At 67.9% G+C, this 57,671-nt stretch carries 48 protein-coding genes (2 of these 48 running past the window's edge); 13 read left to right on the top strand and 35 right to left on the bottom strand.

Translation table 11 applies throughout. The annotated features are described in order from the left end of the window. The 4 genes in view from AC1DNG_RS01600 to AC1DNG_RS01585 are tightly spaced (at most 31 nt apart) and all read left to right on the top strand, a layout consistent with a single transcriptional unit that may run on beyond the window. Window positions 1-2,486 carry the 3' portion of an efflux RND transporter permease subunit gene (locus AC1DNG_RS01600; RefSeq protein ID WP_476886476.1) on the top strand. The gene continues 664 nt to the left of window position 1, outside the view, so the window shows 2,486 of its 3,150 coding nt (coding positions 665-3,150); its start codon lies off the left edge, out of view; its stop codon occupies window positions 2,484-2,486. Beyond that, window positions 2,483-2,941 carry a hypothetical protein gene (locus AC1DNG_RS01595; RefSeq protein ID WP_476886475.1) on the top strand — a complete coding sequence of 153 codons (459 nt, stop codon included), beginning with the start codon at window positions 2,483-2,485 and terminating at the stop codon, window positions 2,939-2,941. The genes AC1DNG_RS01600 and AC1DNG_RS01595 overlap by 4 nt, the downstream gene beginning before the upstream one ends. A 1-nt stretch (window position 2,942) precedes the next feature. Then, window positions 2,943-6,089 (top strand): efflux RND transporter permease subunit, encoded by a 3,147-nt coding sequence (locus AC1DNG_RS01590; protein ID WP_476886474.1) that lies wholly within the window; start codon window positions 2,943-2,945, stop codon window positions 6,087-6,089. 31 nt (window positions 6,090-6,120) lie between these two features. Continuing rightward, entirely contained in the window at window positions 6,121-7,059 is a 939-nt protein-coding gene (locus AC1DNG_RS01585; RefSeq protein ID WP_476870907.1) for a hypothetical protein, read from the top strand. Between the two features lie 75 nt (window positions 7,060-7,134). On the opposite strand, the gene glpK is transcribed toward AC1DNG_RS01585, so the two are convergent. From glpK to AC1DNG_RS01570, 3 genes are all read right to left on the bottom strand, one after another. Further along, window positions 7,135-8,649, bottom strand: a complete 1,515-nt coding sequence (glpK, locus tag AC1DNG_RS01580) for a glycerol kinase GlpK (protein WP_476857067.1) — start codon at window positions 8,647-8,649, stop codon at window positions 7,135-7,137. 54 nt (window positions 8,650-8,703) lie between these two features. Beyond that, window positions 8,704-9,456 carry an MIP/aquaporin family protein gene (locus AC1DNG_RS01575; protein WP_476857068.1) on the bottom strand — a complete coding sequence of 251 codons (753 nt, stop codon included), beginning with the start codon at window positions 9,454-9,456 and terminating at the stop codon, window positions 8,704-8,706. A gap of 156 nt (window positions 9,457-9,612) precedes the next feature. Next, on the bottom strand, window positions 9,613-11,391 hold the full coding sequence (locus tag AC1DNG_RS01570; RefSeq protein ID WP_476886473.1) for a glycerol-3-phosphate dehydrogenase/oxidase: 1,779 nt from the start codon (window positions 11,389-11,391) through the stop codon (window positions 9,613-9,615). 123 nt (window positions 11,392-11,514) lie between these two features. Here AC1DNG_RS01570 and AC1DNG_RS01565 point away from each other — a divergent pair, with 123 nt between their 5' ends. The 4 genes from AC1DNG_RS01565 (at window position 11,515) to AC1DNG_RS01550 (ending at window position 15,455) form a co-directional block, all read left to right on the top strand. Beyond that, entirely contained in the window at window positions 11,515-12,477 is a 963-nt protein-coding gene (locus AC1DNG_RS01565) for a sugar-binding transcriptional regulator (protein ID WP_476849289.1), read from the top strand. An 82-nt stretch (window positions 12,478-12,559) separates the two neighbouring features. Continuing rightward, on the top strand, window positions 12,560-13,429 hold the full coding sequence (locus AC1DNG_RS01560) for an aldo/keto reductase (protein ID WP_476849290.1): 870 nt from the start codon (window positions 12,560-12,562) through the stop codon (window positions 13,427-13,429). Between the two features lie 11 nt (window positions 13,430-13,440). Further along, complete coding sequence (locus tag AC1DNG_RS01555; protein ID WP_476872428.1) at window positions 13,441-14,367, top strand: alpha/beta fold hydrolase; 927 nt, start codon at window positions 13,441-13,443, stop codon at window positions 14,365-14,367. Next, window positions 14,364-15,455, top strand: coding sequence for a glycosyltransferase family 4 protein (locus AC1DNG_RS01550; RefSeq protein WP_476886472.1), 1,092 nt, complete (start codon window positions 14,364-14,366; stop codon window positions 15,453-15,455). The genes AC1DNG_RS01555 and AC1DNG_RS01550 overlap by 4 nt, the downstream gene beginning before the upstream one ends. Before the next feature lie 249 nt (window positions 15,456-15,704). On the opposite strand, the gene AC1DNG_RS01545 is transcribed toward AC1DNG_RS01550, so the two are convergent. From AC1DNG_RS01545 to pyrR, 13 genes are all read right to left on the bottom strand, one after another. Continuing rightward, window positions 15,705-17,924 carry a primosomal protein N' gene (locus AC1DNG_RS01545; RefSeq protein WP_476886471.1) on the bottom strand — a complete coding sequence of 740 codons (2,220 nt, stop codon included), beginning with the start codon at window positions 17,922-17,924 and terminating at the stop codon, window positions 15,705-15,707. 210 nt (window positions 17,925-18,134) lie between these two features. Next, complete coding sequence (metK, locus tag AC1DNG_RS01540; RefSeq protein WP_028276457.1) at window positions 18,135-19,370, bottom strand: methionine adenosyltransferase; 1,236 nt, start codon at window positions 19,368-19,370, stop codon at window positions 18,135-18,137. Between the two features lie 77 nt (window positions 19,371-19,447). Further along, entirely contained in the window at window positions 19,448-20,776 is a 1,329-nt protein-coding gene (locus tag AC1DNG_RS01535; RefSeq protein ID WP_476872426.1) for a bifunctional phosphopantothenoylcysteine decarboxylase/phosphopantothenate synthase, read from the bottom strand. Between the two features lie 52 nt (window positions 20,777-20,828). Next, window positions 20,829-21,089 carry a DNA-directed RNA polymerase subunit omega gene (gene rpoZ, locus AC1DNG_RS01530; protein WP_018773134.1) on the bottom strand — a complete coding sequence of 87 codons (261 nt, stop codon included), beginning with the start codon at window positions 21,087-21,089 and terminating at the stop codon, window positions 20,829-20,831. A gap of 39 nt (window positions 21,090-21,128) precedes the next feature. Continuing rightward, window positions 21,129-21,701: a guanylate kinase gene (gene gmk / locus AC1DNG_RS01525; RefSeq protein ID WP_028276459.1), complete on the bottom strand. Its 573-nt coding sequence runs from the start codon at window positions 21,699-21,701 to the stop codon at window positions 21,129-21,131. Window positions 21,702-21,741: 40 nt separating this feature from the next. Beyond that, a complete protein-coding gene (gene mihF / locus AC1DNG_RS01520) occupies window positions 21,742-22,059 on the bottom strand; it encodes an integration host factor, actinobacterial type (protein WP_223916673.1) in 318 nt (105 codons plus the stop codon). A gap of 189 nt (window positions 22,060-22,248) precedes the next feature. Then, window positions 22,249-23,115 (bottom strand): orotidine-5'-phosphate decarboxylase, encoded by an 867-nt coding sequence (pyrF, locus tag AC1DNG_RS01515; protein ID WP_476872425.1) that lies wholly within the window; start codon window positions 23,113-23,115, stop codon window positions 22,249-22,251. Next, window positions 23,108-26,407 carry a carbamoyl-phosphate synthase large subunit gene (gene carB / locus AC1DNG_RS01510; protein ID WP_459384934.1) on the bottom strand — a complete coding sequence of 1,100 codons (3,300 nt, stop codon included), beginning with the start codon at window positions 26,405-26,407 and terminating at the stop codon, window positions 23,108-23,110. The genes pyrF and carB overlap by 8 nt, the downstream gene beginning before the upstream one ends. Beyond that, window positions 26,407-27,636 carry a glutamine-hydrolyzing carbamoyl-phosphate synthase small subunit gene (gene carA, locus AC1DNG_RS01505; protein WP_476849296.1) on the bottom strand — a complete coding sequence of 410 codons (1,230 nt, stop codon included), beginning with the start codon at window positions 27,634-27,636 and terminating at the stop codon, window positions 26,407-26,409. Before carA ends, carB begins: the two co-directional genes overlap by 1 nt. A gap of 97 nt (window positions 27,637-27,733) precedes the next feature. Beyond that, a complete protein-coding gene (locus AC1DNG_RS01500; protein WP_476849297.1) occupies window positions 27,734-28,255 on the bottom strand; it encodes a PH-like domain-containing protein in 522 nt (173 codons plus the stop codon). After that, window positions 28,252-29,640 (bottom strand): dihydroorotase, encoded by a 1,389-nt coding sequence (locus AC1DNG_RS01495; protein WP_230009705.1) that lies wholly within the window; start codon window positions 29,638-29,640, stop codon window positions 28,252-28,254. Before AC1DNG_RS01495 ends, AC1DNG_RS01500 begins: the two co-directional genes overlap by 4 nt. Further along, window positions 29,640-30,710, bottom strand: a complete 1,071-nt coding sequence (locus tag AC1DNG_RS01490) for an aspartate carbamoyltransferase catalytic subunit (protein WP_476849298.1) — start codon at window positions 30,708-30,710, stop codon at window positions 29,640-29,642. Before AC1DNG_RS01490 ends, AC1DNG_RS01495 begins: the two co-directional genes overlap by 1 nt. Continuing rightward, window positions 30,707-31,333, bottom strand: coding sequence for a bifunctional pyr operon transcriptional regulator/uracil phosphoribosyltransferase PyrR (gene pyrR, locus AC1DNG_RS01485; protein WP_476886470.1), 627 nt, complete (start codon window positions 31,331-31,333; stop codon window positions 30,707-30,709). Before pyrR ends, AC1DNG_RS01490 begins: the two co-directional genes overlap by 4 nt. Window positions 31,334-31,469: 136 nt before the next feature. Here pyrR and AC1DNG_RS01480 point away from each other — a divergent pair, with 136 nt between their 5' ends. Then, the gene (locus AC1DNG_RS01480; protein ID WP_476886469.1) at window positions 31,470-32,744 is read left to right on the top strand and encodes a PrsW family intramembrane metalloprotease; all 1,275 of its coding nucleotides are present in this window, start codon (window positions 31,470-31,472) and stop codon (window positions 32,742-32,744) included. A gap of 103 nt (window positions 32,745-32,847) precedes the next feature. On the opposite strand, the gene nusB is transcribed toward AC1DNG_RS01480, so the two are convergent. The 15 genes from nusB to AC1DNG_RS01405 form a co-directional block, all read right to left on the bottom strand. Beyond that, window positions 32,848-33,258, bottom strand: coding sequence for a transcription antitermination factor NusB (gene nusB / locus AC1DNG_RS01475; protein WP_018773145.1), 411 nt, complete (start codon window positions 33,256-33,258; stop codon window positions 32,848-32,850). Then, window positions 33,258-33,821 carry an elongation factor P gene (gene efp / locus AC1DNG_RS01470; protein WP_018773146.1) on the bottom strand — a complete coding sequence of 188 codons (564 nt, stop codon included), beginning with the start codon at window positions 33,819-33,821 and terminating at the stop codon, window positions 33,258-33,260. The genes nusB and efp overlap by 1 nt, the downstream gene beginning before the upstream one ends. Window positions 33,822-33,976: 155 nt before the next feature. After that, window positions 33,977-34,495 carry a tetratricopeptide repeat protein gene (locus AC1DNG_RS01465; RefSeq protein ID WP_476858421.1) on the bottom strand — a complete coding sequence of 173 codons (519 nt, stop codon included), beginning with the start codon at window positions 34,493-34,495 and terminating at the stop codon, window positions 33,977-33,979. Continuing rightward, window positions 34,495-35,586: a 3-dehydroquinate synthase gene (gene aroB / locus AC1DNG_RS01460; protein ID WP_079554549.1), complete on the bottom strand. Its 1,092-nt coding sequence runs from the start codon at window positions 35,584-35,586 to the stop codon at window positions 34,495-34,497. Before aroB ends, AC1DNG_RS01465 begins: the two co-directional genes overlap by 1 nt. After that, on the bottom strand, window positions 35,586-36,140 hold the full coding sequence (locus tag AC1DNG_RS01455) for a shikimate kinase (protein ID WP_476886468.1): 555 nt from the start codon (window positions 36,138-36,140) through the stop codon (window positions 35,586-35,588). Before AC1DNG_RS01455 ends, aroB begins: the two co-directional genes overlap by 1 nt. 65 nt (window positions 36,141-36,205) lie before the next feature. Further along, window positions 36,206-37,405: a chorismate synthase gene (gene aroC / locus AC1DNG_RS01450; RefSeq protein ID WP_476886467.1), complete on the bottom strand. Its 1,200-nt coding sequence runs from the start codon at window positions 37,403-37,405 to the stop codon at window positions 36,206-36,208. A gap of 26 nt (window positions 37,406-37,431) precedes the next feature. Next, window positions 37,432-38,343, bottom strand: a complete 912-nt coding sequence (locus AC1DNG_RS01445) for a shikimate dehydrogenase (RefSeq protein WP_476886466.1) — start codon at window positions 38,341-38,343, stop codon at window positions 37,432-37,434. After that, window positions 38,340-40,061, bottom strand: a complete 1,722-nt coding sequence (mltG, locus tag AC1DNG_RS01440; RefSeq protein ID WP_476886465.1) for an endolytic transglycosylase MltG — start codon at window positions 40,059-40,061, stop codon at window positions 38,340-38,342. The genes AC1DNG_RS01445 and mltG overlap by 4 nt, the downstream gene beginning before the upstream one ends. Continuing rightward, window positions 40,058-40,642: a Holliday junction resolvase RuvX gene (gene ruvX, locus AC1DNG_RS01435; RefSeq protein WP_223916695.1), complete on the bottom strand. Its 585-nt coding sequence runs from the start codon at window positions 40,640-40,642 to the stop codon at window positions 40,058-40,060. The genes mltG and ruvX overlap by 4 nt, the downstream gene beginning before the upstream one ends. A 10-nt stretch (window positions 40,643-40,652) precedes the next feature. Beyond that, window positions 40,653-43,331 carry an alanine--tRNA ligase gene (gene alaS, locus AC1DNG_RS01430; protein WP_476870922.1) on the bottom strand — a complete coding sequence of 893 codons (2,679 nt, stop codon included), beginning with the start codon at window positions 43,329-43,331 and terminating at the stop codon, window positions 40,653-40,655. A gap of 175 nt (window positions 43,332-43,506) precedes the next feature. Then, window positions 43,507-43,773 (bottom strand): DUF6167 family protein, encoded by a 267-nt coding sequence (locus AC1DNG_RS01425; RefSeq protein WP_223916699.1) that lies wholly within the window; start codon window positions 43,771-43,773, stop codon window positions 43,507-43,509. A gap of 20 nt (window positions 43,774-43,793) precedes the next feature. Beyond that, the gene (locus AC1DNG_RS01420) at window positions 43,794-44,168 is read right to left on the bottom strand and encodes a DUF948 domain-containing protein (protein ID WP_018773156.1); all 375 of its coding nucleotides are present in this window, start codon (window positions 44,166-44,168) and stop codon (window positions 43,794-43,796) included. A 179-nt stretch (window positions 44,169-44,347) separates the two neighbouring features. Further along, entirely contained in the window at window positions 44,348-44,974 is a 627-nt protein-coding gene (rpsD, locus tag AC1DNG_RS01415) for a 30S ribosomal protein S4 (protein WP_018773157.1), read from the bottom strand. Window positions 44,975-45,160: 186 nt separating this feature from the next. After that, window positions 45,161-45,559, bottom strand: a complete 399-nt coding sequence (locus AC1DNG_RS01410) for a cupin domain-containing protein (RefSeq protein WP_476886464.1) — start codon at window positions 45,557-45,559, stop codon at window positions 45,161-45,163. Window positions 45,560-45,824: 265 nt separating this feature from the next. Continuing rightward, window positions 45,825-47,270 carry a replication-associated recombination protein A gene (locus tag AC1DNG_RS01405; protein ID WP_476857085.1) on the bottom strand — a complete coding sequence of 482 codons (1,446 nt, stop codon included), beginning with the start codon at window positions 47,268-47,270 and terminating at the stop codon, window positions 45,825-45,827. Between the two features lie 60 nt (window positions 47,271-47,330). Between AC1DNG_RS01405 and AC1DNG_RS01400 the strand changes: the two genes are divergently transcribed. Continuing rightward, the gene (locus tag AC1DNG_RS01400; RefSeq protein ID WP_476886463.1) at window positions 47,331-47,978 is read left to right on the top strand and encodes an acVLRF1 family peptidyl-tRNA hydrolase; all 648 of its coding nucleotides are present in this window, start codon (window positions 47,331-47,333) and stop codon (window positions 47,976-47,978) included. 61 nt (window positions 47,979-48,039) lie between these two features. On the opposite strand, the gene AC1DNG_RS01395 is transcribed toward AC1DNG_RS01400, so the two are convergent. From AC1DNG_RS01395 to aspS, 3 genes are all read right to left on the bottom strand, one after another. Then, on the bottom strand, window positions 48,040-49,773 hold the full coding sequence (locus AC1DNG_RS01395; protein WP_476886462.1) for a DUF222 domain-containing protein: 1,734 nt from the start codon (window positions 49,771-49,773) through the stop codon (window positions 48,040-48,042). Between the two features lie 121 nt (window positions 49,774-49,894). Next, a complete protein-coding gene (locus AC1DNG_RS01390; protein WP_476886461.1) occupies window positions 49,895-50,737 on the bottom strand; it encodes a GNAT family N-acetyltransferase in 843 nt (280 codons plus the stop codon). Window positions 50,738-50,832: 95 nt separating this feature from the next. Next, entirely contained in the window at window positions 50,833-52,617 is a 1,785-nt protein-coding gene (gene aspS / locus AC1DNG_RS01385) for an aspartate--tRNA ligase (protein WP_476849310.1), read from the bottom strand. Window positions 52,618-52,740: 123 nt separating this feature from the next. On the opposite strand from aspS, the gene AC1DNG_RS01380 reads away from it, so the two are divergent. Continuing rightward, window positions 52,741-54,120 carry an APC family permease gene (locus AC1DNG_RS01380; protein ID WP_476886460.1) on the top strand — a complete coding sequence of 460 codons (1,380 nt, stop codon included), beginning with the start codon at window positions 52,741-52,743 and terminating at the stop codon, window positions 54,118-54,120. On the opposite strand, the gene hisS is transcribed toward AC1DNG_RS01380, so the two are convergent. Continuing rightward, a complete protein-coding gene (hisS, locus tag AC1DNG_RS01375) occupies window positions 54,117-55,457 on the bottom strand; it encodes a histidine--tRNA ligase (RefSeq protein WP_476886459.1) in 1,341 nt (446 codons plus the stop codon). The two genes, AC1DNG_RS01380 and hisS, sit on opposite strands and share 4 nt — an antisense overlap. Window positions 55,458-55,735: 278 nt before the next feature. Between hisS and AC1DNG_RS01370 the strand changes: the two genes are divergently transcribed. After that, the gene (locus AC1DNG_RS01370; RefSeq protein ID WP_476886458.1) at window positions 55,736-56,542 is read left to right on the top strand and encodes a peptidylprolyl isomerase; all 807 of its coding nucleotides are present in this window, start codon (window positions 55,736-55,738) and stop codon (window positions 56,540-56,542) included. Between the two features lie 61 nt (window positions 56,543-56,603). Next, on the top strand, window positions 56,604-57,671 hold the 5' portion of the coding sequence (locus AC1DNG_RS01365; RefSeq protein WP_476886457.1) for a DUF349 domain-containing protein. 609 nt of this gene lie beyond the right edge of the window; only the first 1,068 of its 1,677 coding nucleotides appear in the window; it begins with the start codon at window positions 56,604-56,606; the stop codon falls past the right edge of the window.

Here is a 57,671-nt window from a genome sequence, read left to right as displayed (position 1 = left end):
TCGTGGAGTCGCCGAGCCAACGCCTGGGCATCCAGCACGTGCTGCCCATCCGAACACCGGAGGACCTGGCCAAGGTCAGTGTCGAAGACGCCGGATCTCCCATGCTCCTGGGTGACATTGCCCAGGTGAAGGAGGACCACCAGCCGCTGATCGGCGATGCCGTCGTCGGCCAGGATGCGGGCCTCCTGCTGGTCGTGGAGAAGTTCCCCGGAGCCAGCACGCTGCAGGTCACCAAGGACCTCGAGGCTGCGCTGAACGATATGCAGCCCGGGCTTTCCGGAATCCAGATGGATACGTCCGTCTTCCGGCCCGCCTCCTTCCTGCAGGATGCCGTGGACGGACTCGGCCTGGCGCTGCTCGTGAGCCTCCTGATCGCCGTGCTGCTCTTCTGGGCCCTGTTCCGCTCCTGGCGGGTGGCCGTGATCGCCCTCGTGGCGATCAGCACCACCGTCATGGCGGCGGGAGTGGTGCTCTACTTGCTCGACTCCACACTGAATATCTCGATCCTCGCCGGCATCTTGCTGGGCGTCTCTGTGATTGTCGGAGACATCGTGGAGGATGTGCAGGCGCAGCGGCGCCGGCCGTTGCGGACCACCGGGACCGAGACAGATGCCACCATCAGGTTCCGCATGGTCCAGCTTGTCCGCAGCGTCCGCACACCGCTGTTCCACGGGTCGCTCATCATGACCCTCGCGCTCGTACCGACGCTGTTCGTCACGGGAGTCGGCGGTGCGTTCTTCCAGCCCCTCTTCTGGTCCCTGGCGTTGGCGCTTGCCGTGTCAATGCTGGTGGGTTTGTCCGTGACACCGGTCCTGGCATATCTCCTGCTTCCCGGTGAGAAAGCCCGGCGGGCGGACTCGCCCGGTGTTGTCCGGGCCAGGTCCACGTACGACAGGGCACTCGAGGGGGCACGTTCCCGCCGTGCCCTCGGCATTGTCGCTGTCGCCGTCGTTGGACTGCTGGGGCTCGCCGCGGCATCGCAGCTGGTCGGGAACCGGGCGGTCGTGCCGACGATTCCGGACCGGACACTCCTGGTGCAGTGGGACTCGATGGCAGGCACGTCCAACGACGAGGTGCGTCGGGTGGCGTCCAAGGCGTCCGACGAACTGCGGACCCTGCCTGGTGTCTCGGGAGTTGGCGGCCACATCGGCCGCGCCATTTCCTCCGACCAGGTTGTCGGGAACAGTTCGGCGGAACTCTGGGTGTCCATCACACCGGATGCCGACTTCAGCGAAACGGAGCAGGCGGTCCGTGACGTCGTCCAGGGCTACCCCGGCATCGCCCACAACGTGGTGAACTACTCCCAGCAGCAGATCGGCCAGGAGCGCAGCAGCATGGATCCCGGATTCGCTGTCCGCGTCTACGGAACAGACTTGCCCGTCCTGCGCGAGAAGGCAGAAGAGGTCCGCAAGGCCATCGAAAAGGTCGACGGCGTGAAGAACCCGACGATCAACGCCAGCGCCATGACGCCCATCGTCGAAGTCGAGGTCAACCTCGAGGCGGCGCAGAAGGTCGGCATCAAACCCGGCGACGCACGCCGCGCCGCCGCCGCCCTGATGCAAGGCATCGTCGTCGGCAACCTCTTCGAACAGCAGAAGGTCTTTGAAGTGGTGGTGCGCGGCGCGGTGGACGTCCGGGATGACCTGACCAGCATCCGTGAGCTCCTGCTGGACACGCCAAGCGGCGGCCAGGTCCAGCTGGGCCAAATCGCCGACATCCGGCTCGTTCCCAATGAAGTCGTGATTCTGCACGATGACACCTCACGCCGGATCGATGTGGTGGCCGAGGTCAGCGGACGTCCGCTCGCGGATATCCAGCGCGACATCGACGCGGCGATCGAGCAGATCCAGTTCCCGCTGGAATACCACGCCGAAATCCCCACGAAGTACAGTGAACAGCTCGCCGGGGACGCCATGGTTCTGTGGATCGGCGCGGCTGCCCTTCTGGGAATCCTGCTCCTTCTCCAGACAGCGGTGCGGAGCTGGAAGCTGGCGCTTGCCATCTTCCTGTCCCTGCCGGCCGCGCTGGCCGGGGCCGCCGTGGCAGCGTGGATCGCGGGAGGCGCCATCACTGTGCTGGCGCTCACGGCCTTTGCCGCGGTGCTGGCCGTTGCCGCCCGCAACGCGGCGCTGCTCTCCGCCCGGACGGATGAGCTGTGGCGGGCCGCCCCACACGAGTCCCCTGACAAGGTCATCATGATGGCGGCCCGGGACCGGGTCTCGCCCATTCTGAAGGCAGCCCTGATCACGGTGGCGATCCTGATCCCGCCGGGACTCTTCGGCGGCGCCGTCGGCGGGTCCTTCCTGGGCCCGATGGCCCTGATCATCGTCTGCGGACTCATCACGACAACTCTCATCGGGATCTTCGTACTCCCCCTGCTCGCACTCTGGTTCGGGCCCGGTTCCGCCCCGGAAGAGTGGGCCGAAGTGTACGAGGCCGAAGTTCCCGTCCAGCCCGTTACGCAGGAAAAGGTGGAAGCAAAATGACCAGCCAACAGCCCTCGCGGCGCCTGCCCCTGGCGGCCGCTGTATGCGCAGCACTTTTGTTCGCGTTGCCCGCATGTGCCCAGACGACGGCGGCGGCTCCCGCCGCCGTCTCGGCCAACGAACCCGCCAAGGTGGAGAAGAATGCCGCAACAGGCATCGCGAAACTGACGTTGACGGAGAAGGGAATCGAACGCCTCGACCTGAAGACCGACACCGTCAAGGCCGGAAAGGGTAAGGACATCCTCGTGCCCTACTCAGCCCTGCTCTACGACGCCAGCGGAAAAACCTGGGTGTACACCAACCCGGCCCCGCGGGTCTACCAGCGGCAGCCGGTCACGGTAGCCAAGGTGGAGGACGGAGTGGTCACGGCCTCGGCCGGCCCCGCGGTCGGCACCGCAATCGTAACCGTCGGCGCGGCTGAACTCTTCGGCGCTGAATTCGATACGGCGCACTGACATGCGCCGGATTGTCGCTGCAAGCCTGAGGTTCCGGTCGATCATCATTGCGATGGCGGCCGCCCTCATGATCGTGGGCGGCGCGCAACTCAGCAGCGCTTCGGTGGATGTTTTCCCGGAGTTCGCACCGCCCCGCGTCGAGGTTCAGACGGCATGTCTGGGTCTCACTGCCTCCGAAGTCGAGGAACTCGTAACGGTTCCGATGGAGCAGGCCTTCAACGGCATAGACGGCCTGGACCAGATGCGGTCGAAGTCTGTGTCGCAGCTGTCCGCCATCGTGATGGAGTTCAAACCCGGGACCGATCTGCTCACCGCCCGGCAGCTGGTGTCGGAGCGGATGGCAACGGTCATACCGACCCTGCCGACCTGGGCGGCGCCGCCAATAATGCTCCAGCCGCTGTCCTCCACCAGCCGTGTCATGAAGATCGGGCTCTCCTCCGAGACCCGCTCCCTGATCGAAATGTCCATGGTTTCCTACTGGAACATCCGGGCACACCTGCTGCGGGTGCCTGGCGTGGCGAACGTTGCGATCTGGGGCGAACGGCTTCAGATGCTCCAGGTCCAGGTTGATCCGACCAAGCTGGCAGCCAACAACGTGACGCTGGAAAACGTCATGAACTCCACGTCCGACGCCTTGGACGCCGGCCTGCTCAAGTACTCCCCCGGTGCCTTGATCGGCACCGGAGGGGCGCTGGAAACACCCAGCCAGAGCATGTCCATCAGGCACGTACAACCCATCACGTCTCCGGCGGACGTTGCCCAGGTGCCACTGGAGGAACGCGAGGGACTGCCTCCCCTGAAGCTCGCCGACGTGGCAACCGTCGTGGAGGACCACCAGCAACTGATCGGTGACGCGGTCATCAATGGCGGCCCCGGACTGATGCTGATCGTCGAAAAGCTGCCGTGGGGCAACACCCTCGAAGTCACCCGCGGGGTCGAGGAAGCGCTCAAGGAACTGCAGCCCGGCCTGACCGGAATCGCAGTCGACACCACCCTGTTCCGGCCCGCCTCGTTCATCGAGGAGTCGCTCGGCAACCTGAGCCTCGCGCTGCTGCTGGGCTGCTTCCTGGTCGTCCTGGTGCTGAGCGTCTTCCTGTTCCAATGGCGGACAGCCCTGGTGAGCGTGACGGCGATCCCGTTGTCGCTGATGGCAGCGGCTCTGGTGCTGTATTGGACCGGAGGCACGATTAATACGATGGTGCTTGCGGGGCTGGTGATTGCCGTCGGGGTCGTGGTGGACGATGCCATCATCGACGTCGAGAACATCGTCAGGCGGCTCCGGCACCACCGCGCCAGCGGCGGGACCGAAAGCACCGCCCGCGTGGTCGTCAACGCCTCCCTGGAAGTCCGCGGCCCCATCGTCTACGCCACCCTGATTATCGTTGCCGCCACGGTACCGATCTTCTTCCTGGACGGCCTGACGGGCGCCTTCTTCCGGCCCCTGGCGACCGCCTACACCCTGGCGGTTTTGGCGTCCATGCTGGTGGCCCTCACGGTCACGCCGGCCATGGCGTACATCTTCCTGCGCAATGCCAAGCTGGAAGACCGCGATCCGCCGGTGGTCCGGGTCCTCAAGCGCTGGTACGGCGCCGCCCTGCGTCCCATTGTGAAACGCCCGCTCCCGGGCTACCTCGCGGTGGGGGCACTCGGCGTCGTCGGAATCATAGCGGCCCCGCTCCTGGGCCAGTCACTGTTGCCCTCGTTCAAGGAACGTGACTTCCTCATGCACTGGGTCACGCAACCCGGCACCTCCAACGCCGAGGAAGTGCGCGTCAGCCAACTGGCCTGCCAGGAGCTGATGACCATTGCCGGCGTCAACAACTGCGGGTCCCACATCGGCCAGGCCTTCGCCGCCGATGAGGTGGTGGGGGTCAACTTTGGCGAGAACTGGATCAGCGTTGACCCCTCGGTCGACTACGACAAGACCCTGGCCTCCATCCAGCAGGTCGTGGACGGGTATCCCGGCATCCACCGGGACGTCCAGACCTACCTCAAGGAACGTGTCCGCGAGGTGCTCACCGGTACGGGCTACTCGATCGTGGTCCGCGTGTACGGCGATGACCTGGACACGCTGAAGAAGCAGGCGGACAAGGTCAAGACTGCCCTGGCCGGCATCGAGGGTGCCATCGGAGCCAAAGTCGCACTCCAGGTCAACGTTCCGCAGGTGGACGTCGAGGTGAACCTGGACGCCGCCAACCGCTACGGCCTGAAGCCCGGTGACGTCCGCCGTGCCGCAGCCACCCTGGTATCCGGCGAAGAGGTCGGCGACGTCTACCGGGACGGCAAGGCCTATGACGTCCAGGTCTGGAGTCCTCCGGCGATCCGGACCAGCGTCACAAGTATCGAGAACCTCCCGCTGGACACTCCCAGCGGGCAGAAGATCCGGGTGGCCGATGTCGCCAAGATCACGGTAAAGCCCACTCCCAACGTCATTGAGCGTTCGGAAGGGTCCCGCCGCCTCGATGTCAGCGCCAACGTCAAGGAAGGCGATCTGGCCAAAGTCGTCGAGAAGCTCGAATCCGATCTCAAGTCCGTGGAGTTCCCCACCGGATACAGCGCCGAGATCCTGGGCGAATACGCGGAGCGGCAGGCCGCCTCGCAGCGGCTTCTCCTCTTCGCGATGGGCGCCCTGGTTGTGGTGTTCCTCCTGCTCCAGGCGGCATTCCGGAGCTGGCGGCTTGCCGTTCTGGGCATCCTGACGCTGCCGGTGGCACTGGTGGGCGGGGTGATCGCCGCGCACATGAGCGGCGGAATCCTGTCCCTCGGGTCGCTGGTCGGGTTCCTGACAGTGATGGGCATCGCCGCCCGCAACGGCATCCTGCTCATCAACCACTGCCAGCACCTGGAACAGTTCGAAGGCGTGCCGTTCGGCCGGGACCTGGTCCTGCGGGGCGCAGCCGAACGCCTGTCACCAATCCTGATGACCACGCTCGCCACCGCACTCGCCCTGGTCCCGCTGGTGGTGATGGGCAACCGCCCCGGCCATGAGATCGAGCACCCCATGGCCGTGGTGATCCTGGGCGGGCTGGTGACATCGACACTGGTCAACCTGTTCATCGTTCCATCGCTCTACCTGCGGTTCGCCAAGAAGGGTCCGGCACGTCATGACCGTCAGCCCCGCGAGCCGGAACCTGTATCAGCCGTATAGCAACAACTACCAACAATGAGAGGCCAGTCAGATGACTCCACTATCTAAGAGATTTACCGCTTACGGCTCCGCGGTCTTGCTGGTGGTGGCGTCGCTGACGGCGGCGACGGCGGCCGCGGCGACGGCAGCCACCGCGCCGGCGGCCGCCCGTTCGCAGGAACTGTGCGGCCCCGGCTCGGCAATCAAATTCAACCGCAGCGCCTTCCCGTCCAGGCCGGAGATTGACAACAAGTGGTTCCCCCTCGAACCCGGCATGCAGTACACCACCACCGGCAAAGTAGTCTCCCCGGACGGGACAACCACCCGCAAGGTTGTCAGCACGGTCACGGGGCTGACCAAGGTGATCGACGGGGTGAAGACCATCGCGATATGGGACCGGGACTACTCCGACGGTGAGCTCGCGGAATCGGAACTTGCCTTCTTCGCCGAGACACGGAAGGGCGACGTGTGGCTCTTCGGCGAATATCCGGAGGAGTACGAGAACGGGAAGCTTGTGGGTGCGCCAAGTACGTTCATCAGCGGCATCGACAAGGCCCAGGCGGGCATCGCCATGCAGAGCCACCCGCGCCTGAAGACCCCCGCCTACCCCCAGGCCTACGCACCCAGCGTGGACTTCCTGGACTGCGGTGATGTGTTCGCGAAGGACCAACGCGTCTGCGTCGCCACTGGTTGCTACAGCGATGTGCTGGTCATCGATGAGTTCAACCCGCTGGACCCGCCAAGCGCCGGCCACCAGCGAAAGTTCTATTCCAAGCACACGGGTCTGATCAAGGTCACGGCCGTGGGCGGAGAGGACCAGGAGTTCCTGAATCTCGTCAAGATCAAGAAGCTCAGCCGCTCCGAGCTGAAGAGCGTCAACGAGCAGGCACTGCAGATCGACCGCCGGGGCTACACGGTCAGCAAGGACGTCTACGCGAAGACGCCGCGCGCTGAGGTGGCACGTGGCTACGATGGCCACCACTACCACTAACGGCCCTGCCGCTCCCGGGCAATAGACAAAGGAGCCCCGGCCGGGATCTTCCCGGCCGGGGCTCCTTGTGCGCGCCTACTTCACGTCGTCGTCAACCCAGTCCATCGACTTGGTGACGGCCTTCTTCCAGAGACGCATCTGGCGTTCCCGCTCGGCCTGGTCCATTTGCGGCTCCCACCGCTTGTCCTCGGCCCAGTTGGCCGAGCACTCGCCCAGGTCCTTCCAGAATCCGACCGCCAGGCCGGCCGCGTAGGCTGCGCCCAACGCCGTCGTCTCGACCACCTTCGGACGGATGACCGGCACGCCGAGGATGTCCGCCTGGAACTGCATCAGGGCGTCGTTGGCGACCATGCCGCCGTCGACCTTCAGCTCCGTCAGCGGTACGCCGGAGTCGGCGTTGACGGCGTCCAGCACCTCACGGGTCTGGAAGGCGGTGGCCTCCAGCGCCGCGCGGGCGATATGGGCCTTGGTAACATAGCGGGTCAGGCCCACAATGGCGCCGCGGGCGTCCGAGCGCCAGTACGGTGCGAAGAGGCCGGAGAATGCCGGCACAATGTACACACCGCCGTTGTCCTCCACCGAGGCCGCGAGGGTCTCGACCTCCGGGGCGCTGCTGATCATGCCGAGGTTGTCCCGCAGCCACTGGATCAAGGAACCGGTGACGGCAATGGAGCCCTCCAGCGCGTAGTGCGGCGCCGCGTCGCCGAGCTTGTAGCCGACGGTGGTCAGCAGCCCGTTCTTGGAATGGATAATTTCCTCGGCCGTGTTGAAGATCAGGAAGCAGCCCGTGCCGTAGGTGTTCTTGGCTTCCCCGGCATCGAACGCCGCCTGCCCGAACGTGGCCGCCTGCTGGTCGCCCAGGATCCCGGCCACAGGAACCTCGCGAAGCAGCTGGGAGGTGTGCACCGTGCCATAGACCTCGGAGGAGGACTTGATGGCCGGCATCATGGAGGCCGGGACGCCGAACGCGTCCAGAATCTCCTGGTCCCACGACAGCGTCTCAAGATCCATGAACATGGTCCGTGAGGCGTTGGTCACGTCGGTGACGTGCACTCCGCCGTCGGTCCCGCCGGTCAGGTTCCAGAGCACCCAGCAGTCGGTGTTGCCGAAGACGAGGTCGCCGGCCTCCGCCTTGGCCCGGGCGCCCTCGACGTTGTCCAGGATCCACTTGATCTTGGTGCCCGAGAAGTAGGTCGCCAGCGGCAGGCCCACCTTCTGCTTGAAGCGTTCTACGCCGCCGTCCTTCGCGAGTTCGTCCACGATCGGCTGGGTGCGGGTGTCCTGCCACACGATGGCGTTGTAGATCGCCTCGCCGGTGGTCTTGTCCCACACCACCGCTGTTTCGCGCTGGTTGGTGATGCCGACGGCGGCGATGTCGTGCCGGGTCAGGTTCGCCTTGGACAGGGCCGAGCCGATCACCTCGCGGGTGTTGTTCCAGATTTCAGCGGGGTTGTGCTCCACCCAGCCGGGCTGGGGGAAGATCTGCTCGTGCTCCATCTGGCCGGAGGAGACGATGCTGCCGCTGTGGTCGAACACGATGGCTCGGGTGCTCGTGGTCCCCTGGTCGATTGCAACTACGTACTGGTTCATAGTGACGTCCTTGTCTGTTTGGCGTGGCAGTTGTACTGACGGTTGAACGGGCAGTTAGTGAGGGATGACGGGGATGATGATCGGCACGACTGCTGCCACGAGGCCGCCGAGGCCGCCGCCAATGAGCGGACCGACCACCGGGATCCAGGAGTAGCTCCAGTCGCTGGAGCCCTTGCCCTTGATGGGGAGCAAGGCGTGCGCGATGCGGGGGCCCAGGTCACGGGCGGGGTTGATGGCGTAGCCGGTGGGGCCGCCGAGCGAAACACCGATACCGACGACCAGCAGGGCCACCGACAGCGGGCCGAGCCCGGAAGGCGTCCCGCCGAAGGTCAGGATAACGAACACGAGGACAAAGGTGCCGATGATCTCGGTGATCAGGTTCCACTGGTTGGAGCGGATCGCCGGGCCCGTGGAGAAGACGGCCAGCTGACTGGCGGGCTCCTGCTCGAGATCAAAGTGCTGCTTGTGGGCCAGCCACATCACGACCGCGCCGAGGAAGGCACCGGTCAGTTCACCGCCGAAGTACGTCAGGGTCGAGGCGAAGTCAACCGGAACACCGGGGGCGTACAACTTCTTGCCGTTGACCAGCAGGCCAAAAGTCACGGCCGGGTTCAGGTGCGCACCTGAGATAGAAGCAACATAGACACCGGAGAAGACGGCAAGGCCCCACCCCCAGGTGACCATGAGGAACCCGCCGTTGTTGCCCTTGGTGCCTTTGAGCGCAACGTTGGCCACAACGCCGCAACCCAGCAGGGTCAGCATGGCGGTACCGAATAATTCGGATAGGAAAACTATTCCAAGAGACATCTTTGACTCCTCTATTTTCTGTTGTCGGCCTCCGCGAGTTTGGAAGCCGTGGGGCCGGCAGCATGTTCGTGCTGCCGGCCGGCCACTGCGCCGGCCGCCAGGGCGGACCGCGCAGTGCTTGCACCCGGGCTTCCCTGCCCGGGCACGCAAGCAATATCAGGCGACCAGGCTGTGGACCCGGACACCGTGGAACCGCTGTAGCACCTCCTGTGCGTGGCTGATCTCTGAGGCCCGGCGTGCCGCGTCCCAGCCGAGCGGTCCGGAAAGGATGTCCGCGACTTCGTTGAGCAGTTCCCCTGTCACCAGGCCGCGAAAAGCCAGGGACGTGCGGCGGATGAGGACGTCCACGAGGTGCCCGATCTGCTCATGGGCGGCCATGAACTCCAGTTCCCGGGTGCTCAGCTCGCGGGTGGAATGCAGCAGCCGGTCCGGCTCGCCGGCCGCGGCCCCGTCCAGGAAGCGGATGACTTCTTCGGCACGGGTCCCGTAGCGGGTCAGCAGCCCGGTGACGCGGGCGGCGTCGCGGCCGGCCGACATGTGGGCCTTGATCCAGCGCTGGACGCCGTCCTCGCTGTCCGGGAAGCCGGCGCCGCCGCCGATGGCGAGCTTCGCCGTCGAAACCTTCCGTTCCATACCGAGTTCGGCCAGGACGTCGTTGCTCAGGTGCTCGGCGAGGGCCCGGAACGTGGTCCACTTGCCGCCGACGAGGCTGAGGACGGCGCCGCCCGCCGCCGCACGGCGTTCGATCCGGTAGTCCCTGCTGACGAAGCCGGGCTGGGTCGCGTCGTGCTTCGGAAGCGGCCGAACACCGGAGAACGAGTAGACAATCTGGTCCCGGCCCACCGGGATGTCCGGGAACACGTGGCCGATCAGGTCAAAGAAGTAGTCGATTTCCGCTTCGGTGCACACGGCGTCCTGGGCCATGTCGGCGTCGACGTCGGTGGTGCCGACCAGGACGCGGTCCCCCATCGGGTAGATCAGTACGATCCGGCCGTCGGTGTGCTCGAAGAAGATTTCGCGGCCGTTGCACGCCGCGAGCAGCTCCGGATGGTCCAGCACGATGTGCGAACCCTTGGTTCCGCCCATGAACGACGACGCCGCCCCCATGGCCTCGTTGGTCAGGTCGACCCAGGCGCCGGTGGTGTTCACGACAACGTCGGCAGTGAAGTCGAACACCTCACCGGTCAGTTCATCGCGCAGCTGGACAGTGGTTCCGGGGGTGCTGGGGGTTCCGGGGGTTCCGGAGCCGCCCAGCGAGACCAGGGAGACGTAGTTGCTGGCGCGGGCGTGGCCGTCCGCGCCGCCGGCCTTCTCGCCGTCCTGGAGCACGTCGAGGGTGAGGCGCTCGGGGTTGTGGACGGAGGCGTCGAAGTACGTGGCCGCGTACTTGATCCCGGGGTGCAGGCGGGGCAGCTCGGCGAGGGCGCGTTTGCGTCCGCGGAACTGGTGGCGCGGAACCGTGCCGCCGTCGCGGGAGAAGAAGTCGTACATGCTCAGGCCGAGCTTGATCAGGAACGCCCCGCGTTCGGTGTGCTTGCCCTGCTTGTGGGTCAGGAAGCGCATGGGGGCGGCCAGGACCCCGGAGAAGGTGCTGAAGATCGGGATCGTGGTCTGCAGCGGCTTGACGTAGTGCGGCGCGATCCGCAGAAGCCTGTTGCGCTCGGTCACCGACTCCTGGACCAGGCGGAACTCGCCGTTTTCGAGGTACCGGATACCGCCGTGGATCATGTGGGAAGAGGCGCCGCTGGCACCCTGGCAGTAATCGCCGCGCTCAACGAGCGCCACATCCACGCCCTGCAGCGCCAGGTCACGGAACGTTCCGACCCCGTTGATTCCGCCTCCGATGATCAGAACCTGCGCGTGCCGCCGCGTCCGCAGCTTCTGCACCGAGGCGCGATCGTTCGCCGGTGTGCCGACTGAGTCCTTCTGTCCCAAAATTGCTCCCTTGGGTTTGATTCTGTGCGGCACGCCCGTGGCGCGGCGCCGTTCAACACTATTCTTTGGACTAATGGAAAATGGAGTCAAGCACTATGCACAAACGTGCAGATGGGAAATGTCATGATGCAATCACGCCAGTCCGACGCCCTCCGCGCGGCCCAGCTGTATTACCTGCAGGACCTGACCATGGACGCCATCGCCCGCGAGCTCCGGACGTCCCGGTCCACGGTTTCCCGGCTGTTGTCCGCGGCGCGCGATTCGGGTCTCGTGCAGATCCAGATCCGCAGCCCGCTGGACACCGGGCCCGAACTCGAGGGCATGATCCGCGCCGAATACAAGGTGGATGTCCATGTCGTTCCGGTGGTGGACACCCTCAATGAGGCGGAAACACTGGACCGTGTGGCCATGCAGGCTGCCCGGACGATCGGACCGCTGGTGGACTCCAACGCCATCATCGGCGTCGCATGGGGCTCCACCCTGAGCGCCGTGAGCCGGCACCTGACGCGCAAGATCACCCACGACAGCGTGATCGTCCAGCTCAACGGCGCCGGGAACATGCAGACCACCGGCATCACCTATGCCTCGGACATCATGAGGCGGTTCGGGAGCGCCTACGGAGCACGGGTGGAACAGTTTCCCGTGCCGGCCTTCTTCGACCACGCCGCGACCAAAAGGGCAATGTGGAATGAGCGGAGTGTTCAGCGGATCCTGGAGCTGCAGGCCCGGATGAGCATCGCGATCTTTGGTGTCGGATCGGTCGACGCCGACTACCCCAGCCACGTCTACGCCGGCGGCTACCTCGATGAAGACGACCTGAACGTCCTGGCGAACTCCGATGTGGTGGGCGATGTTGCCACGGTGTTTTTCCGCGCCGACGGGTCCTCGGACGGCATCACGCTCAACGCGCGCTCCACCGGCCCGGACCTGGCCCAGCTCCGCCAGGTCCGGCGCCGCATCTGCGTGGTGTCCGGTGCTTCCAAAATCAACGGGCTCAGGGGCGCGCTGGCGGCAGGACTGGCCACCGACCTGATCCTGGACGAGGCCAGCGCCCGCAGGCTCGTCCGGTTCGACGGACTGGGCTGAGCGGTTGCGGGCACCGTGACCGGCGCGGCCGGCGGCAACGGCGGTCCGGCACTCGCCAGCGCCAGTGGGTAAAGTCTTTGTCATGAGACTCTCCCCCCGGCTGACCCTGAACAACGGCGTATTGATCGACCGGCTGGGGTTCGGGCTGTACAAGGTCCCCCCGGCCGACGCCGCCAGCCTGGTGACCATGGCGGTCGAGACCGGCTACCGGCACTTCGACACCGCCGCCATGTACGGCAACGAGACGGGCGTCGGCAAGGGAATCGGTGCCCTGTCCGGATTTGAGGGCACCGGCGGCGGGCCTGGGGAAACCGCACCCTACGTTTCCCGCGAGGACCTCTTCATCACCACCAAGGTCTGGAATGACGACCACGGCTACGACGCCACCATGCGTGCGTTCGACACCTCGATCTCCAACCTCGGCCTGGAATACATCGACCTCTACCTGATCCATTGGCCGTGCGCGCGCCGTGGCCTGTTCCCGGAAACGTACCGGGCCCTGGAGACGCTGTACCGCGAGGGCAAGGTCCGCGCAATCGGCGTCTCCAACTTCCAGCCGCAGCACCTGGACCGGCTCCTGGAAACGGCGGAGGTGGTGCCCGCCGTGAACCAGATCGAACTTCATCCCTGGCTGCAGCAGGATGAACTGCGGGAAAAGCACGAGCTGCTGGGTATCCGCACCGAGGCGTGGAGTCCTTTGGGCCGCGGCCAGGTCCTGAAGGACCCCGTGATCCTGGCCCTGGCGGCCGAACACGACCGCACGCCGGCACAGATCATCCTGCGCTGGCACCTGCAGCTGGGCAATATCGCCATCCCCAAGGCCAGCTCGTCCGGGCGGATCCGTGAAAACTTCGAGGTCTTCGACTTTGAGCTCTCCCCGCTGGATATGACGGAGGTCGGCGGCCTCGAACGCGGCTTCCGGACCGGCTCCCACCCCGACAACGTCGCATAGGATTCGAACCAATGGAACAAGTGGATACCGGGTCCTCACGCACGCCCCTCTTCAGCGGCGGACTCGACGCCCGCACCCGGGCCGCGTCCGTTGAGGTTGACGGTGCCCGGATCGCGTACTGGGTCTACGAACCCGCCGAGGTCACCCCCGAAACGCGCACCATCCTGGTGGTGCACGGGTTCCGCGGCGACCACCACGGCCTGCTCCGGGTAGCCGACCAGCTGACGGACATGCGCCTGATCATGCCGGACCTGCCGGGCTTCGGCAGCTCGGCCGCCTTCGCGGGAACCGGGCACAGCGTTGCCGGCTACAGCCAGTTCCTGGGCGGTTTCATGGCTGCTCTGGGACTGGGCGCGGACACGGTCCTGCTGGGGCATTCGTTCGGTTCGATCATTGCCAGCCATTTCGTGGCGGCCAACCCCGGTGCCGTGGCCGAGCTGATCCTTGTCAATCCCATCGCGGCGCCCGCCCTCGAAGGGCCCAAGGGCCTGATGACGAAGCTCGCGGTGCTCTACTACGAGGCCGCCGCACGCCTTCCCCAGCGGCTCGGGCTGGCCCTGCTGCGCAGCCAGGCGATCGTGCGGGTGATGAGCGTGACCATGGCCAAGACCGGGGACAAGGACATCCGCCGGTTCGTGCACGCCCAGCACAGCGCCTATTTTTCCTCCTTCGCAGACCGGGAGAGCCTGCTCCAGGCCTTCAAGGCCTCGGTGGGCAGCAACGTCACCGAGGTGGCCGGCGACCTGACGCTGCCGGTGCTGCTGATCGCGGGCGAGAAGGACGAGATCGCCATGCTGGCGGACCAGCACAAACTCGCGGCGCGGCTCCCGGACGGGAGGCTGGAGGTCATTCCCGGCGTCGGGCACCTGATCCACTACGAAACCCCCGAGCCCGCTGCCCGCTACATCAGACGCTTCCTAAAGGACCACGCCGCGTGAAAATTCTCATTGATGCCCGCTTCACCCGGCTGGACCACCACGACGGCATCAGCCGCTACGGCGCCAGCCTGATCGCGGCGGCCGCCAGGATCGCCGACGTCTCGATGCTGATCAGCGACACCCGCCAGCTCGCGCTCCTGCCCGATGTTCCCTACACCCTGATCAACAGCCCGCTGTCCCCGGCCGAACTCTTCGTGGCGGCCAAGGTCAACAAGCTGGGCGCCGACGTGGTGGTATGCCCCATGCAGACCATGGGCAGCTGGGGCCGGAAGTACGCCCTGGTGCTGACCCTGCACGACCTCATCTACTACGAGCACCCCACCCCTCCCGGATTCCTGCCGGCCCCCGTCAGGGTCCTGTGGCGCCTATACCACAAAGCTTTCTGGCCCCAGCGGCTCCTGCTGAACCGGGCGGACATCGTGGCGACGATCAGCTCCACCACGGCGGCCCTGATGGCGAAGTACCGGCTCACCCGGCGTCCTGTCAGGATTGTCGGCAACGCCCCCCAGCACGGCCACACCCCGCGCGATCCCGGGGCGGGGGCCGACAAAACGCTGCTCTACATGGGTTCCTTCATGCCCTATAAGAACGTGGAGACCATGGTCCGCGGCATGGCGGAACTCCCGGACATGACCCTGCATCTGCTCAGCCGCATCACGCCCGAGCGGCGGGCCGAGCTCGAGGCCCTGGCTCCGGAGGGCGCAAGCATCGTCTTCCACAACGGGGTGACCGACGCCGAGTATGAGGCCCTCCTGGCACGCACCACCGCCTTGGTCAGCCTGTCCCGGGCCGAGGGCTACGGACTGCCGCTCGTCGAGGCCATGTCCCACGGCACGCCGGTGATTGCCAGCGACATCCCGATCTTCCGGGAGGTCGGTGACGATGCCGTCAGCTACGTGCATCCGGACTCCCCGGCGGAGTTTGCCGAGGCGGTGCGCACGCTCGAGGACCCCGCCCTGTGGAAGGCCCGGTCCCGCCGTTCAGTGGAGCGGGCCGCAGACTTCAGCTGGGATGAGTCGGCGCGGCGGCTCGTGGCCGTCGCCGAAGAGGCCGTCGCGCTCCGGAACCGGCCCCGCGGCCGGAGATAGCCGGAACGGCTGTAAGTGGCCGGCGCGGAGATCCGCTCCGCGCCGCACCCAAAGCGAGGCCGGGATGACGCTGGCGCCACGGTCCCGACCACCCATTTGCCGCGGAGGGCCGCAATACGGAGCCTCATTCCGGCCATCTGCGGCGAATGGCCGCCGGCCTGCGGGCCTGTTGCGGCATGCGCGCCCTTTGAATAGAGGGACCGCCGTGCCGGTGGGGCCATGTGATCCGCGGGGACGCAATGGAGGGTCCTAGAGGACGTCGACGCCGTCCAGGCGCAGTTGCACCGGGTCGTCGCTGCGCTTGGCTGCGGCCGCCGCCTTGACGGCCCGCATGACGGCCGTGGCAGCCGCGGCCTGGGCGTAGGGGATGAACAGCAGGGTCCGGACCTCCTGGCCGGAGTCCCGGGGCACAGCATTCCGGGGCACAGCATCCCGGGGCACAGTATCCCGCGTCGCAGCATCCTGCGGCGGCGTGCGGCCTGCCCCCGCGGCCGCCGGCAGAATGACCGGCGCGGGCCCGGCCGTCCGGAGGACGGTTCCCTGCGCCGCCAGCCGCTGCTGGATGGCATCCGTGAAATGGCCGACGGCGGTCCTGCCGCCGGTGACGGAAGCGACCCGCACGGCGGGCGGCAGCTGCAGCTCCTGCCGCAGTGCCAGTTCCCGGCTGGCGTACCCGGCGGGATCCCAGCGCAGCAGGGCGCCAACCCCGGCGGCGTCGTCGGCCGTGATGACCACCAGGCCGCCCTCCGAAGCGGGCCGCACCAGGGCCGCGGCGTTGAACCAGCGGCGGACCGCGTCCTCCCCCGCCCTCAGGTTTTCCCGGCGCAGCAGCGAATCGCCGTCGAGCAGCAGGGCCGCGGCGTACCCGCCGAAGGCCACGGGTTCGGCGCCGACGGTGGCCACCACCAGGGCCGCGGTCTCCGCAACGGTGGCCTTGATCTGGTCCCCGGAGGAGGTGATGACCGGTTTTCCCGGAAACGCCCGGCCCAGCTCCTCCGCGGTGCGGAGGGCTCCCGTGGCGCCGCGCCTTAGCCTGGCGCCGTTGCACGTGCCGCAGCGCCAGGCCGGGGCCGGGGCCGAGCACCAGCGGCATTGCGGCACGGCGCTGCTCCCGCCCGGACCGGCGATCGCCAGCGGGCCGCTGCAGGCGGTGCAGCGGGCCGGTTCCCGGCAGGTGTCGCACACCAGCGAGGGGGCGTAGCCGGCGCGGGCCACCTGGACCAGGACCGGACCCCGTTCCAGGCCTTCCTTGGCGGCCCGCCAGGCCGCGCCGGGGAGCCGGGCGATCCGGGCGAGCGGGTCATGCTCGAGTTCGTAGCTGTCGGCCGTGTTCAGGACCCGCGGGACTGTCCGCCGCGCGACGGCCCGGTCCGCTTCCACGGCCTGGGCCCAGCCGGAGGCGACCAGCCGCTCCGTTTCGGTGCTGCGCGAATGGGCCGCGAGCAGGCACGCGGCCCCCTCCTGGCCCGCCCGGAGCAGGAGGACTTCGCGGGTGTGCGCGTACGGGGAGCGCTGTTCGATGTGGAGGTCGTCGCCGTCGTCCCAGCAGATGACGAGCCCGAGGTTCGGCACCGGCGCGTAGGCCGCGGACCGCGTGCCCACGGCGACCCCGGCGGCGCCGCTGAGCACGCGCAGGAAGCTGCGGTAGCGCGGCGTCTGGCCGTCGTCCGCGGTGAGCCGGGCGACGTCGCCGGCGGGAAGCAGTTCCAGCAAGGCAGATTCCACGCGGTCAAGGTCCCGGTAGTCGGGCACCACGACGACGGCGCCGCGGCCGGAGATCCGCACTGCGGCCACGGCTTCGGCGATCATCCGCGGCCAGCCGGCGGGCCCGTACCCCTGCAGGGCGGTCAGGACGGCCCGGGGCGACTCCCCCGCGGCGAGGTGGGCGAGGAATGCCGCACCGTTGCGGTACCGGGTCCAGATGCTGCCGGCGGCCGGCGACGGAAGCGACACGTCGGTCGCCAGACCGAACGTCTCAGTGCCGAACAGCGCGGGATCGAGCCGGCCGTCCGGGGCGAATTCCTTTTCCAGCTTGGCCATGCGCGGCGGCACGGCCACGCGCAGGACATCGCTGACCGTTCCGGCGTAGCGCGAGGCGATCCGGCCGGCGAGCTCGGCCACTGCGGGGGTCAGGACCGGGACGGCGGAGAGCACCTTGTGCAGCGGCACCAGGGGGTGGCCGGCGTCGGATCCGGCGGTGCGCTCCAGCAGGTATCCGGCCAGTTCCTGCCCGTTGAATTTGACCTTGACCCGGACTCCGGGCATGGCGTCGGCGTCGAGGGCGGCGGGGACGCTGTAGTCGAAAGGCCTGTCCAGGTGGGGCAGCGAGGACTCGATGAGCACCCGCGCCACTGGCAGGTGGGCCGCAAGGGCCGGCCCGGACGCTTCCGCGGCGGAGGCTGGAAAACCCTGGAGCAGGCACAGCTGCTGGGGTTCACCGGGCGCGCCGCCGGCAGGAATGGGACTCACGGCTCGCACCTCCCCTGAGGATCGTTCGACACATGCACTGTTTCCGAAATGCACAGTTTCCGAAATGCACTGTTTCCGAAATGCACTGTATTCCCAAATGCACTGTAGCCAGGCCACCGGAGGGCGGCCTGGCTACAGTGCATCACGCAGGACTGACAAACTCACTGTGAAAACAAACCGACAAGACAGCATCGGACGGTTTGGCCGGCCTTAGGCGTTGAAGAACGCTTTCAGCTCGTCCACCCGGTCCAGGCGTTCCCAGGTGAAGTCCGGGTCTTCGCGGCCGAAGTGTCCGTGGGCGGCGGTCTTGGCGTAGATCGGGCGCTTGAGGTCGAGGGCGTCGATGATGGCCCGCGGGCGCAGGTCGAAGATCTCGGCGATCGCGGCGCTGATGCGGGCCGGGTCCACGGTTTCGGTTCCGAATGTCTCAACGTAGGTTCCCACGGGGCGGGCCTGGCCGATCGCGTAGGCGATCTGGATTTCGGCGCGCTTGGCGAGGCCGGCGGCCACCACGTTCTTGGCGACCCAGCGCATGGCGTAGGCGGCCGAACGGTCCACCTTCGACGGGTCCTTGCCGGAGAACGCGCCGCCGCCGTGGCGGGCCATGCCGCCGTAGGTGTCGACGATGATCTTGCGGCCGGTGAGGCCGGCGTCGCCTACCGGGCCGCCAATCACAAAGGCGCCTGCGGGGTTGAGGATGTTGCGGGTCCGTGAGGTGTCCAGGTTGGACAGTGCCATGACCGGCCCCACCACGTGCTCGGCGAGGTCGGCCCGGAGCTGGTCCAGGCTGGTGCCTTCGGCGTGCTGGCTGGAGATGACGACAGTTTCGACTGAGACCGGGCGGTCGCCGTCGTAGCCCACGGTGACCTGGGTCTTGCCGTCCGGGCGCAGGTAGGCGAGTTCGCCGTTCTTGCGGACCTCGGTCAGGCGCTCGGAGAGCCGGTGCGCGAGCCAGATCGGCACGGGCATGTAGGACGGCGTTTCGTCGCTGGCGTAGCCGAACATGAGTCCCTGGTCGCCGGCTCCCTGGAGGTCGTAGTCGTCCTCCTGGCGGCCCTCACGCGCTTCGAGGGAGTTGAACACGCCGCCGGCGATGTCGTTGGACTGCTGGCCGATGGATACCGAGACGCCGCACCGGGCGCCGTCGAAGCCGTTGGCCGAAGAATCGTACCCGATGCCCAGGATGGTCTCCCGGACAATCTGCGGAATCTCGACATAGGCATCGGTGGTGACCTCGCCCGCGACGTGGACCAGCCCGGTGGTGGCCAGCGTCTCCACGGCTACCCGGGACTCGGGGTCTTTGTCGAGCAGTGCGTCGAGGATCGCATCGCTGATCTGGTCACAGATCTTGTCGGGGTGGCCCTCCGTCACCGACTCGGACGTGAAGAGCCGGAGCGCGGCGGGCGTGGACCCGTGGAAGGCGGGGATGTGCAGCGGTAAAGTCACTCAACTACCTTACTGGTTGGATAACGGACGTCCGGCGGCGTGTGTCCCCGTGCTAAGGAGATGTTGGTTACGCCGGGCTACGCCGGCGGTACAGCCCGGCTCAGCTCGGCGCTGATCCGGTCGATCACGGCAGCCGCGACGTCGGATTTGGAACCCGACGCCTCTTGGGGTTCGGAGCCGTCACGGGAAAGGATGACTACTGTGTTCGTGTCCTCGCCAAAGACCAAGTCCCGGCCCACCTGGTTGACGACCAGCAGGTCGCAGGCTTTCCGGTGCAGCTTGGCCCGGGCATAGTCCAGGACATCGCCGCCGGCATCGCCCGTCTCGGCGGCGAAGCCGACGATCAGCTGATTCCGGGACGCGGCGTCGCGGACCTCGACGAGTTCGCGCAGGATGTCGGGGTTGCGCACCAGGTTGATCACGGGATCGGCGACGTCGTCGCGCTTCTTGATCTTGGTCCCGGCGACGTCCGCCGGCCGGAAGTCCGCGACCGCGGCGGCCATGATGACGACGTCGGAGTCGGCGGCCGCGTGCAGCGCCGCCTCCCGCAGTTCCAGGGCCGTTTCGACCTGGACGATTTCGACGCCGGCGGGCGCCGGGACTTCCATGTGGGCGGCCAGCAGGCGGACGCGGGCTCCGGCCTCGCGGGCCGCGGCGGCCAAGGCCACGCCCTGCTTGCCGGAGGAGCGGTTGCCGAGGAACCGCACGGGGTCCAGCGGTTCCCGGGTGCCGCCGGCACTGATGGTCACCGTCAGTCCGGCCAACGGCGTAACCGCCGGCTGCACCGTTGCAGGCGCGGCGGCCAGGGCAGTGGCCACGTCCGGGTCAACGGCCGGCATCGCCGCGGAAGTTGCGGAAGCGTTGGCGGCGGCCGCTTCGGCGCCGGCGAGGGCCATGGCGGCGGTGAAGATCGCCTCCGGCTCGGGCAGGCGGCCGGGACCGGAGTCGGCGCCGGTCAGCCGCCCGCTCGCGGGTTCCAGCACGGTGACGCCGCGGCTGCGCAACGTTTCGACGTTGGCCTGGGTCGCGGGGTGTTGCCACATTTCGGTGTGCATGGCCGGGGCCATGAGCACCGGGCAGTCGCCGGCCATCAGCAGGGTGTTGGTGAGGAGGTCATCGGCCTGGCCGGTGGCCGCGCGGGCCAGGAGATCGGCCGTGGCCGGGGCCACGACGATCAGTTCGGCCTCGTGGCCGAGCCGGACATGGTTGACCGTGTGGACGGCGTCGAACACGCTGTTGCTCACCGGGTGCCCGGACAGGGCCTCCCACGTCGCGACGCCGACGAAGCGGGTGGCCGCCTCGGTGGGGATGACCGTGACGTCATGCCCGGCTTCAGTAAAAAGCCGGAGGAGCGATGCCACCTTGTAGGCGGCAATCCCTCCCCCGACTCCGAGGACTATGCGCACGTGATCTCCGTCAGCAGGCAGTCTGTTTACTTGGCTCTTCCCGCGGGGGGAATTACTCTGCGGTTTCGATCGGCGTGGAGACGAGCTTGCCTTCGTTGATCTCGCGCAGGGCGATCGACAGGGACTTCTCGTTCAGCTTGGTGTCGACCAGCGGGCCAACGTACTCAAACAGGCCCTCATGCAGCTGGGCGTAGTACGCGTTGATCTGGCGTGCGCGCTTGGCACCAAAAATCACCAGTCCGTACTTCGAGTCGGCGGCCTTCAGCAGCTCGTCGATCGGCGGGTTGATGATGCCTTCAAGGTTCGTGGACACGAATTCTCCAAATTCTAACGGGCCGGTACGTCCCGGCGCCTAGCGCGGGTTCGGGGTCAGCCCCATGAGTGAAACAAGCTCGTCCGCTGCCCGACGAACGTCATCATTGATGACGGTGTGGTCGAACTCCGGTTCAGCGGCAAGTTCTAGTTTAGCGGTTTCCAGCCTCTGCTGCTGTTCTTCGGCGCTTTCCGTGCCGCGGCCGACCAGCCGGCGGACCATTTCGTCCCAGCTCGGGGGCGCCAGGAACACAAACTGGGCATCCGGGACGGCCTGCTTGACCTGCCGGGCGCCCTGCAGATCGATCTCCAGCAGCACCGAGCGGCCCTCGGCAATGGCGGCGTCAACCGTGCTGCGCAGCGTGCCGTAGCGGTTCCGGCCGTGGACGACGGCCCACTCGAGCAATTCGCCGTTTTCGACCAGGGAATCGAATTCCTCGGCCGATTTGAAGAAGTAGTGGATCCCGTCCTGCTCCCCCGGCCGCGGCGGGCGCGTGGTGGCCGACACGGAGAGCCAGACTCCGGGGTAGTTGTCCCGGATGTAGGTGGACACGGTGCCTTTGCCAACAGCCGTCGGGCCGGCGAGGACTGTCAGTCCCGGTTTCTTGCTCACATATTCCTTTGGGCGGTGGTGGGCAGCTCGGCGGACCGGGCTACTTGTCGTCAATAAAATCTACCAGCGCCCGGCGCTGGTGGATTCCCAGGCCGCGGACCCGTCGGGATTGTGCGATGCCGAGCTGGTCCATGATGGCCGCCGCCCGGACCCGGCCGATCCCGGGCAGGGCCTCGAGCAGCTCCACGATTCTCATGCGGGCAATGGCGTCGTCGGATTCGGCGGCACTGATGACATTGGCGATGGTCAGCTCGCCCGTCTTGAGCCGCTCCTTTGCCTCGGCCCTGGTGGCCCTTGCGGCAGCGGCCTTGCGAAGGGCGTCGGAACGCTCCTGAGGAGTGAGTGGTCTCAAACTCACGGAAGGCCTCCCTGCATGGCGGGACGGGGCACTCATGCCCTTGCCCCGAACCTACCGTCAGGCGGCGGCAGAAATCAATGGAAATCTGCGCGCCGGCCAGTTCGGGAACGGGAAAAGCACAATTCCGAACGGGACGGCCCCCGGCCCGGGTCCGGCAGCTCCGGTCCCGGGCCGGCGAGGCGGCTGCCGCTAAGCCGCGAGGAGTTCGTCGAGGGTGCGCCGCGCGGCATCCCGGAGGGACTGCAGCTGCGGTCCGGCGCCGAGAATCTCCCGGCTCGAGGTCCCCAGGACCTGGGGATAGGCCGCACCGAACGTGCGGCGCAGGTCCGCGGCCGTGGCGCCCTGAGCGCCCAGCCCCGGGGCCAGGATCGGCCCGCGGACCGCCGCCAGATCGATATCCAGTGCGGAAAGGGCCGAGCCCACCGTGGCACCGACCACCAGGCCCACGGAACCGAGCGAACCGTCATAGCGCTGGTTCTCCACCGCGGCCGCTTCCGTGATCCGCCGCGCGACGGAATCGCCCCCGCCGACGTGCTGGACCGAGGCGCCCTCCGGGTTCGAAGTCAGCGCGAGGACGAACACCCCGCGGCCGGTCCCGGCCGCCAGGTCCAGGGCGGGCCGGAGCGACTCAAAGCCCAGGTACGGGCTCAACGTCACCGAATCCGCGGCCAGGGCCGAGCCGTCCCGCAGCCAGGCATCCGCGTAGGCGGCCATGGTGGAGCCGATGTCGCCGCGTTTGGCGTCCGCGATGGTCAGCACGGACGCTTCCGCCGCCGCGGCCAGGGTGCGTTCGAGCACGGCGATTCCAGCCGATCCGTGGCGCTCGTACAGGGCCACCTGCGGTTTCACCGCGGCAGCGAGGGAGCCCACTGCCTCCAGCACGGTCAGCGAGAAGCGTTCCAGCCCGGCGGCGTCGTCAGTGAGCCCCCAGCGCTGCAGCAGCGCCGGGTGCGGGTCGATGCCGACGCACAGCGGGCCGCGGTCCGCCATGGCCCGCCCCAGCCGGGAGCCGAAGGTCTCCCGGCCGGCCGCCGGGGCGGTGGATGCCTCAGGCATCCTGGAGCGCCTTCAGGTTCGCGGCGTGTTCCTGCAGGCTCGTGACCGACCATTCGTAGGTGCGCAGCGCCTCGATGGCCTGGACGGCCGCGTTGAACTCGGCCACGGTGGTGATGCACGGGATCCCGATCGAGGTCGCGGCGGCACGGAGTTCGTAGCCGTCGCTGCGGGCCTCGCCGCCGGAGGGTGTGTTGAATACCATGTCGATCTCGCCGGCGATGATGAGGTCGGCGATGGTGCCTTCGCCTTCGGCGCTGGAACCTTCGGCGACCTTCCGGACCGGGGTGGCCTGGATCCCGTTGCGGCGGAGCACGTCGGCTGTGCCGCCGGTGGAGACGATCTCGAAGCCGAGGTCCGAGAGCCGCTTGACGCCCATGATGACCGAGCGCTTGTCCCGGTTGGCCACCGAGACGAAGATCTTGCCCTCGGTGGGCAGGGCGTTGTTCGCGGCCGCCTGGCTCTTGGCGAAGGCCGTGTCGAAGTGCTTGTCGATGCCCATGACCTCGCCCGTGGAGCGCATTTCCGGGCCGAGCAGGGAGTCCACCACCTTGCCCTCCGGGGTGCGGAAGCGGCTGAACGGCAGCACGGCTTCCTTGACCGAGACCGGCGCGTCCAGCGGCAGGGTGGAGCCGTCGCCGCTCTCCGGCAGCATCTTGTAGGCGCTGCGGAGCTGGTTGATGGTGACGCCGGTGCCGATCAGGGCCGCGGCTTTCGCCATCTGGACACCCGTGGCCTTGGAGACGAACGGGACGGTGCGGGACGCGCGCGGGTTGGCTTCGAGGACGTAGAGCACGTCGGAGGCCAGGGCGAACTGGATGTTGATCAGGCCGCGGACGCCCACGCCCTCGGCGATCGCCAAGGTGGCGGTCCGCACCCGTTCCAGCACGTTGCCGCCCAGGGTGATGGGCGGCAGGACGCAGGCCGAGTCGCCTGAGTGGATGCCGGCCTCCTCGATGTGTTCCATGATGCCGCCGAGGTACATCTCCGTGCCGTCGTAGAGGGCATCGACGTCGATCTCGACGGCGTCCTCGAGGAAGCGGTCGATCAGCACCGGGTGGTCGGGGGTGATCTCGGTGGCGTTGGCGATGTAGCGGGAGAGGTTGGGCTCGTCGTAGACGATCTCCATGCCGCGTCCGCCGAGGACGTAGGAGGGCCGGACCAGGACCGGGTAGCCGATCTCGTCGGCGATCTTCTTGGCGTCCTCGAAGGACACGGCGGTGCCGTTCTTCGGCGAGACGAGCCCGGCCTTGTCGAGGACGCGGGAGAAGGCGCCGCGGTGTTCGGCCAGGTCGATGGCCTCCGGCGAGGTGCCGAGGATCGGCACGCCGGCGTCGGCGAGCTGCTGGGCGAGCTTGAGCGGGGTCTGGCCGCCGAGCTGGACGAAGACGCCCATGACCCCGCCGGTGCGCTCCTCGGCCGCGATGACCTCGAGGACGTCCTCCAGGGTGAGCGGCTCGAAGTAGAGCCGGGTGGAGACGTCGTAGTCGGTGGAGACGGTTTCCGGGTTGCAGTTGACCATCACGGTCTCGTAGCCGGCCTTGCGCAGCGCCATCGAGGCGTGCACGCAGGAGTAGTCGAACTCGATGCCCTGGCCGATCCGGTTGGGGCCGGACCCGAGGATGATGATGGACGGCTTGGCGTGCAGCGCAACCTCGTCCTCCTCGTCATAGGAGGAGTAGTGGTACGGGGTGTAGGCGGCGAACTCGGCCGCGCAGGTGTCCACGGTCTTGTAGACGGGACGGATGCCCAGGGCCTGCCGGACCCCGCGGACTACGTCCTCGGAGTTGTGGGTCAGCGCACCGATCTGTTCGTCGGAGAAGCCGTGGCGCTTGGCGCGGGTCAGCATCTCCGGCGTCAGCGCCGCGGCCTGGCGGATTTCGAGCGAGATCTCGTTCAGCAGCTGGAGCTGGTCCAGGTACCAGGGGTCGATCTTGGTCGCCTCGAAGAGCTGTTCCACGGTGGCGCCGCCGAGCATGGCGCGCTGCACCTGGTGCAGGCGCTCGGTGGTGGGACGCTTGGCCTTCTCGATCAGCTCCGCGACTTCCCATTCCGGGACGTGGCTGAAGTCCAGCTGGGAGCCCTTCTGCTCCAGGGAGCGCAAGGCCTTCTGCAGCGCCTCGGTGAAGTTCCGGCCCATGGCCATGGCCTCGCCCACCGACTTCATGGTGGTGGTCAGGGTGGGGTCCGCCGCCGGGAACTTCTCGAACGCGAAGCGCGGGACCTTCACCACCACGTAGTCCAGGGTCGGTTCGAAGGACGCCGGGGTCTTCTGGGTGATGTCGTTCGGGATCTCGTCCAGGGTGTAGCCGAGGGACAGCTTGGTGGCAATCTTCGCGATCGCGAAGCCGGTGGCCTTGGACGCGAGGGCGGAGGAACGGGAGACGCGGGGGTTCATTTCGATCACGACGACGCGGCCGGTGTCCGGCTCGACGGCGAACTGGATGTTGCAGCCGCCGGTGTCGACGCCGACTTCGCGGATGACGGCGATGGAGATGTCGCGCAGCCGCTGGTATTCGCGGTCGGTGAGGGTCAGGGCGGGGGCGACGGTGATGGAGTCGCCGGTGTGGACGCCCACGGGGTCGAAGTTCTCGATGGAGCAGACCACCACGACGTTGTCGTTCTTGTCGCGCATCATCTCGAGCTCGTACTCCTTCCAGCCGAGGATGCTCTCTTCGAGCAGCACCTCGGACGTGGGGCTGTACTGCAGGCCCTGGCCGACAATCCGGCGCAGGTCCCCCTCGTCGTAGGCCAGCCCGGAGCCCAGGCCGCCCATGGTGAAGGAGGGCCGGACGACCATCGGGTAACCGAGGTCACCGGCCGCGGCGAGAGCCTCGTCCATGGTGTGGATGATGTGGCTGCGGGCCGACTCGGCGCCGCATCGCTCGACGACGCCCTTGAACTTCTCGCGGTCCTCGCCCAGCTCAATCGCGGCGATATTGGCGCCGATCAGCTCGACGTTGTACTTCTCCAGGACGCCGTTCTTGTCCAGCGCGATGGCCGTGTTGAGGGCCGTCTGGCCGCCGAGGGTCGGCAGGAGCGCGTCGGGGCGCTCCTTGGCGATGATTTTCTCCACCACTTCGGGGGTGATCGGTTCGATGTAGGTCGCGTCAGCGAACTCGGGGTCCGTCATGATGGTGGCCGGGTTGGAGTTGACGAGGATGACCCGCAGGCCTTCCTCCTTGAGGACGCGCAGCGCCTGGGTGCCGGAGTAATCGAATTCGGCCGCCTGGCCGATCACGATCGGGCCGGACCCGATGACCATGACGCTCTTGAGGTCAGTTCTCTTGGGCATTACTTCGTGTCCCCAGTCTTGGAATCGGTGGCAGTCTTTGTGCCGGTCTCTGTCTTTGAAGAAGCGTCCGCCATCAGCTCGATGAAGCGGTCGAAGAGGTAGGCGGCGTCGTGCGGGCCGGCGGCCGCTTCGGGGTGGTACTGCACGGAGAAGGCCGGAATGTCGAGGCAGGACAGCCCCTCGACGACGTCGTCGTTGAGGCTCACGTGGCTGACCTCGACCCGGCCGAAGCGCTCCTCGGGGGCCTGGGTGGCGCCGTTGAGCGGGGCGTCGACGGCGAAGCCGTGGTTCTGCGAAGTGATTTCGACCTTGCCGGTGCGGCGGTCCATCACGGGCTGGTTCAGGCCGCGGTGGCCGTAGCGGAGCTTGTAGGTGCCGAACCCGAGGGCCCGGCCGAGGATCTGGTTGCCGAAGCAGATGCCGAAGTACGGGATCTTCTCATCGAGCACGGAGCGCAGCAGCGCCACTTGGTTGTCCGCGGTGGCGGGGTCGCCGGGGCCGTTGGACATGAAGAAGCCGTCCGGGTTGACAGCCTGGACGTCGGCGAGGGTTGCCGTGGCGGGCAGCACGTGCACCCGGACCCCGCGCTCGGCGAACCGTACGGGGGTCATGCGCTTGATGCCCAAATCGATGGCGGCAATGCTGAACCGCGGCTCGCCGTCCCAGCCGAAGTCCTTGGGCTCCACCGTGTAGGCGGCGTCCACGCTGACTTCCTCGGCGAGCCGTGAGCCTTCCATCGGCGCGCTGGCCAGGACAGCGTCGACGAGTTCCTTGTCCGTGGCGCGGGCGGCGTCGCCGGAGAAGATGCCGGCGCGCATGGTCTTGTGTTCGCGCAGGTGGCGGGTGATGGCGCGGGTGTCGACGCCCTGGATGCCGACGATCCCCTGCTCGACGAGCTCGTCGTCGAGGGATCGCTCGGAGCGCCAGTTGGAGGGCCGGCGCGCGGCGTCGCGGACGATGTAGCCGGCCACCCAGATGCGGCGGGACTCGGCGTCGTCGGTGTTGACGCCGGTGTTGCCAATGTGCGGCGCGGTCTGGACCACGAGCTGGCGGGCGTAGGAGGGGTCGGTGATGGTCTCCTGGTAGCCGGTCATGCCGGTCGCGAAGACTGCCTCGCCGAGGGCCGTTCCGGTGGCGCCGTAGCTGGTGCCGCGGAAAATCCGGCCGTCCTCGAGCACGAGGACCGCGGGGGTGGATGCTGCTGCGGGTGCAGTGGGGTTAGCTGGCACTGATTCTTCTGTCACTGTTTTTTCTGACACTGCTGTTTCTGTCACTGTTTTCTCTGACACTGCTGTTTCTGTCACTTCGTTGGATTCCGTCACGTCGTTACTTTCCACTATCGGCTTCTGCCTGAGGGGCTGCGGAGATCAAATCTTGGAGGGTGGTGAGGAGCACGGCTTTGTCCTCGGCACGGCGCGTCCGGTAACCGGTGTCGAGTTCGTGGGAACCGAGCATCCAGCTGAGCACCAGCAGGCCGTCCTTTTCCACGAACTTTCCGGCCATGCCGCTTTCCTGCCGCACACCGGTCAGGCATCCGGCCGGGATGAACACCGGGCCGGCGCCCGCGCGCTCGAACAGCACGCCTTCGGGGTGCACGGAGAGCTTGGCGTTGGTGCGGATGCCCAGATTGTGCACGGCGATCCGGTCCAGCCAGTCGCCGGCGGTGGTGGAGGCGACGTACTGGCCGTCGGCGGCGGCCAGCGGGGCGCCGAGTTCGGCGGGAACCTCGGGGAGGGGCTCGACGTCGGACTGGCGGCGCAGGCGGTTACGCCAGCCGACGGCGATGAGGGCAAGCGCGACGCCAATCAGGACGAGCGTGAAGAGCAGGGAGAGGTCCTTGACACTCACGGGCGGCGGCCCGCCGGTCCTGCGTCGAGCGCTTCGGCCGGCCACCGGTACGGGGTGTTGAGTTTTCCGTCGAGAACGGTCGGGTGGCCCTTGAAGAACGTCGCCACTACCTTCCCCGGCAGTTCCCGGCCGGCAAACGGAGAGTTACGGCCCATGGTTGCCATCTTAGAAGGGTCCACGGTCCAGCGCGCAGCCGGGTCCACGAGTATGACGTTGGCAGGCTCCCCGGCCTCGAGCGGGCGGCCCTGGTCCTGGACCCGGCCGATGGCGGCCGGCGCCGTGGAGGTCACGCGGGCAAAATCCTCCCAGCCCATCAGGCCTGTTTCGATCATGGTGTGCTGGACCACGGAGAGCGCGGTTTCCAGCCCGGTCATGCCCATGGCCGCCTGCGCCCACTCGCATTCCTTGTGTTCGCTCGGGTGCGGGGCGTGGTCGGTGCCGACGACGTCGATCGTGCCATCGGCCAGGGCGGCCCGGAGGGCCTGGACATCGGCGTCCGTGCGCAGCGGCGGGTTGACCTTGTAGACGGGGTCGTAGCTGCGGGCGAGCTCATCCGTGAGCCAGAGGTGGTGCGGGGTGACCTCGGCCGTGACGTTGACGCCGCGGGACTTGGCCCAGCGGATGATCTCCACGGACCCGGCCGTGGAGACGTGGCAGACGTGCAGGCGGGACCCGACGTGCTGGGCCAGCAGCACGTCCCGGGCGATGATGCTCTCTTCGGCGACGGCCGGCCAGCCGGCCAGGCCGAGGACGGCGGAGACCTCGCCCTCGTTCATCTGGGCGCCGGCGGTGAGTCGGGGTTCCTGCGCGTGCTGGGCCACGACGCCGTCGAATGCCTTGACGTATTCGAGCGCGCGGCGCATCAGCACCGGATCGTGGACGCAGATGCCGTCGTCGGAGAACACGCGGACGTGGGCGCGGGAGTCGGCCATGGCGCCGAGCTCGGCGAGCTGCTCCCCCGCGAGGCCCACGGTGACTGCTCCCACCGGACGGACGTCCACCCAGCCGGCGGTCCGGCCAAGGGTGAGGACTTGCTCCACGACGCCGGCGGTGTCCGCCACCGGGGTGCTGTTGGCCATGGCGTGCACGGCCGTGTAGCCGCCCAGGGCGGCGGCGCGGGTGCCGGTTTCGACGGTTTCGGCGTCTTCGCGGCCGGGTTCGCGCAGGTGGGTGTGGATGTCCACCATGCCCGGGAGCGCGACGAGGCCCGCGGCGTCGATTACTGTTGCGTCCCGCACCCCGGCGCCTTCGGCGTCCAGCTGACGGCCGCGGGCGGCGATCACGCCGTCCCGGATCAGCAGGTCCTCGGCTGCTCCGCCCAGGATCGAGGCCCCCCGGATGAGGTAGGCGCCGCTGTTGTCTGCGTTCTGGTGCTGATCGGCCATCAGTGGCTCTCCTGGTGGGAATAAGTGAGGTTCGGAATGGCGGCGTGCGCCGCGGACGCGGCCGCAGAGGCAGAAGCTATGGCAGAAACTGGTGCGGCGGCCGGCTCGCGGTTCTCCCCGGACAGGAGCAGGTACAGTGCCGCCATCCGGACAGAGACGCCGTTGCGCACCTGCGCCAGCACGGTGGAGCGGGGTGAGTCGGCCGCGGCCGCGGAGATTTCCAGCCCGCGGTTCATGGGACCGGGGTGCATGATGATGGTGTCCTTGAGCCCCAGGCTGTCGAGGGCACGGAGCCGGTTGTCGTCGAAGCCCCAGCGCCGCGAGTATTCGCGGGTGGTGGGGAAGAAGGAGGCATTCATCCGTTCGCCCTGGACGCGGAGCATCATCATGGCGTCCACGCCTTGCGCGAGGGTCTCGTCGAGGTCGAAGCTGACGGCGCACGGCCATTTTTCGACGCCGATGGGGAGCAGTGTGGGCGGCGCGACGAGGGTGACCTCGGCGCCGAGGGTGCGCAGCAGCCAGACGTTGGAGCGGGCAACGCGCGAGTGCAGGACGTCACCGGCGATGGCGACGCGCATGCCTTTGAGGTCGGCGCCGGCCGACGGCGTGCCGGCCAGCTTCGACCAGTGCCGGCGCATCGTGAACGCGTCCAGCAACGCCTGGGTGGGGTGTTCGTGGGTGCCGTCGCCGGCGTTGATGACGGCGGCGTCGATCCAGTCGGTCGCGGCGAGCCGGTGCGGGGCGCCGGAGGCCCAGTGCCGGATGACGACGGCGTCGGCGCCCATCGCGGCGAGGGTCTGGGCGGTGTCCTTCAGCGACTCGCCCTTGGAGACGGACGAGCCCTTCGCTGCGAAGTTGATGACGTCGGCGGAGAGCCGCTTGGCGGCGGCTTCGAAGGAGATCCGGGTGCGGGTGGAGTCCTCGAAGAAGAGGTTGACCACGGTGCGCCCCCGCAGAGCGGGGAGTTTTTTGACCTCGCGCTCCCCCACCGCAGCCATTTCCTCGGCGGTGTCCAGGATGCGGATGGCGTTGTGCAGGCTCAGGTCTTCGGTGGAGAGCAGGTGCCTCATGCGGTGGCCTCGATGACGACCTCATCGACGGGGACGCCGTCGGGGGCGCCGACTGTTGCCCCGCCTCCGGCAGAATCGGTTTCCTCGAGCCGGACCCGGACCTTCTCCGATGAGGAGGTAGGCAGGTTCTTGCCGACATGGTCGGCGCGGATGGGCAGTTCCCGGTGGCCGCGGTCGATCAGCACGGCGAGGCGGACAATCCGCGGCCGGCCGAGGTCGATGATGGCGTCCAGAGCTGCCCGGATGGTGCGCCCGGAATAGAGGACGTCGTCGATCAGCACCACAACTTTGTTGTCGATGCCCGTGCGCGGCAGCTGGGTGGGGTACGGCGGCCTGGTGGGCTGGTGCGAGAGGTCGTCGCGGAACATCGTGACGTCGAGTTGGCCGACAATGGCGGCGGCGTCCACGGTGGGATCCGCGGCGGCGATCTTGGCGGCGAGGCGGACGGCGAGGGGATAGCCCCGGCGCGGGATGCCCAGCAGGACGAGGTCCTGGGAGCCCTTGTTGGCCTCAAGAATTTCATGGGCGATACGAGTGAGCGCGCGGTCGATGTCAGCCTGGTTGAGGACAACCCGGGTGAGCACCACCTGCGCCGGACCCGGTGCTGAAGGCACGGAAGTCAAAGCTCGTCTCCCCTTTCCCCGCCTCACGGGACGGAATTAAAAAAGGATTATTTGCCCTTTCAAATTACCACAACGGCACTGCTGCCGCGTCGCCGCCGGAATGCGTTTAACCTCACACGGACATAGGCTCGGTTCCATGACGATGAACGGACCGCGGCCGGGGCATGAGCACCCTGGCGGCCCGCGCCAGGGGCCGCTGCCCCGGCAGGCCAACCCGACGTGGCTGGGGCGTGTCCAGCCCGCGAACTACCAGTGGGCCCCTGCCAACGACGGCGGCCAGTTGCAGCCGGCACTGCCTCCCGCCGGGCCGGCGGGAGGCAGCCCGGGCTGGAAGAACGGCCGCGGTTCCGGCGTTTTTGGCCTGGTGATGGCCGGCGGATTCCTGGCGTTCCTCTGCCTCTTCCTGGTGGTGCCCTTCCTGCTGGAAAGGACCGGAATCACCGGCTTTGCCGTTGGTTTCGTGGCCTCGCTGGTTCCCCTGGGGACCGTATTGCTGACGGTGCGCTTCATCGACCGCTGGGAACCTGAGCCGAAACCCCTGCTGCTTTTCGCGTTTGCCTGGGGAGCCGTCGTCTCGATCGCGGTGACGATGCTGATCCAGCCCTATTTCTCACTGGTGGCCGGGCCCGCCTCGGGACTGGACTATACGACGTTCGCCGTGACGGTCCAGGCGCCGGTGGTGGAGGAATTCGCCAAGTCCCTGGGGCTGCTGTTGCTCGTGCTCTTTGCCCCGAAACACTTCAACGGACCGGTCGACGGTGTGGTGTTCGCCTTCACGATCGCGGCGGGCTTCGCGTTTACCGAGAACATCCTCTACTTCGGCCGCGCCATCGCCGAATCCAGCGATCCCGGCACGGACCTCGCGGTGGTTTTCTTTCTCCGCGGGGTCCTCTCACCCTTCGCCCACGCCATTTTCACGGGTACGACCGGTCTGGTGATGGGCTTCGCCGCCGGCCGCGGGAACACCGGGCTGTCCGTGCTGGCGTTCTTCGCCGGCCTCGTCCCCGCGATGCTGTTGCACAGCGCCTGGAACAGCATGGGCCGGGACTTCCTGGGCCGGTACGTGATGGTGCAGGTGCCGATCTTCCTGCTGGCGGTGCTGGTGATCGTGCTGCTGCGGGTGGCTGAGCGCAGGCTCACCCGTCAGCGGCTGACGGAATACGCGGCCGCGGGCTGGTTTACCGCGGCCGAGGTAGACATGCTGGCCACCGCCGCCGGCCGCCGTTCCGCGCTGCGCTGGGCCAGGTCCACGGGGCGGGGCGTGCAGATGAAGGCGCTGCTCGATGCCGCCACCCAGCTCGCCCTCACCCGGCAACGGATTCTCAGCGGCCGGGACGTGCCGGCACACCAGCGCGATGAGCAGCACCAGCTCGCCGGGATCGCCGCGCTTCGGTCCGCCGTCGTCGGTTAGGGGCCGGGGCAACCCAGTGGGGCCAGCCCAGCGTGGGCAACCGGGGAAAAGAAAGAACCCCGGCCAGGATGTCCTGGCCGGGGTTCTTCGGGGCGCTGAGAGCTTACGCCAGCAGCGAGGGCTTGAGCTGCTGCAGCCGGCCCAGCAGGCCGTTGATGAACGACGGCGACTCGTCCGTGGAGAGCGTCTTGGCCAAGGCCACGGCCTCGCTGACCGCCACGCCGTCCGGGACGTCGTCGTTGTAGAGCAGTTCCCACGTGCCGATCCGCAGGATGATGCGGTCCACGGAGGGCATGCGCTCCAGGGTCCAGCCCTGCGAATAGGTCTCCAGGAATTCGTCGATGGCCACCTGGTGCGAGACCACGCCTTCGACGATTTCGAGGGTGTAGGGGTTGACGATCTGGTCTGTCTGCTCGCGGCGGGACTTCAGCACGTCGAACGCGGAGGCTGAGCGCTGCTCGGCCTCAAAGAGCACATCGAGGGCCCGGTTCCGGGCCTTACCGCGCGCACTCACTAGTCGTTGACCCGGCCGAGGTAGCTGCCGTCGCGGGTGTCGACCTTGACCTTGGTGTTGTTCTCGACGAACAGCGGCACCTGGATCTCGTACCCGGTTTCGAGGGTGGCGGGCTTGGTGCCGGCCGAGGAGCGGTCGCCCTGCAGGCCCGGCTCGGTGTAGGTGATCTCGAGGACGACGCTCGGGGGCAGCTCGATGTAGAGCGGGTTGCCTTCGTGGATGGCGATGTTGACCATCTGGTTCTCGAGCATGAAGTTGGTGGCGTCGCCGACGGTGGCGGCCGAGACGGTGAGCTGGTCGAAGTCCGAGGTGTCCATGAAGACGAAGTCGGCGCCGTCCTGGTACAGGTACTGGTAGTCGCGGCGGTCCACCGTGGCGGTCTCAATCTTCAGTCCGGCGTTGAAGGTCTTGTCGACGACCTTGCCGGACATCACGTTGCGCATCTTGGTGCGCACGAACGCGCCACCCTTGCCGGGCTTGACGTGCTGGAACTCGATGATGTTCCAAAGCTGGCCCTCGAGCTTAAGGACGGTTCCGTTCTTGATGTCGTTAGTGGTTGCCACTGTATCCTCTTAGTTTCTCTCTGGTTCCATCAGGCCGGTGCTATCGGCCGGACGATCTATGCCGGGCCGGCATGCCAAGCGGGCCGCCAGCGCGTATTTGTCAAAAATCCAAGATCTATTCTACCGGTTCCGGCGGACAGCTGCCTGACGCAGGCTCAGGACTGCTGTTCCAGGACGTCCCTGGCGCGCTGCAACGCAACGGTGGAGGCATAGATGAGGGCCGCGTCGGCGGACCCGGCGACGCGCAGATCCAGCGCCTTGGCGAAGGATTCGACGGCGGCGCCAATGTTTCCGCCGGCGAAGTAGGACCGGCCGAGGTGCTGGCGGACGGCGGCCTCCTCCAGGGTGCCCTGGGTCTCGGCGAGGAGTTGGCGGAACACCTCCACCGCCCGGTCGAACCGGTTCGAGACCCGGAGCACGTCCGCCTCGAAGATCCGCAGCCGGAGCGAGCCGGGGTCCTTGTAGCGGGCCTCGGCGAGGAGCTCGGCGGCTTCGGCCGCGTGCCCTTCTACGAGCCGGACCAGGATCAGGTCCCCGGGGTCTGTCGAGGCCGCCAGGGCCTCGGCCATGACCTCGTCATTGACGATCTGGGGCATCAGGGACTGCGGGTTGATCCGGATCCCGGGAAATCCCGCGTCCGGCCACTCGCTCGTGCCGCCCTTGACCATGTGCATCAGGAGGCAATCTCCTGGTAGGCGGCAAACAGCAGGGACGTGTCCGGGACATCGAGGATGCCGGGCCGGCCAACGCCGTCGAGCACCACGAAGCGCAGCAGGTCACCGCGGGATTTCTTGTCCCGGCGCATGCCGTCCAGGAGGGCCTGCCAGCGGTCGCGGCGGTACGTGATGGGAAGCCCGAGGCTTTCCAGGATGCTCCGGTGCCTGTCGGCGTCGGCGTCGCTGAGCCGGCCGACGCTGCGGGCGAGCTCGGCGGCGAACATCATGCCCACGGAGACGGCGGCGCCGTGCCGCCAGGAGTAGCGCTCGGCGAGTTCGATCGCGTGGCCCAGGGTGTGGCCGTAGTTCAGGATCTCGCGCTGGCCGGTTTCCTTCAGGTCCTCGGACACCACCCGGGCCTTGACGCTGATGGCGCGTTCGATCAGTTCGCGCAGGATGTCCGAGCGCGGATCGGAAACCGCGGACGGGTCCTTCTCGATCAGGTCAAGGATGGCCGGGTCGGCGATGAAGCCGCACTTGATGACCTCGGCCATGCCGGAGATGATCTCGTTCTTCGGCAGCGTCTCCAGCGTGTCGAGGTCCGCGAGGACACCGGCCGGCGGGTGGAACGCGCCCACCAGGTTCTTGCCCTCGGCGGTGTTGATGCCGGTCTTGCCGCCGACCGAGGCGTCCACCATGCCCAGCAGGCTCGTCGGCATGTGGATGACCTTCACGCCGCGCAGCCAGGTCGCAGCGACAAAGCCGGCCAGGTCGGTGACGGCGCCGCCGCCGACGGCGACGATGGCATCGGAGCGGGTGAAGTCGTTCTGCCCCAGCACCTGCCAGCAGAACGAGGCGACCTCGATGTGTTTGCCCTCTTCGGCGTCGGGGATTTCTGCGGTCAGCGCGGTGAACCCGGCGGCGGCCAGCTCTTCCCGGACGGTGTCCCCGGTCAACCGCAGCGCACGGGGGTGGATGACCAGGACGCGCTTGACGCGCTCACCCAGCAGGCCCGGCAGGCTTGCCAGGAGGCCGCGGCCCACTACGACGTCGTAGTTCTCACCCGGCGTTTGTCCGGTGACTTTGATGACGGTTGATTCGGTACTCACTATTCAACTTCCTTTGTCGACGCCGGAGTGGGCACTGCCGCGGCCTTAGCCGCGGCGCGCTCCCCCAGCGCATCTTCCAGCCGGTGAGCCAGCTCCGGAACGCTGCCGCGCCGGACATCGAGGACGAGGTCGGCGAGCCGTTCGTAGACCGGCTGCCGGGTGGCGAACAAGGTCCGCCACCGGCCCATGGCGTCGCCGGCCAGGAGCGGCCGGCCCGAATTTCTGGCGATGCGTTCCGCCACAGTCTCGGCGTCGCATTCGAGGTAAACAACGGTACAGCGGCCCAGAAGCTGCTGCGTACCGGAATCAAGGACGGCCCCGCCGCCGAGCGAAATGACGGCGGTGCCGCCCCGAGACTCTTCGATGGCCTGGGCCACGGCCCGGGCCTCCATCTCGCGGAAGGCGTGCTCGCCACGGCTGGCGAAGATCTCGGCGATCGTCCCGTGCTGGGCCACCACGAGGGCGTCGGTGTCCATGAAGGCGCACCCCAAGTGCTCGGCGAGCTGCTGTCCGATCGCCGATTTGCCCACGGCCATCGGTCCGATCAGGACCACCGGGCCAACGTTATTTGCCGCGGGCGCCGCCGCGGCGGAGGGCCCGTCGGTTTTCCCGGCCGGCACTAGTGGCCGATCGAGTCCAGGGACGCCGGAATGCTGTCCAGGTAACCCTTGATGTTGCGCGCGGTCTCCTGCACGGAGTCACCGCCGAATTTTTCCGCGACCGCTTCGGCGATCACGAGGGCCACCATGGCCTCGGCCACCACGCCGGCGGCCGGCACGGCACAGACGTCGGAGCGCTGGTGGTGGGCCTTGGCGGCCTCCCCCGTGCTCACGTCGACCGTCCTGAGCGCGCGGGGTACGGTGGCGATCGGTTTCATGGCGGCACGGACGCGCAGGACATCGCCGATGCTCATGCCGCCCTCGATCCCGCCTGCGCGGTTGGAGGTACGGATGATCTTGCCGTCCGCGTCCTTGACGATCTCGTCGTGGGCGGCGGAGCCGCGGCGCGCGGCGGTAAGGAAGCCGTCGCCGACTTCAACGCCCTTGATGGCCTGGATGCCCATGAGGGCGGCCGCCAGACGCGAGTCGAGGCGCCGGTCCCAGTGCACGTAGCTGCCGAGTCCCGGCGGGAGGCCGTAGGCAAGCACTTCGACGACGCCGCCGAGGGTTTCGCCTTCCTTGTGCGCGATGTCGACCTCGGCCACCATGGCGTCCGAGGTTTCGCGGTCGAAGCAGCGCAGCGGGTCGGCATCCAGGGCGATCACGTTCCCCGGCACGGGCAGCGGCCGGCCCTCCGGCACGGCTACGCTGGCGATGGATACGGTGTGGGAGACGAGCTCGATGCCGAGCTGCTTGAGGAAGGCCGCGGCGACCGTGCCTAGCGCCACCCTCGTGGCCGTCTCGCGGGCGCTGGCGCGCTCCAGGACCGGGCGGGCCTCGTCGAAGCCGTATTTCTGCATGCCGGTGAAGTCTGCGTGGCCGGGCCGCGGGCGCGTCAGCGGGGCGTTCCGGGCCTGGTCGGCCAGGACTTCGGGCTCCACGGGATCGGAGGACATGATCTGTTCCCACTTGGGCCATTCGGTGTTGCCGACCTGGATGGCGACGGGGCCGCCCTGGGTCAGGCCGTGGCGGACTCCGCCGAGGATCGTGACCACGTCCTGCTCGAATTTCATCCGGGCGCCGCGGCCATAGCCGAGCCGGCGGCGGGCCAGCGCCTCGCTGATGTGGGCGCTGGTGAGTACCACACCGGCGGGCACGCCTTCAATTATTCCGACCAGTGCCGGGCCATGGGATTCTCCGGCAGTCAACCAACGCAACATACATTCCATCCTGCCATGTCGGGCGGTTAGAACACCCGTCGGGGCGCCCCGACTGCGTCACACATCACATCTGTGACACCGGCAGGGAGGGCCCCGCCCAGCCCGGTGAAGTGCCGTACCTGCTCCACGGCCTGGTAGATCAGCATTTCCAGTCCGGGGACCACCGTGCCGCCGGCTTCCTGCCAGACCGCGGCGATCCGGCTGGGCCATGGATCATAGGCGACGTCCAGGAGGATGCCCGGGCTGCCATGCGGAGGCAGTTCTCCTGGACGTTTCGCCGCCAGTTCTTCGGCCAGTTCCGCGGCCAGTGCGTCTGCCGCGCGGGGCGGCAGCGTGGAGATGACGACGTCGGCCGCGGCGACGGCGGCTGCCGCCCCGGCGAGTGGAAGCACCCGGATGGGGACGCCGACGGCGGCGGAGGCCGCGTGGGCCTCTGCCGCACGGCTGACATCGCGGACGAACACTTCGGCGGACATCGACCCCAATTCCTTGAGCGCCGCGATGGCTGCTGCCGCGGTCCCGCCCCCGCCGAGGATCACGGCGGTGGGCGCCGAGGCTGCCCCCGCGTGCCGGAGCGCGTTGACGATTCCGGTGACGTCGGTGTTGTACGCGACCAATCGCGTGTGGCCGGCACTGCCGTCGTCGGATTCGAACGCAACCGTGTTGACGACCCCGAGGGCGCGCCCCACGCCCCGGACCTCGTCCACTTCCGCCACCATGGCCGATTTGAGCGGCATGGTGACCGAGAGGCCGCGCCAGGAACCGTCAGCGCGCGCCTCGTCCCTGACCTGCCTCATAAAATCGGGCAGGGCGGCCTCGGTCACGTCAATGGCGGAGTAGGCGATATCCACGCCGAGGTGGGCGTACGCGGCCCGGTGCAGCGCGGGCGACTTCGAATGGCTGATGGGATGCCCGAGGACGGCCGCCCGCAGCGTCATACGCAGCGTCCCGGGTTGGCCTCGCACCAGGCGTTGTACTGCGCCACGTAGCCGTTGTGTTCCGCCAGGGTCTTGGAGAACTTGGTCTCCTTGGTGTCCAGGTTGATGGTGACCCAGTAGAGGAAGCTGTTGGACTTGGGCTTGGCGGCGGCGTCAATGGCCGTCTTGCCGGGGGAACCGATGGGTCCGGCGGGCAGCCCCTGGTTGGCGTAGGTGTTGTAAGGGTTCGACTTGTCAGCCTTCTGGGCCTCGTCGATGTGGAAGCTGCGGATGCCCAGGCCGTAGGTGACGGTGGCATCGGACTGGATGAGCCCGTTGGTCTCGGTGTTGTTGGGCTTGAGGCGGTTGTAGATGGCGCCGGCGACGTCACCATATTCGGCCTGGCCGCCTTCGGCCTGGACGATGCTGGCCACCGTCACGACGTCGTACTGTTTCGCGGGATCGGTAACGCCCTGGGCCTTGAGTTCATCCTGGGTGCTGCCGACGAGCTTCTGCAAAATGTCCTTGGCGGAGGAGCCCAACGGGAAGCGGTACTCTCCCGGCGCCAGGTAGCCCTCGAGGTTCTTGGCTTTGGCCGGGACACCGAACTGTGCGGGCGCATCGCTGAGCGCTTTCAGGTCCTGAACAGGAATCCCGGTGCCCTCGGAAATCGCCTGCAGGGATTCGCCGATCCGCAGCCCGGCGCTGAGCGCAAAGTACATGACCTTGCTCTGGCCCTTGTTGAGCAGGACATCCACGGCATCGGAGTTCTTCATTTCCTGGCGCATCGAGAACGTGCCGGGGTTCAGGGCACCGCCGGAAGCGGTGAACTCCTTGAGGAAGGTGTCCGCGTTGGCCACGACCTTTTTCGACTGAAGTTCGGTGGCCACGGACCGCGTTCCGGCGCCGGGTTCGATCGTGATGGTGACTTCACCGGTTCCGGGGCCGGGGTAGTCGGCCATGGTGTCTCCGCCGAGGAGGGGCTTGAGGAACTGTGCGCCGACGGCGATTGCGACGACGAAGACCGTCAGGGTCAGCACCAGTGCCAGGAAGCGGCGCCTACGGCGGACCTTCTTGGACGGTCCCTTGTCGTAGCGGGCTGCTCCGGCCATCAGCTCCTCGCCCGGGTCGCCGTGGTACTCGGCCTCCGGGTGCGGCTGTGCCTGGGGGTCACCGGAGTTGCCGTAGAGATGGTGGGCCTCGTCGTGGGGGTGCGGAGCGTAGCCATCGTGGACGCCGGCGTCATGGGCAGCCGCATCGTGGCTGGAGCCGTAGCCGAGCCCGCCCGCTGACGCATAGACGACGTCCTCGTGGCCAGCGTCTTCGCGGACGGGCTCCTCGCGGGAAGGTACTTCGCGGACAGGTACATCGCGGACAGGGATCAGCTGCGTGAAGTCTTCGTGCACCGGCTCTTCGTGCACGGGCTCTTCGCGCACGGCTTCTTCGCGCACCGGCTCTTCGTGAACGGGCTCTTCACGCACGGCTTCTTCGTGCACGGTCGGTGCCGCGTCGGGAAGTTCCGGTGCGGACTGCGGCAGGCTGTCCTCTGCCGGTGCCGGCGTTGGTGCCGGTGCCGGCGTCGGAACGTCCGGTCCCGCCTCAAAAGCCTGCGGCGGGATCACGTTGTGGCCCTGGGTGGCCAGAAGCTTTTCCCGGGCCCGGATTTCTTTGCGCGTCAGCGGTCGGCCGGCGCCACCAAGGGCGTCACCGGAGGAGTCATCACTGTTGACCGGGCTCACTGTAGCCTTCCATGTTCTGAAGAGTGCGTCTGTACTGCCGGGCCGGTCTGTGCGCCGCCTCCGGTCGGCCCCGGCGCAGACTCCGCGTACACGCGGTTTCCGACCTCCGTTCCCCTGGCCTTTTGCATATCAATCGCATGTTGCAGAATACCTGCCGCCGCAACCTGATCAACAACTGTACGGTGATTCCTGCTGCTCATGCCAGCTTCGTGCAGGTTGCGGTGGGCGCTCACGGTGCTGAGCCGTTCGTCAACCAGGCGCACGGGCACCTCGGATCCGGCGTCCTGCAGGGCCAGTACCAGCAGCTGTGCGTACTCGGTCGCCATCCTGGCGGAGGCGTGCTCTTCGCCTTTCATGGTGCGCGGCAGTCCCACGAAAATCTCCACGGCGCCCAGTTCCGCGGCCAGGGCGGCCAGGATTCGCACGTCAGTGTTCTTTTTCACGTTCCGCGCCAGAGTGCGCAGCGGCGTCGCCAGGATTCCGTCGGGGTCGCAGACGGCCACGCCCACACGGACGGTGCCGACGTCCACCCCGAGCTTCACGCCCCGGGGATAGACGCCGGCAACAGCAGCTTCAGACACGTGGGATCCGCTATCGCCTGGTAATGGCGTCCACGACAGCGCCGAGGGCAGCACCGACCTTGGCGGCGTCGGTCCCGCCGCCCTGGGCGACGTCGTCCTTGCCGCCACCGCCGCCGCCGAGGATGCCTGCGGCGAGGCGCACCAGGGCACCGGCCTTGACTCCGGCTGCCCGGGCGGCTTCGTTGGTGGCAATCAGGATCACGGGACGGTCGTTGCTGACACCGGCCACCGCGACGGCGGCGGGCTCGGACCCGAGACGCGTCCGCAGGTCCAGGGCCAGGCCGCGCAGGTCATCCGCGCCGCTGACCTGGCCGGCGTCGTGCGCGATGACCTTGACGCCGGCGGCATCCTGGGCGGTGCCGACCAGCTGGGCTGCGGCGGCCGTGAGCTGCTCCTTGCGCAGCCGCTCGAGTTCCTTCTCTGCCGTCTTGAGCTTGGTCAGGGTGCTGGAAATCCGGTCCGCGAGCAGCCCGGAGGGAACCTTCAGCATTTCCGTGAGCTCGGTGACGAGCGCCCGCTCCGCGGCCAGGTGCCGGAACGCGTCCATGCCCACGAAGGCTTCGACACGGCGGTTTCCTGAGCCGACCGACTGTTCGCCGAGCAGTGACAGGCTGCCGATCAGCGAGGTGTTCTCGACGTGGGTGCCGCCGCAGAGTTCCCGGGACCAGGCGCCGTCGATTTCCACGACGCGGACCTCGTTGCCGTAGTTCTCGCCGAAGAGTGCCATGGCGCCGAGCGCCTTGGCCTCGGCGAGCCCCATGATCTTGGTTTCCACCTGGAAGTTGTTGCGGATGGCGATGTTGGAGACTTCCTCGATCTCGGACCGGGTGGCGGCGCTCAGGCCCTCACCCCAGGCGAAGTCGAAGCGCAGGTAGCCGGCCTTGTTGAAGGAGCCGCGCTGCAGGGCCTCCGGGCCGAGGATCTGGTGCAGGGCAGCGTGCACAATGTGCGTGCCGGTGTGGGCCTGCTCAGCGGCGTGGCGGCGTTCCCGGTCCACGGCGGCCTGAACCAGCGAGTCGGCACCGATTTCGCCTTCGCGGACGATTGCCTTGTGGACGCTGAGGCCCTTGACGGGGCGCTGGACGTCCAGGACCTCGACGACGAAGCCGTCGCCGGTGATCAGCCCGGTGTCGGCGGCCTGGCCGCCGGCTTCGGCGTAGAACGGCGTCTCGGCCAGGACCAGTTCGATTTCATCGCCGGTCGAGGCCTGGGCGACCTTCCGGCCGCCGGAGAGGATGCCGCGGACCTTGGACTCGCCCTGGAGCTCGGTGTAGCCGGTGAAGACTGTCTCGCCGGCGGACAGCAGCTCCTGGAAGGCGCTGAGGTCAGCGTGCGACCCCTTCTTGCCCTTGGCGTCGGCCTGGGCGCGCTGGCGCTGCTCGAGCATGAGCTTGCGGAACTCGGGCTCGTCGACCTTCAGCCCGGCCTCTTCGGCCATTTCCAGGGTGAGGTCGATCGGGAAGCCGTAGGTGTCATGCAGGGCAAAGGCGTCCGCGCCGGAGAGCGGCTGGTTGGCGGCCTTGGATTCCTTGACGGCGTCCTCGAGGCGGGCGGTGCCGGACGCGATGGTGCGCAGGAACGCCTTCTCTTCGGCGTAGGCAATCCGGCTGATGCGTTCGAAGTCGGTCTCGACGATCGGGTAGACACCCTTCATGGCGTCCCGCGAGGCCGGCAGCAGTTCCGGCAGGCAGGCTTTTTCGACGCCGAGCAGGCGCATGGAGCGGACGGCCCGGCGGATCAGGCGGCGCAGCACGTAGCCGCGGCCCTCGTTGGAGGGGGTCACGCCGTCGGCGATCAGCATGAGGGCCGAGCGGATGTGGTCGGCAACGACGCGCATGCGGACGTCGTCAGTGTGGTGCGGGTCCTCGGCGGACTCCGCGGAGGTGTATTCACGGCCGGAGAGGGCCGCCGCCCGGTCGATCACGGGGCGGACCTGGTCCGTCTCGTACATGTTCTCGACGTCCTGGAGGATCATCGCGAGGCGCTCCATGCCCAAGCCCGTGTCGATGTTCTTCTTGGGCAGCTCTCCGGTGATGTCGAAATCCACCTTGGAGCGGACGTTGTCGATCTGGTACTGCATGAACACGAGGTTCCAGATCTCGACGTAGCGGTTTTCATCGGCGATGGGGCCGCCCTCGACGCCGTAGGACGGGCCGCGGTCGTAATAGATCTCCGAGCAGGGACCGGCGGGGCCGGGCTGGCCGGTGGACCAGTAGTTGTCGGACTTGCCCATGCGCTGGATCCGCTCGGCCGGCATGCCGGTGTTCTTCAGCCACAGCTGCTCGGCCTCGTCGTCCTCTTCATAGACGGTGACCCAGAGCCGCTCCGGCGGCAGTCCGTACCCGCCGTCGTCCACGCTGGTGGTCAGGAGCTCCCACGCGAACTTGATGGCGTCTTCCTTGAAGTAGTCGCCAAAGGAGAAGTTGCCGCACATCTGGAAGAACGTGCCGTGGCGGGCGGTTTTGCCCACTTCCTCGATGTCACCGGTCCGGATGCACTTCTGCACACTGGTGGCCCGCTGGTAGGGGGCCTCCTCACGGGCGGTCAGGTACGGAATGAACGGGACCATGCCGGCCACCGTAAACAGCAGGGACGGGTCGCTGGAGACCAGGGAGGCGGAGGGCACGGCGGTGTGCCCCTTGCTGACAAAAAAGTCGATCCAGCGCTTGGTGATCTCCTGCGACTTCATGAGCTGTTTTCTTACCCTTCAATATTCACTGCGTTATGTGGCCCGCGTCTGTGCTGCGCGGGACAAGCTGAGGACCGGCACTGATCCGGGCCCGTCAATCTGGTACCCGTCACCGGGGGCGTCGGCGCGCCGTCGCCCCCGGTGACGGGCACCTTACTTACTAATTCTCTCCCGGCTAGCGCCGGACCGCATCCCGGCGGGCGACAGTGCCGCCGGCGGCGAGGTCCGTTGCCGTCTCGATCCCGAGGGCCGTGCGGAGTTCCGACTCCCGCTCGCCCATGCCATCGCGGACGGCATCGGCGAAGTCGAGCAGGCCGTCCGCCAGCCGTCCGACGGCCCGGTTTAGGCCTTCGGGGCCGAGGGCGGACTGCGCTTCGGTGACTTTGCGGAAGGCGATAACGCCGATCGCGACGCCGATTCCCATCCAGATGATTCTGTTCATGTCAGGTGCTCCCGGAGGGTTTAGCGGCTGCGGCGGCCGGTGGCGGGCTTTTTGCGGGTGCTGAAGGCGGAGCGCACGCCGTAGCTGAAGGCTGCCACCTTGATCAGCGGCGAGCCCACGGTGGCGGCCATGAGCGAGGACAGCGCCGAGATGTTGGCGGAGGCGTCCGAGACGTTCGAGGAGATGCCGTCAACCTTCTTCAGCTGCTCGTTGGTGGTGGTCACCGTCGCGGTAACCTCGTCCATGAGCGGGGTGGCGCCGTCGCTGATGGAGCGGATGGTGGTCCGCATTTCGTCGAACACTCCCCCGAGCTTCAGGATCGGCACGGCGAGCAGCAGGACCAGCAGTGCAAACACTCCAGCCGCGATCAGGCCGGCAATATCGCCACCAGACATAGACACTCATCTCCTTGAACTGCAGTGGATACCTGCTTGTTGCGTCGGGTTCCGACGGTTTCGCCGACAGTTAAATCCGGCAAGCCGAACCGGCTCCCGGGGAACTCCCCCAAGTACCTTACATACAAAGAAGCCCGCGGCGCTTGCCACGGGCTTCTTTGTAGGTGATGCCTTTTGAATTAGCGTGCGTAGAATTCCACGACGAGCTGCTCTTCGCAGGTCACGGGGATCTCGGAGCGCTTGGGGCGACGCACCAGGCGGGCCTGCAGGGCGTCAAGCTTGACGTCCAGGTAAGCCGGAACGATCGGCAGGACGTCGCGGTGAGCGCCGGCTGCTGCAACCTGGAACGGAGGCATGGTCTCGCTGCGGCTGTGAACGTGGACCAGCTGGCCCTCGCCGACGCGGAAAGACGGGCGGTCAACGCGGATGCCGTCAACGAGGATGTGGCGGTGCACAACCAGCTGGCGGGCCTGGGCGATGGTGCGGGCGAAGCCGGCACGCAGCACGAGGGCGTCGAGACGCATTTCGAGCAGTTCGATCAGGTTTTCACCGGTCAGGCCCTTGGTGCGGCGTGCTTCTTCGAAGGCACGGGTCATCTGGGCTTCGCGGATGCCGTACTGGGCGCGCAGACGCTGCTTTTCGCGCAGACGTACGGCGTAGTCGGAGTCCTGCTTCTTGCGGGCACGGCCATGCTCACCGGGGCCGTACGGGCGGCGCTCCATGTACTTGGCGGCCTTGGGGGTCAGAGCGATGCCGAGTGCACGCGAAAGGCGTGCGGTACGGCGAGCACGAGTGTTGTTAGCCACTTGTGTCCTTCCAATATCTGCGGTGTGTCAGTGTTACTGGCCTCCACGATGGAGAGCATCGGCCAACCGCTGCCTTTTGCTACTGGGCACAGGGCAACCCTCATCGAACCGAAGTTTCCATGGATTGTGCGTCCGTGCCTTGCCAGACAACGATCCAGCCTACCAGATCCGGCCGGCGGACCGAACTCAGATTCTGGCGTGCGCTCCCCGGACACCGCTGCGCCCGAAGGACGCCGCGCCCAGGAATTCCACGGCCACGAACGGTTTCGGGCCCACCACCCATTCGTCGTGTCCCGGCGGAATCGCGTAGGTGTCGTTGGCGTGGATCGTGGAGCGCAGCCTTTCGGCCGTTTCGACTTCCATTTCACCGGAGATGCAGAAGCCGAGATGGTGGTGCAGGCAGACGTCGGTCCGCTCGTAGGGTCTGGTGTTCTCCGACCACCGCCAGCCCGGGCCCAGGATCAGCCGGGCCACCGAGTAGTCGTTCACTGTGCAGAGGTCGAATTCGGCCTTGTCCGGGCACCGTTTCTTGTCCGGCACATCGAAGGACTTCACTGCCATGGCTGTAACGAAGTTGATACTCATGGGACACCTGCCGGGGACGGGACGGGAACGCTCGCGCTGGATGAGCTGGGATGGAGCGAAGCCAGCTGCCGTTCCGGGGTCCGGAACGAGGGAGCCAGCGATGTGACCGCGCTGTCCCCTGCGCCGCACGGACGGTCAGCAGATCCATGCCGCCGTAATTCCACGTTAGACCTCTTGGCCCCTATGTCAACGGCGGATTCCGGCGCCACGGGCCGCCGCCGACCAGCCGCAGGTCACGGGCGTTCACTTGCCGCCCACGTGCCTTTCAGGTGCCGCGGATGATCCTCCGAAGCCGCTCGAGCCGGGTGGCAATGTCGCGTTCGGCCCCGTTGCCGGTGGGTTCGTAGTAGTTGCGCCCGACGAGGTCGTCCGGCGGGTACTGCTGCGTGGCGACGGCGTGCGGGGCATCGTGGGCGTACTTGTAGCCCTTGCCGTGGCCGAGCTGTTTCGAGCCCGGGTAGTGGGCATCGCGAAGGTGGGCGGGGATGCCGTTCCCGAGCCCGGCTCGGACGTCGGCGATCGCCTGGTTAATGCCCATGTACGCGGCGTTGGACTTCGGCGCGGTGGCCAGATGCACCACGGCCTCGGCGAGGATGATGCGGCCTTCCGGCATGCCGATCAGCTGTACGGCCTGGGCCGCCGCGACGGCGGTCTGCAGCGCAGTCGGGTCAGCCATGCCGACGTCCTCGGCCGCCGAGATCACGATCCTGCGGGCCACGAACCGGGGGTCCTCACCCGCCTCCAGCATCCGGGCAAGGTAGTGCAGCGCGGCGTCGACGTCGGAACCCCGGATCGACTTGATGAACGCGCTGGCGACGTCGTAATGCTGGTCCCCGGCCCGGTCGTAGCGGACGGAGGCGACATCCAGGGCGCGCTCCGTGTGCTTGAGCTCGATCTTCACCGGGGCCGCCTCGGGCGCCCCGCTGGCTGTGCCGGCTACGACTGCGTCAGTGTCGTCCGCGTCCCCGAACGCGACACCGGCCGCCGCCTCGAGCGCGGTCAGCGCACGCCGGGCGTCCCCGCCGGAGAGCCGGACGAGGTGTGCCAGGGCCTCGTCGCTGAGTTCCACTTTGCCGCCGAGCCCGCGGTCATCCGTTGCGGCCCGCAGGAGAAGGCCCTCGACGTCGGCGTCGGTGAGCGGTTTCAGGGTCAGCAGCAGCGAGCGGGACAGCAGTGGGGAAACGACGGAGAAGGAGGGGTTTTCGGTGGTCGCGGCGACCAGGACCACCCAGCGGTTCTCGACGCCGGGCAACAGGGCGTCCTGCTGGGCCTTGTTGAAGCGGTGGATCTCATCCAGGAAGAGGACGGTGGTGGTCTTGAACAGGTCGCGCGCGGTCAGGGCTTCGTCCATCACGCGGCGGACGTCCTTGACGCCGGCGGTGATGGCGGAGAGCTCGACGAACTTCCGCCCTGGGCCCTTGGCAATCACATGGGCAAGGGTGGTCTTGCCGGTACCCGGAGGACCCCAGAGGATCAGTGAACTGGGACCCGCGGGGCCGGTGGCGTCCGTGCCGGCGGCGAGCTGGCGCAGCGGCGAGCCTTGGCCGAGTAGGTGCTGCTGGCCCACGACATCATCGAGGGTGCGGGGCCGCATCCGGACGGCGAGGGGGCTCCGCGGGGAGACTCGGCGGCTCTCGCCGGTCTGGTCAGCGTCGCCGTCATCCTCGGTAGCGGCGCCGCCGTCCCGCCCTGCGCCAAAGAGATCATCCACATAGATAGGCTACTTCTAGTTCCCGCTTGCCCAGACACCCTCATAACGGAGACCCGCGCCATGACAACCCCCGACACCCGTGTGGCCTTCGTCTCCGGCGACCGGCTGCCGGGCTGGGTGGACCGCTTCGCCGCGAGCCACGGCGCACTGGTGGAGGAGGAGCTCGACGACGGTCTGCAGCTGCGCGCCGCCGACGGGGCCGTGGCTCTGCTCCGGGCGCCGTGGCCGGCGGACGGCCGTCCTGGGCGCGGCGGCGACGCCGTCGCCCGCCTCGCTTCCGTGGCGTCCCAGTCGCGGGGCATCGGGGCGGTACTGGTCCGCCGCGGCGGTTACTCGGTGGCGGTGGTGAGCGGCGGCGCCGTGCTCGCGTCGAAGACCGGTACACGGCATGTCCAGTCCCGGACGGCTGCGGGCGGCTGGTCGCAGCAGCGCTTTGCCCGGCGCCGGGCGAACCAGGCCGATGCGCTGGTGGAGGCCGTTGCGGAGCATGCCGGGCGGATTTTCGCGGAGCACCCGATCGAGTATCTGGCTCCCGGCGGCGACCGGACCCTTGCGGACCAAGTGCTCGCCGAACCGGTGCTGAAGCAGTACGCGGCACGGCCGAGGCTGGCGTTCCTCTACGTCCCGGATCCGCGCGCCGCGGTACTGAAGAAGGCGGCCACGGACCTGTGCGCGGTGCGGATCCTGGTGACGGATCCGCAGGCGTAGCAGTTGCCCGATTGGCCGCAGCTGCTCTTCGGGCGCCAACGTAAGTGTGACCGGGGGTAGATCACACACAGTGGAACAGGCCGCCGTCCGCGGAAAGACTGTCCGCGCGTGCTGGCCAGCCCGGATCGTCCGTTTCCGTGTCGGCAAATGGGTGCCCGGCGATGAATTGGTGCCAGTCCGGGAACGGGTCCGGAGGCAGTTCAATTTCGGGCTCCGGAACGGGATTCTGGCCGGGATGGCAGTCCGGAAGCGGTTCCGGTTCGCAACGATGTCCTGGATACGCGGGCAAGCCTCGATCCGGGCCCGTGTCGGGGCCGGGTTCCGGGCCGGGTTCGTCCGTGGCCTGGATGTGGGGCAGCCAGTCCTCGGGCCAGTGGGGTGGTTCCCAGTCCTGGTGTTCGCTGGGATAGTGCCGTCCGGACGGTGAGGTCCAGCCCGGCGGGTGGTCCCTGCTGGCCCGGTCCGGTGTCCAGGCGGAGGCGTGTTTAAGCCGGTGGTGTTTCGGGCAGGGCTGGCCCAGGTTCGAGATGCCGGTGGTGCCGCCGTCGGCCCAGGCCAGGAGGTGGTCTGCCTCGTTGTCCAGGGAATGGTTGCCGCAGCCGGGGAACGGGCACCGGCCGTCGCGGAGCCGGAGCCAGTGGCGCTGGGCCGCCGTGAGCCGGTAGCTGGTCCGTCCGATTTCCAGCGGAGCGCCGTCCCGGGGGTCGGTCAGGACGCGGTGGAAGGAACCGGCGCCCTCGGCGATGAGGCGGCGGGCCATCGAGGGCGGGATCGGCCCGTGCCCGTCCAGGACGGCCGGTTCGTCGGTGGCGCCGAGCAGGGACAGGACCGGGACGGTGACCAGGACCTGCGCCCGCGGGACCGGAACAAGCCCGCCCGCCCCCGCACGAGCTTCCGCCCCGGTACCGGTGCCGCCGTCGTCCGATCCAGCACCCGTGCCGGTGCCGGTGGTGAGGAGCCAGGTGGCGGTGATGTCGGCGCGGAGCTGGGTCAGGGTCCGGGGCTCGTCCGGGCCCTGGAGGGCGCGGGCCGCCGCGGTGGCCCGGTCCCAGATCCCCGCGGCGGTGTCGGCCGGGAAATAGGCCGAGAGCCAGGCCATGCCGTCCCGGTCCGGGGTGTACTCGACCCGCCGGTCCGCGGCGCTCGTGGTGTGGCGTTCCTCGATGCCGGCGGGGTGGTGGCGTTCGCGCCAGGCGCGGGCCTTGGCCCTGAACCGGGACGGAACGAGGTCCCCGGCCGGGCAGCCGCGGGCCGGGTTCGGCGCGGCAGGGTCCAGGAAGTGCGCCTCGAGCCCGGCCGCCCCGGCCGCATCCAGGCTGCTGGTTTCGTCCACGAGGATCCGTGCGTGGGCCCAGGAGATCGCCCCGGACTCAAGGGCGGCCAGGGTCAGCGGCAGCGCCGACATCAGGGCCCGGGATTCGGCAAGCAGGGTTGCGGCGGTGCGTTCGCTCACGGTCAGGACACAGGCGACCTCGGCCACCAGTGCCATTTCCTGGACGGCGCGGTCCCGCGGGGACGGCGCCGGCGGCGCCAGGAACCTGGTTGCCTGCGCGTAGTCGGCGGTCAGCCGCACCCTCAACGCGGCCGTCCGGGCCTCCATCCGGGCGACCTCGGCCAGCCCGTCCAGACAGGCATCCGCCCGCCGCCACAGCGGATCGCCGTCTCCCACCGGGTCGGCAGCAGGCGCATCGTCGCTAGCGGCCGATCCGGCCAAGGCAGCCAGCGCGGCAACCGAGGCGGCGACGGCCTCTATCGCCGCACCGCTCTCCGCGCTCAACACTGTCCTGCTCTCCACACTCAGATCATCTCAGGAGGCACCGACAGAAATAGCGACACGGGCTGTCCTCGTGGGTGAGCATTAGCCGGAGGGACATCCCGCGACACCGGAGAGCCCTTAACGGCGGGAGCCGGAATCCTTAGCAGCCGGTCAGGTGCCGCTTCGGCCTGTCCTGACGGTAGAGGTAGCGGCCGGCTTCACGGAACCCTGTTCGCGCGTACAGCTCACGGGCACCTGCGTTGGAGGCCATGACCAGCAGCCAGTACCCCGCCAGGCCGCGGGCCCCGCCCTCGTGCAGCAGCGCCCGGACCACCCGGCCGCCATAGCCCCGACGCCGTGCATCCGGACGCGTTGCCATGCAGTACAGCCCGCCCCACCCGGGCCCGGACGGGCCGGTGTTGGGCAAGGCGAGGCGTGCGACGGCGGCTGGCGCGCCGACGTCGTCCCGCACCAGAGCGTACAGCGAGGGGCACCCTTCGAGAATGCCGCGGGCCACGGCGAGCTCGTCCGCTCCCCCGCGGCCGTCGACGCTCCACCACAGCTCCAGCCATTCCGCCGACGGCCCGGCCGAAATTTCCACGGCAGGTTCGGGGGCGCCGGGCCCGACGCCGGACTCCACGCCGGACTCAGCACCGGGAACATGGACCAGCACCAAGGTTTCGGACTGCCGGGTGAACCCTTCGGCGTCGAGCACCGCGTTGAGCGCCGCGTGGCGTGGGCCGTCAAAAATTTGGAAGATGAGCGGAAGCCGCCGGCTGCGGTACCAAAGCCGCGCGTCACGGACTGCGGCGAGCTGCCGGTGCGGATCCTCGCCGGGATCCCTCGGCCAGACCGAGTTCGCCCGCTGGGTCACCCCTGACGCCGCCCGCAGCACCCACCCGCCGGATTCCTCGCGCTCCGCGGCAGGCCACGCTGCATCCATCAGCGTCTCCAGCCCGGGGATGGATCCAGGAATCATCCCGGGGCGCGGGTCCAGGTTCATCGGGCTACTCCGTCCGGGACGAATGCGGGCAACTAATGACAGACGGCAGGGACTCCCCGGTTGCCCGGGGAGCCCCTGCCGCTGAAGCTCGCAGGCTAGTCCCTGCCGTCCTCAGGCTTCTTGGGCTGCGGCTTGAAGTCGACGCCGGCTTCCTTGCGCTGCTGCGCCGTGATGGGAGCGGGAGCCTGGGTCAGCGGGTCGAAGCCGCCGCCGGACTTCGGGAACGCGATGACGTCGCGGATGGACTCCACACCGGCCAACAGGGCAACCACGCGGTCCCAGCCGAAGGCGATGCCGCCGTGCGGAGGGGCTCCGAACTTGAAGCCCTCCAGCAGGAAGCCGAACTTGGTCTGGGCGTCTTCCTTGTCCAGGCCCATGAGCTCGAAGACGCGTTCCTGGACGTCGCGCTCGTGGATACGGATCGAGCCGCCGCCAATTTCGTTGCCGTTGCAGACGATGTCGTAGGCGTAGGACAGCGCCGATTCGGGATCGGCGTCGAAGGAGTCCATGAACTCGGGCTTGGGCGAGGTGAACGCGTGGTGGACGGCGGTCCACTTGCCTGCGCCGACGGCGACGTCGCCGGAGGCGACCGCAGCGGCGGCCGGCTCGAACATCGGCGCGTCCACGACCCAGCAGAAGGCCCAGTCAGCAGGGTTGATGAGCCCGGTGCGGTGGCCGATCTCGACGCGGGCAGCGCCGAGGAGCGCGCGGGACGGGGTCTTCTCGCCGGCTGCGAAGAAGATGCAGTCACCGGGCTTGGCGCCGACAGCGTCGGCGAGGCCCGCCCGCTCGGTCTCTGTGAGGTTCTTGGCGACGGGACCGGCGAGTTCGCCATCCTCCTTGTATAGGACGTACGCCAGGCCCTTGGCGCCGCGCTGCTTGGCCCACTCCTGCCAGGCGTCGAGGGCCCGACGGGCCTGGGAGGCGCCGCCGGGCATGACGACGGCGCCGACGTAGGGCGCCTTGAAGACACCAAAGTTGGTGTCCTTGAAGAATTCGGTCAGCTCGGTGAGTTCCTGGCCGAAGCGCAGGTCCGGCTTGTCCGAGCCGTAGCGGGCCATGGCGTCGTGGTAGGTGATGCGCTGGATCGGCGTCGGGATCTCAACGTCGATCAGCTTCCACAGGGCCTTGACGATGTTCTCGCCCAGACGGATGATGTCGTCCTGCTCCACGAAGCTGGCCTCGATGTCCAGCTGGGTGAATTCCGGCTGGCGGTCCGCGCGGAAGTCTTCATCGCGGTAGCAACGGGCGATCTGGTAGTACTTTTCGAAGCCGCCCACCTGAAGGAGCTGCTTGAACAGCTGCGGGGACTGCGGCAGCGCGTACCAGGAACCCGGCGCCAGGCGGGCGGGAACCACAAAGTCGCGGGCGCCTTCCGGCGTCGAACGGGTCAGCGTGGGGGTTTCGATCTCCACGTAGCCGTCCTGGTGGAGCAGTTCGCGGGCCACCCGGTTGGCTTCCGAACGCAGGCGCAGGTTACGGGCGGGGCCGGGGCGGCGCAGATCCAGGTAGCGGTGCTTCAGGCGTGCTTCCTCGCCCACTTCAACGTGTTCGTCGATCTGGAACGGCAGCGGATCCGAGGTGTTGAGGATCGTGACCTTCTCGGCCATGACCTCGATCTCGCCGGTGGGAAGCGCCGGGTTCTCGTTGCCGTCGGGACGCTGGGAGACGGTGCCGACGATCTGCAGCACATACTCGTTGCGCAGTCCGTGGAAGACCTCTTCTTCACGGACCACAACCTGGGCGACGCCGGACGCGTCGCGCAGGTCAACGAATGCGACACCACCGTGGTCACGACGCCGGCCGACCCAGCCGGCGAGGGTTACGGTTTGTCCAATGTGCTCGGAGCGAAGTGATCCGAGGTCATGTGTGCGCAGCACAGCACGCCTTTCTGAAGAAGACAGAGGGAAAATCAAAAGCGATAACAAAACAATGACGTTCTAATATGATCGCTACGGGAACGATCCCGTTCGAGTTTACCCGTTGGAAAGGCCCCTTTTGCCATGGCAACCCGGCGCAACGGAACCCAGCCCGGTGACCAGCCCCTCGGTCAGCACCGCGATCAGCCCGGCGGCCGGCCTGGTCCGCAGCGGCCACCCCAGCGGCTGCAGCGCCGCCTCGGCGTGTTCGATTCCACGGCAATCGGCCTGGGTTCGATGCTGGGCGCCGGCGTGTTCGTCGTGTTCTCCCCCGCCGCAGCCCTGGCCGGGCCGCTGCTGACACTTGCCGTGGCCGTGGCCGGCGTCATCGCCTACTGCAATGCCGTCGCGTCGGCGCAGTTGGCGGCGAGGTACCCCGACAGCGGGGGAACTTACGTGTACGGGCGCCGGCAGCTCGGCCAGTGGCCGGGCTTCATTGCGGGCTGGGGTTTCATTACGGGTAAGACGGCGTCCTGCGCGGCGATGGCGCTGACGTTCGGGCACTACGTGGCGCCGGCCTATGCCACGCCGCTGGCGGTCGCCGGCGTCGTCGTCCTCACCGGAGTTAATCTGCTCGGCATCACGCGGACCGCACTGCTGACCAGGATCCTGCTGGCCGTCGTGTTGGCCACTCTCGTCTTCGTCGCCGTGGCCTCCCTGCTCGGTCCGCACCCGGCGGGCGCCCCCGCGGTGTCGGCGGCGCCGGCCTATCCCGCGCCGCCCTCCGGCGGCGGGGGCGTCCTTCCCGCGGCGGGGCTGATGTTCTTCGCCTTCGCGGGTTATGCGCGGATCGCCACCCTCGGCGAGGAGGTCAAGGATCCCGCCCGTACCATCCCGCGGGCCATCCTGGCCGCACTGGCCGGGGCCTTCGTGATCTACCTTGGCCTGGCCGCGCTGCTGCAGTGGCACCTGCCCCCGCAGCAGCTGGCGGGTTCGACGGCGCCGCTGCTGGACGCGGTGGCGGTCTCGCGCCTCGGCGCCGGCGTCCCGTTCGTCCAGGCCGGAGCGGCGGCGGCCTGCCTCGGCGCGCTGCTGGCCCTGATCACCGGGGTCGGCCGGACCACGTTGGCGATGGCGCGGGAACGGGACCTGCCCGCCCCGCTGGCCAGGGTGGGCCGCGCCCGCACCGTCCCGTTAACCGCGGAACTGGCCGTCGCGGCCGCCGTCGTGGTCCTGCTGCTGAGCACCGACGTGATGACCGTGGTCGGATTCTCCAGCTTCGGCGTGCTGGTCTATTACGCCGTGACCAACGCCGCGGCTTTCACGCTGGCCGGCCGCCCCTGGCATGCGCCGCGCTGGCTCAATGTGCTGGGCTTCCTCGGCTGCCTGGTCCTGGCCGTCACCCTGCCGCCGGCCTCCGTGCTGTTCATGGCGGCGGTGCTGGCGGCAGGGGTGGCCGGGCGGTTCCTCGTCCTGCTGGTACGCAGGACGCGGGACACTAACGGGCCCGCCCGGAAGTCCTAGCCCGCGGCGATTACGCGCACGTGCAGGTCCTCCTCGGAGGGCGTCCACGAGTCCGGGTCGGCGTCGTACTGCTCGCCCGTGCGGATGTCTTTGACCTGGTGCTTGCCGTCGTCGTCAGTGAACCAGACAAACGGAATGCCGCGACGGTCGGCGAACTTGATCTGCTTGCCGAATTTCTCGGCCTTCGCGGCGACCTCCGTGGCGATGCCCCGGCTGCGCAGCTGCGCGGCGACATCCTGTGCGGCGGCCCAGCTGTCGTCGTTGTTGAGCGTCACCAGCACGGCGGTCGGCACGGAGCGGGTGGCTTTGGCCAGGTCCTGGCTCAGGATCCGCGACACCAGCCGGGTCACGCCGATCGAGAGGCCGACGCCGGGGAACTTGCGGTTGCCCTTGCTCGCCAGGGCGTCGTAGCGGCCGCCGGAGCAGATCGAGCCCAGCTGCTCGTGCCCCACCAGGACGGTTTCCACCACGGTGCCGGTGTAGTAATCGAGGCCGCGGGCGATGCTGAGATCGGCGACGACCCGTCCCGGCGCGTGCTGGACGGCGGCCGCAATGACCTGCTCCAGCTCGTTCAGGCCTTCCTCCAACAGCTCGTTGGTGACGCCCAGCGCCCGGACCTGCTCCACAAAAGACGTGTCCGTGGTGCGGATGCCCGCGAGCTTCAGGGCAGCCTGCGCCTGATCGTCAGTGGCGCCGAGTTCCACCTTGAGCAACTCGGCCACCTTCGCCGGGCCGACCTTCTCGAGTTTGTCGATGCTGCGCAGGACGCCCGCGGTGTCCGTGAGGCCGATCCCGGTGTAGAAGCCCTCGGCCAGCTTGCGGTTGTTGATCCGCAGCAGGAAGTCGGGGATGGGCAGCGCGTTGAGCGCCTCGGCAATCACCAGCGCGATTTCAACGTCGTACCGGAACGGCAGTTCGCCGTCGCCGACGACGTCGATGTCCGCCTGGGTGAACTCGCGGGCCCGTCCCTCCTGGGGACGTTCGCCGCGCCAGACCTTCTGGATCTGGTAACGGCGGAACGGGAACGCCAGGTAGCCGGCGTTTTCCACGACATACCGGGCGAAGGGCACGGTGAGGTCGAAGTGCAGGGCAAGGGCATGCGGGTCAACCTTGGCCGCGGAGTCCTCATCGTCCTGGAGCCGGCTCAGGCCATAGACCTCTTTATCGATTTCCCCCTTGCGCAGCAACTGGCCCACCGTCTCCACGGCGCGGGTCTCGATCGAGGAGAAACCATGGAGCTCGAAGGTCCGGCGCAGCGTGTCCAGCACATGGAGTTCCACCAGCCGCTCCTCGGGAAGCCACTCGGGGAATCCTGACAGGGAGGCTGTGCGTGCCATGGTGAAATTTCTCCTCTGGTTACCACTGCGGTATCTCGTTGCTAGTGCAGTATCTTCGGGCGCGGGCGTCAGGCGGCATTCTCTCTGTCGAAACGTAACGAAGATAAGCGGCAGACCGGCCAGTCGTGCATAAACTGTGTGCGGCAGTCAGTTTATGCGTTCGGCGCCCGCTTCTTCCAACGGAGCCGGACCCGGCGGGACTGCCGGCAGCTTGCTACTGCCACCGTGACGGCGCCTACGGCCCCGTCATGGTGGCGGCCATACAACCAGGAGGACCTTTGGCGGCCAGTTCACGCAGCGCACGCGAGGCGAAGCGGCGCGTCCAGCAGATGGAGGCCAGGCGCGGCCTGCGCCGGGACCAGGACAAGCGCCGCAAGCGCGACAACGTCTTCGCCATCAGCGCCGGCACGGCCGCAATTGGCCTGGCCTTGGTGCTTCAGCTGACCGCCTTCGCCTCAAACCCGACCGAAGAGGAATTCGCGGCCGCGCAGGAGGGACTGAACAGCCCGTCGGCATCCGCCTCACCCACAGCGGCCCCGACGAACGGCGCGAACATCCCCAAGCCGGAGACTGCCGCGGGCAAGACGTTCACGGGCGAGCTCAAGCTGAACCGCGGCACGCTCGGCGTCGAACTCGACGGCACGAAGGCCCCCCAGGCCGCGGCGGTCTTCAAATCCCTTGCCGACCAAAAGTTCTACGACGGCGTCAGCTGCCACCGGCTGACCACGGCGGAGAACTTCGGCGTACTCCAGTGCGGTTCCAAGGCAGGTGACGGCAGCAGCGACCCGAGCTACAGCTGGGGCCCGCTGGAAAACACCCCGACGGACAACAAGTACCCCGCCGGAACCATCGCAGTGGCCCGGACCGGCGGGAACGCCAACGGTAACGGCACCCAATTCTTCATTGTGTACAAGGACACCGTCATTCCAGCGGATGCCGCCGGGGGCTATACGGTGGTGGGCAAGGTGACCTCTGGACTCGACGTGGTGGGCGGTATTGCCGCTGCCGGACTGAAGCCCGGCGACAACGCCACCGACGGCGCACCTGCGGAACCAGTCACGATAGACTCGTTCTCACTGAAGTAACCAGCCGCGGCCCCCAAGGCCCTGGTCCCGGTATTTCCCTCCAAGCGAAAGACTTCTAGCGGTGACAGACAGTCAGAAATCCGACGAAACATTGGCAACAGCAGCTGCCAACGAAACCGAAACCGAGGCGACCCCCGCCGAGAGTGCAGGCGCTGCCGTAGACTCCGACGGCGAGACTGCGGCACCCGAGGCCCCAGCCGCGACCAGCGAGGAACCCGCCGAGGCACCCGAGGCCACTGTGCCCACCGTTCCGGCAGAACCTGCCGAGCCCACTGTGCCGCCCGTTCCGGCAGAACCTGCCGAGCCCGCGGAGACGGCCGAGCCTGTTGACCAAGCTGAAGCCACCGCCGCCCCGGTTCCGACGCCGGGTCCCGCGCCGGCCGCGCGTCCCGCGCCGAGCCCGGCAGCGTTTGCCGGCCGGCCGAAGGCCAAGCCGTCCGCGGCCGCACCGGCTCCGGCCCCGGCGGCCGTGTCCTCCGCAGCTTCACTGGCCGAAGCGGCCCGCTGGGGCCGTGTTGAAGGGGACGGCCACGTCTTCCTGACCGTTGACGGCACGGAATACCCCGTAGGCCAGTACCCGGGTGTCAGCGAGGACGAGGCCCTGGGCTACTTCGCCCGGAAGTTCGAGGACGTCGTGGCCCAGATCGTCCTGCTGGAACAGCGGGTGAGCTCCAAGGCGCCCACCGCGGACATGCAGAAGACCGTCACGCACCTGCGCGAGCAGCTCGCCGAGCGGAACATGGTGGGCGACATCCGCTCCGCCGAGGCCCGGCTGGACGCTCTGGTGACACAGATCGGCGAGCTGGAAAAGGCTGAGAAGGCCGAGCACGACGCTGTCCGCGCCGCTGAGCTTGCCGCCCGCGAGGCCATCGTGGCCGAGGCCGAGGAAATTGCCGGCCACGATCCCGCGCAGATCCAGTGGAAGACCTCCAGCGCGCGGATGAACGAACTCTTCGAGAGCTGGAAGACCGCCCAGAAGAGCGGCGTCCGGCTCGGCCGCAGCAACGAGGACGCACTGTGGAAGCGGTTCCGCGCCGCCCGCACGGTGTTTGACCGGCACCGCCGCGCGTACTTCTCCCAGCTGGACAGCAACAACTCGGCGGCCAAGGCCGCAAAGGAGAAGCTGATC

It is taken from the genome of Arthrobacter sp. 01T425 (genome assembly GCF_056398725.1).
The sequence above is the reverse complement of the archived record's forward strand: the minus strand, read 5'-3'. Positions and strand labels throughout refer to the sequence as shown.

Coding starts and splice junctions, on each gene's coding strand:
- AC1DNG_RS01595 (WP_476886475.1), top strand. CDS start 2,483: ATGACCAGCCAACAGCCCTCGCGGCGCCTGCCCCTGGCGGCCGCTGTA.
- AC1DNG_RS01590 (WP_476886474.1), top strand. CDS start 2,943: ATGCGCCGGATTGTCGCTGCAAGCCTGAGGTTCCGGTCGATCATCATT.
- AC1DNG_RS01585 (WP_476870907.1), top strand. CDS start 6,121: ATGACTCCACTATCTAAGAGATTTACCGCTTACGGCTCCGCGGTCTTG.
- glpK (WP_476857067.1), bottom strand. CDS start 8,649: ATGAACCAGTACGTAGTTGCAATCGACCAGGGGACCACGAGCACCCGA.
- AC1DNG_RS01575 (WP_476857068.1), bottom strand. CDS start 9,456: ATGTCTCTTGGAATAGTTTTCCTATCCGAATTATTCGGTACCGCCATG.
- AC1DNG_RS01565 (WP_476849289.1), top strand. CDS start 11,515: ATGATGCAATCACGCCAGTCCGACGCCCTCCGCGCGGCCCAGCTGTAT.
- AC1DNG_RS01560 (WP_476849290.1), top strand. CDS start 12,560: ATGAGACTCTCCCCCCGGCTGACCCTGAACAACGGCGTATTGATCGAC.
- AC1DNG_RS01555 (WP_476872428.1), top strand. CDS start 13,441: ATGGAACAAGTGGATACCGGGTCCTCACGCACGCCCCTCTTCAGCGGC.
- pyrF (WP_476872425.1), bottom strand. CDS start 23,115: ATGCCTGAGGCATCCACCGCCCCGGCGGCCGGCCGGGAGACCTTCGGC.
- carB (WP_459384934.1), bottom strand. CDS start 26,407: ATGCCCAAGAGAACTGACCTCAAGAGCGTCATGGTCATCGGGTCCGGC.
- AC1DNG_RS01495 (WP_230009705.1), bottom strand. CDS start 29,640: ATGGCCGATCAGCACCAGAACGCAGACAACAGCGGCGCCTACCTCATC.
- AC1DNG_RS01490 (WP_476849298.1), bottom strand. CDS start 30,710: ATGAGGCACCTGCTCTCCACCGAAGACCTGAGCCTGCACAACGCCATC.
- AC1DNG_RS01480 (WP_476886469.1), top strand. CDS start 31,470: ATGACGATGAACGGACCGCGGCCGGGGCATGAGCACCCTGGCGGCCCG.
- AC1DNG_RS01465 (WP_476858421.1), bottom strand. CDS start 34,495: ATGCACATGGTCAAGGGCGGCACGAGCGAGTGGCCGGACGCGGGATTT.
- aroC (WP_476886467.1), bottom strand. CDS start 37,405: ATGTTGCGTTGGTTGACTGCCGGAGAATCCCATGGCCCGGCACTGGTC.
- AC1DNG_RS01445 (WP_476886466.1), bottom strand. CDS start 38,343: ATGACGCTGCGGGCGGCCGTCCTCGGGCATCCCATCAGCCATTCGAAG.
- alaS (WP_476870922.1), bottom strand. CDS start 43,331: ATGAAGTCGCAGGAGATCACCAAGCGCTGGATCGACTTTTTTGTCAGC.
- AC1DNG_RS01425 (WP_223916699.1), bottom strand. CDS start 43,773: ATGAACAGAATCATCTGGATGGGAATCGGCGTCGCGATCGGCGTTATC.
- AC1DNG_RS01420 (WP_018773156.1), bottom strand. CDS start 44,168: ATGTCTGGTGGCGATATTGCCGGCCTGATCGCGGCTGGAGTGTTTGCA.
- AC1DNG_RS01410 (WP_476886464.1), bottom strand. CDS start 45,559: ATGAGTATCAACTTCGTTACAGCCATGGCAGTGAAGTCCTTCGATGTG.
- AC1DNG_RS01400 (WP_476886463.1), top strand. CDS start 47,331: ATGACAACCCCCGACACCCGTGTGGCCTTCGTCTCCGGCGACCGGCTG.
- AC1DNG_RS01390 (WP_476886461.1), bottom strand. CDS start 50,737: ATGAACCTGGACCCGCGCCCCGGGATGATTCCTGGATCCATCCCCGGG.
- AC1DNG_RS01380 (WP_476886460.1), top strand. CDS start 52,741: ATGGCAACCCGGCGCAACGGAACCCAGCCCGGTGACCAGCCCCTCGGT.
- hisS (WP_476886459.1), bottom strand. CDS start 55,457: ATGGCACGCACAGCCTCCCTGTCAGGATTCCCCGAGTGGCTTCCCGAG.